Consider the following 57049-nt stretch of genomic DNA (forward strand, 5'->3'; position numbering starts at 1 on the left):
GGCAATCCTAACTGTGCCAATTGCAGTTTCAAGGCAACATTCTGCCCAGTCCTGTTTTGGTTATAGGTATCCAAAGAGTTCATGTAATCTTTGGTAGCCAGTTCCGCATCACGTTCATAATTCTGAATCCCTGCATCAAAAGGAACCATGGTATTGTATTTGGCCTTCAAAACAGACAGCTCATTGTCAATAGACCTTAAGCTTCCTTTGGCTTGGCTAACAGTCGTTTCAAGTGCTAATTTCCTTTCAATCAGTCCTTGTCTTGAAGCCTGCGGATTGGTCACATTCTCATCAGATATCTTTGAACTTACGCGGTCTATCAACCTGGTCAAAGAATCTATTCTGTTTTTATCTGCTGCTTTAAAATTACCATCAATATAGGCACTGTTCGCAGATTTCAATTGGTTTTTAAGATTTATGATCGTCCTGTTGTCCGCTGTAGAATTTCCCGAACTTACATTATCTATCTCTCCTCTTAGCCTCGCATCAATATCTGCTATCGCTCTCTGGTTTGCCTGAATATCCCTTATCGCCTGCGCTTTACGTTCTTCATTTTGTGAGATCTGTGCATAAACCATTTCCGACTGCTTGTCCAGGTTTAGCACACCATTCTTCATCTTAAACGATTTCAAAGCCGCATTCTTCTGGTTCATGGCAGCCTCTTTTTTCTTCATCAATGAATCCAAAAGCTCGATAGAGTTATTTTGGTTCATATTAACATCCTGACCGTAATTGTTAATAAAATCAGTCGACAGCGTGTTCACCACGAATGTAGATAACAACGGGTTCTCCGAAACATAGTATACGTTTACAAAATCACTGTTGTCAGGGCGGTATACTTTTAAGTTATTGTTAATGCTTTCATTATCATAGCCCATAGAGCTGATGATGTCATACAGAGGGTATTTACCAGCGTTATCACTAATGGTAATCACCTGCTTGTTCAGCAGACGTTCTCTGTAAAGCCTTACCACTTCATCAATGCCGGCTTGTCCCAATCCCGATACCTGTTTGCTGTAAGGCCTGAACGAAGCTTTCGGACTTTCCAGATCATGAAGTATCAGGTTATAAGAAAGGATACTCATGATCCGCCTCATTTTCATCCGCTCAATGATGTTCGAAAACTGCTGGTTGATCTTAAAAATATCCGAATTCTGGTTAGAGTTAACTACCACCTGTTTAGATTGATCAATTAAACCAGTAGCAATCTGGGCCTCAGAACTGTATTGTCTGGGAAGGTTCTTTACCAGAAAATAAGTAATCACTCCAATTACTAAGGGTACTAATATCAAAACCCATTTGTACTTGCCTAGAAGTCGTAAAAATGCTTTTATGTCCATTTATAACTATGTAAATATATCTTATTTAACCTCTGATAATTTCATTCCTATTATCTCTTCCAATGCATCTTTTGCACTTAACAAGTTAACTTCAGTTTGAATTTTAGAGGTACTGGCAATTGTAAGATTTATTCTCGATTGATTATAAGTATCTAAAGCTACTTCGCCCTTTTCAAACTTGTTTTTTAAATTGTCGGCTACGTTTTGATTATCCTGTACACTTTGGGTATAAATTTTCAATTGGTTAATTTGTTGAATGTACGCATAATATCTTTTCTTTACTTCTGTGGCAAGTGTTAATCTGAAATCTTCTGCCTCTAGTTTTGCAATTTTATAATCTGCCTTGGCTTTTTTTCCTGCTAAAGGTTTTTGAAGGAAGTTCCCAAGATTCAAATTAACACTAAATTGGAAACCGTTTACCGCATAAGGGTTAATTACATCAATAGCTGTCTTATTATTCGGTCTGTAAAAGTATGAAGCATTAAATATGTCAAGATATGATATTGCGTTCATTGAAATGTCTGTTTTCGCTTTTTCAACATTTATGTCAGTAATCTTTAACCTGGGATAGTTTTGTACCGCCAGATCAATGTACTTTTCAAGATCAGAATATTTAATTTCGCCAATTATTGACTCTTGTGAAAAACTATCCAGACTTAGAAACATCAGGACAATTAAAGTGAATTTTGATAGATTTTTCATTTAATTTTATATTTTGTTGTTAATATTAGATGATTTAAAAAAATAGAAGGGTTTAAACATTCTCCTTTTGGATCAATGCAGGTATAGTTTTAAGTATTATTTTCATATCAAGGAAAATCGAATAATTCGAAGCATAATAATTATCCAGCTCCTTACGCTCACGTTCCGACATATCATCCTGACCTCTTTTACTGATTTGCCATAATCCGGTTAATCCGGCAGGGCCCAGGAATCTGGTCGACCATTCGTTTGTAGTCAATTGTTCAGCTTCATACAATGGCAACGGTCTGTTACCTACTAATGACATATCGCCAATTAGCACATTTATCAACTGAGGTAACTCATCAATACTTGTTTTTCTTAAGAACGATCCAACCCTGGTTATTCTAGGATCATTTTTAAATTTCACAAAGGCCGATTTATTATCTTTATTCTCCTCAGAATTAGCATATTGGTTAAGGTTAGCCATCGATGCAAGCATTTTATCAGCATCGCTTCTCATAGATCTGAACTTGTAAAAATCAAAGATTTTATATCCGGCGCCAACCCTTTTGCTCTTGTATATAATTTTGCCTTTAGATTCAAGTCTTACCAGTATTGCCACAATTACAAACAAGGGCAGCAAGCACAATAAAGCAAATCCCGATGCAACTATGTCAAATACCCTTTTGGTTCTTGGAATCTTATATTCCACTTCCATTTGCTGGGCAATGTCCATCAACTTTGGCTTAATCAGCTTAAACTTCACCAAAAAGTTCATGCGTTCGCAGAAATCTTCATATGGAAAAGGATAAGTATAGTAGTCGTTAACTTTCAGCTCCAGTGCTTTTTTCCTCCAAGCTTTATCTTCTTTAACACCAAGCAATACAATGATAAGTCCTTGCAATAAAGGGTTCTTTTTTATGTATTTTACCTGATCAAAACACTGATTGTTTTCATCAACCTCTATCAATACAATATCAGGCACGCTCAAAAAAGATTGATTGTCTAAATACCTTTTAAAATCAGCAGGATCTTCAAGGTAAGTGATATCGCCATCAAGTTCTTCAGATATCACTTCTTTCAGTAGCTTACCAAAATACACGATTTTGGCACTTACTTTATGAAATTCAATGGTTGGGGATGTCATATTTTAGTTGGTTTGGCTTCAGTTATTTGATTTTAGTTTATTAGTTGCGCTATTTTCGATTTTAAAATAACAGGATTAAATGGTTTTTCAAGGTAGCTATCTATTTTAAAAGGCATATTTTTCACTTTATCTTCTAAATCTTCTGCACCCGATAATAAAATAACGGGAGTATCTCTGTAAAGGCCGCTAATTTTCAGATTTCTAATCAATGTGCTGCCATCAAAATAAGGCATCATCAAATCAGATATAATTAAATTAGGATCATTCCCTTCCTCTAACCAGCTTATTGCCTCTATACCACTCTTCTTAATCACAAGATCATAGTCGGCAGACAATATAAATGTTAATAGTCTAAGAATACTTAGCTCATCATCAACAACCAGTATCTGTTTTCTATTTGTTGTATTACTTTCCATAATCTTGTCTCCTTTCTTAAAATCTTTAGTTAATTATCTCAATCACTTTCCAATTTCTACACTTTAATCCTTATTACTTTGTTTTAATAGCAAACTCCATTTTACTAACTTCCCCTTTTCCTCTTGTGTTCAATTCATTTGAAACCACACGTCCAAAAGAATCAATAACCAGTACTCTTATATTTTGATCTTCGTTTGATACTACTTCTGTTTTTAATTTAAAGTCACTCGTATAATAAAATGGGATATCATTACTTCCGTTAGAAACACTAACATTAAAATCCTTGTTATTAATGTGATAGTTCACATCACAGTTCTCACATTCAATTCTCAGTATTCCTTCATTACTTATAGCGATTTCAGGATTGCTAAATGTCGAATTTTTTGTGCAACTGCTCAAAGAGATGAAAATTAATACTAATAAACCGATGTTAAGCCTCATTTTTTTTACTGTTTTTAATTACCTAATTGAAAAAATCAAGCCAGCAATAATTTTTCACAGTAAAATCAGCCTTTATTGGTGTTTTTCGGCTGTATACACACTAAATATAAGTTTCACACTTATTACACACTTTTGTGTACACAGTATAAATTAAATCAAAAACACCCTTATTGTAGAATATATTCCACAGTCCTTAATTAAAAATAAATACCACGAAAATTTAAACAAAAAAAAACGGCTGTTATATAAATAACAGCCGTTTTTTTTAAAAGATAGTAAAATCTTAACCTGTATTAATTTTTAGGTTGTACTCTTCCAGATTTTCTGTCTTTATCCCTTCCTATTAAATATCCTGCACCCGCACCAACAACACCACCAATAATGGCACCTCTTCCTTTTTTCTTGTCAATTAGCGCTCCGCCAAGTGCTCCTGCTCCGGCACCAATTGCAGTACCTTTAGCAGCTTCACTCCATCCTTTTTTCTTGGAAGCAGCCGGCTCTTCATAATTTCGGTTTCCGGAAGATTGAGAAGCAGCTTCATTTCTTTCAGCTAATAGTAAAGTTCTTTTTTCTTCTTTCACCTGAGCAGCAATTTTTGCATCCTCTTTTTTCTTCACTTCTGCTTTTTTAAAGCTATCTAGTTTCAAGCTGTCTTTTACTGCGGCAATTGCCTGTTGCTTAATTAGGGCTTGTTCTTTTTCATTGTTATTCGAGCACGCCGATAATAACATTGTCCCTGCTATTACTATTGAAAATAAATATTTCATGACTATAAAATTTAGTTTACTACCCATATCTAGAGAAAATGGTGCCAAAAACGTTATTTATCATCTAACGGACTGTAAACTACGCTACTATAATTTTCCTCAGCATCATTTTCTCCGTCCCTATTTCCTGAAATCCGGTCATTATCGTCGTCTAATCTTGTCATTAATGATGGTGGGTCCGACGAATGGTCAGCATCCAATCCTAAATTATCATCATCCAAATTATTTTTCTTCAGTTTCAGATCAGCCTTCTTTTTCATTTTAGCAGCCATAAAAGTTCATTTAAGTCATTACATATAACAAAAGTTGAACTTTTAAGTTTCAAAAATTCAACAAAGCAACTCCAAATGCAACATTTTGATTTTAATATTCAATTGATTACTTTCACATCGAAATAACATTAATACTATGCGTACAACAGGAAAAGTTAAATGGTTTAATTCTGCAAAAGGATTTGGATTTATAACTCCAGAAGATGGAGGAAAAGATATTTTCGTACATTTTTCTGCAATAGCAGGAGATTCATTCAGAGAGCTAAATGAAGGTGACAGTGTAGAATTCGAATTGAACGACGGAAAAAAAGGCCCGGAGGCTCAGAATGTAAAAGTTCTTTAATAATCCTCTTTCAATCAAAAAAGAGCCTGTATCATAAATCCTGATCAGGCTTTTTTCGTATAAAACAATGTCTTTTCATACTGCACCCTCCCCGTCATCTCGACGATAGGAGAGATCTCCTGGTTATGTCAATTCAATAGATCTCTCCTATCGTCGAGATGACGAAAGCTTTAAGGTAGCGACGGCAGCTTTAAATTAAAATATATAAACATGCAAAAAACAATCAGCATACTAGGATGTGGCTGGTACGGCCTGGCATTAGCAAAACACCTACTCGCCAATGGCTACAACGTAAAAGGATCAACAACCAGTGCCAATAAACTACCAACCCTTCAAACAGAAGGAATAGAACCATATTTAGTCAGTTTTAACGAACCAAGCATAAACTACAACCCTGCATTCTTTAATAGCCACACATTAGTCATCTGTATCCCGCCTAAAAGAAGCAGCGCTGAGCAGGCCAGCTTTCCAGATAAAATAGCCGAAATCTGCAAGGCAGCAGACAACAGTGTCAAAAACATACTATTTATAAGCTCCACCTCAGTATATGGCGATCGTAATACCGAATTATCAGAAACTGATGAACCAGATCCCGATACCCCATCCGGTAAAGCAATGAAACAAGCCGAGACCATCCTCAAAAACCATCCATCTTTCAAAACAACTATACTCAGGTTCGGTGGACTCATTGGCCCTGGTCGCGATCCGGGCAAGTTCTTCGCAGGCAAAATAAATTCCCCAAATGGGCAATCCCCAATAAATCTAATTCATTTAACAGATTGCGTTGGCATCAGCACCCATATCATAGAAACAGAAAGTTTCGGGTACACATTCAATGCCTGCACAGCCCACCATCCAGAAAAGCAAGCGTTTTATACACAAGCAGCCATCAACTCCGGGCTGGTGCCACCAACATTCATAAACGAACTTACCAGTTGGAAAATAATTAACTCCAATCAATCATCAACAGTATTAAAATATAATTACCAGATAACCAATTGGGTACAGTGGCTGCAAAAAGGTAAATTCTAATTTTAGTTTACGCTTAACTGTTAAAATGATATCTTGCCCTAATTAGGATAACCAAAAACTATGAAATTGACCATTTGGGGAGCAGCTAAACAGGTAACCGGAAGCATGCATCTTTTACAATTAGAAAATTATAATATATTAATTGATTGTGGGCTCGACTATGAAAAAGAAACCTTTCAGGAAGAAAACCAATACTTCCCTTTCGATCCGGCTTCTATAGATGTAGTTATCCTAACCCATGCCCATATAGACCATTCCGGTAACCTGCCAACACTGGTTCGGTTGGGTTTCGAAGGGCAAATCCTAAGCACACCACCAACAGCCGATTTAACCGAATTACTTTTACACGATTCCGTAAATGTATTTATTGGCAAGCAAAACAGACGCCCTAAAGGCCGAAGAGGCGGCAGATCAGGACCTCAGCCCTTATATCTCCAAAAACACGTAAACGACACCATGGACAGGTTTGTTACCATAGCCTTCCACAAAGAGTTCCGTTTAAATGACAATGTCTCATTAACCTTTATCCCCGTTGGGCACTTATTAGGCGCTGCAGCAATAGTTTTAACCCTTCAAGATAAAGGCGTAGAGAAAAAGATTGCCTTTACCGGCGATATAGGCCGTACCAACTACCCGGTTTTAGTGGATCCGGAACCACTACCACAGGTCGATTATCTAGTATCCGAATCCACCTATGGTGGCCGGTTGCACAGTACCGATGTAACCCTGCAAGAAAAGTTAATAGAAACCATAAACGAATCATGCGTTAAATACCCGGGCAGGCTAATCATTCCCGCTTTTAGCATCGGTCGTACACAGGCATTGGTATATTCCCTAAACAAAATCTTTAGCAGCGGACTGCTCCCACCCGTAAAAATATTCGTCGATAGTCCACTTGCTACCATTGCAACAGATATTTACAGAAAACATCACCACCTGTTAAACCAGGAATCTCAAGACTTCTATCGCAAACAAGGCGATGAATTTGAATTTGAGGAACTCTCTTACGTACATGATAAGCGCGAGAGCCAGTCGGTCTCCAATTATCACGAACCATGTATTATCATCTCGTCTGCCGGGATGCTGGAGGGTGGCCGTATTCAGGATCACCTTTATTATAATATACAAAATTATTATTGCACCATCCTATTTATCGGCTATTGCGCCAAAGGAACACTTGGCGACAGGTTATTACGGGGCGATCCAATTGTCCGCTTAAGGAACCGCGATCTCATGGTTTACGCCACCATACAAAAAACAGATCTGTTAAGCGGTCATGGCGATCATAACGACCTGGTTAATACCGTTAAGCAGCAAGATTCCGAAAAACTTAAATCAGTATTTCTGGTTCACGGAGAAATAAAAAGCATGAACATGCTTGGCGAAGCATTAACAGCACTTGGCTACAAAGTTAATTTACCTGAAAAAGGTGAAACTTTCGAGTTATAAAATATCCGTTCGGGCACAAACTGTATTAAATACTATACAAAAATCTTTACGTTTAAACGTTCGTTTCCTTTTTTTGGTATAAATTGAAAGCAAAACTAATCTACTGATTATTAGCACATTCAAATTTAAAATTAGATAAAACTGGCTTTGGCAGGATTATTACAAGCAGATAATCATTCAGTATTAAAATGAAACTGAAGAGAACTCAAATATCTAATTTATAAAAAACATGAAATCAAAAATTACAAAAGCAGCAATGATATTATCCATGGTGGGTCTATCAGCGCAATTATTTGCACAGGAGGCTGACTCTCAATCGTCGGAAAAATTCGCTAAGAAATATTTCCGCACCTGGTCTGTAGGACTTAACGGTGGTATGTTAACGCATTATACCCCTTTCAATAACAGAACTAATGGAAACTTCAATACTCCTTACGAATCTTGGGGTTACGGTGGTTACATCAAAAAACAAATAGTACCGGGATTTGGTATCCAGGCCGATTTCCTTGCAGGTAAAGTTAAAGGTGCCAACGTTATTGCCGGTACTAAATCAACTTTCGAATCTAGAATCGACTGGTCGGCAGCTGTTAGTGGTAACTTTACTATCGCCAACATGAGCTTAAACCAAAAACGTAATTTCCTTTCACCATATGCAACAATTGGTGCGGGTTACATGTCATCTGCAGCAACAACCGATCATCCGGGCGGTGCAAGCACAGGATATGATCAAAATTGGTTTGTTCCAATTGGAGCAGGTTTCAAATTGGGCGTATCAAAAGGTGTTAACATCGATTTAGGCTACACAGTTAGCTTCATGAAATCAAATAACTTTGATGGGGTAACAGCTGGTGCTAACGACAGATTCTCATATGCTCACGCAGGTATCGAGATTGCTTTAGGCAGAAAAGGAACTTCTCAATTACAAAACTTCAGCCCTATCGCTGCTATCCGCGAAGAAAGTGCTGCTGAAAGTGCAGAATTAAGAAGAGCATTATCAACTGCTGAAGAAAACGCAAGAAGAGACAAAGAAGCATTAGAAGCTCAATTAGGTGATGATGATGGAGATGGTGTAGCTAACAAATTCGACAAATGTGCTGGCACTCCTGCAAACACAGTGGTAGATGGTGCTGGATGTCCATTAAAAGCTCCTGCTCAGATCATCAAAGAAAAAGTAATTGTTACTGAGGCTGACCGTAGAGTTGTTGACGAAGCAATCAAAAACTTAGAGTTCGATTTAGGTAAATCAACTATACGTTCTACTTCATATGCAACTTTAAATAAAGTAGCTGAATTACTAGTAGCTAAAGACTTTAGCTTGAAATTAGCTGGTCACACAGATAACACTGGTTCAATGGCGTTAAACTTACGTTTATCTAAAGACAGAGCAGAAGCTATCAAAACTTATTTGGTATCACAAGGTGCAAACGCTTCACGTATCGAAGCAACAGGTTACGGTCCAAACCAACCTATCGCATCTAACAAAACTGCTGATGGTCGTCAGAAAAACCGTAGAGTTGAATTTACTTTATACTAGTATCTCACTAGTCTAAGTACCTCACTAGTTTAAATACTAGTCTCGTTAAATAAGAAAGCCTGGTCAAATGACCAGGCTTTCTTATTTAACGAGACTCCAGGAGAGATCCCTTGATTATGCCAACTTACCTCTTACCCCTCAACCCCCTTCTTAGGCGAAAACACCAGCGAAGCCACTACACTCAACACCAAAACGCCTCCAACAATAGACAACGACAACGGCGATGAAATATGATAAAAAGGTGCAATCACCATTTTAACCCCAATAAACGCCAGTATAACCGCCAAACCATATTTCAGCAAACTAAACATATAAATAAAGTTAGCCAGCAGAAAATACAAAGCCCTCAATCCAAGAATAGCGAAAATATTAGACGTATATAAAATTAGCGGATCATCAGGTGCAATGGCAAAAATTGCAGGAATAGAATCTACTGCAAACAATAGATCTGTAAATTCAATAACCGCTACAACAACCAATAAAGGAGTAGCCAGTCTTACACCATTTTGTACCGTAAAAAACTTGGCACCATCAAACTCCTTACTCACTTTAAAGAACTTGTAAATCAGGCGGGCGCCAGGGCTTTTGCTAAAATCTTTGTCCTCATCATCATGATCATTTGCCAGGCCAGATTTAATACCGGCATAAATAAGAAACAACCCAAAAATCAGTAAAACAACATTAATGCGTATCAGTTCGCCAAACACCGTCATTTCAGGCAAATAAGTTAAATTAATCAACCCAACACCTGCAAATATGAAAATGGCGCGAAACACCAATGCCCCAATAATTCCCCAAAACAACACTTTATGGTGCAATTCCTTAGGCACATTAAAAAACCCGAACACCAGAATAAACACAAAAAGATTATCAACCGATAGCGCCTTTTCTATCCAATAGGCCGATTGAAATTGTGTAAACTTTTCAAAACCCGAAGTCAGGTAAATTACCCCACTAAATATCATGGATAAGCTTATCCATACCACAGACCATATAGCGGCTTCTTTACTACTTACAGCATGTACTTTTTTATTAAATACACCCAAATCTAAAAGCAGCATCACAACAACAACAACTGCAAATCCCGTAATCACCCCGGGGTGATCAATCAAATTATTACTCATTTTAACTTCTATTTTGAAATTCCACTAAAATGCTAAAAAAGATCGGTTTTAAACATGTCATTTAAAATTTCTGCAATCATTTAAAATGATCAAATACTGACAACCATCTTCCGCTTATACTGTTATTTAGATATAAAATTATAAAACACATATTATGGAAAAAGTATGGCTCATAACAGGCTGTTCAACAGGCTTTGGCCGGGAATTAGCAAAACAAGTACTCGAACTTGGCTACAAAGCTGGAGTTGCTGCCCGTAACATTGCCGACGTAGAAGATATCGTTAAACAATACCCGGAAACCTCAATAGCTATAACGCTTGATGTAACCAGGCAAGATCATATTACTGATGCCGTAAAGCAACTAACCGAAATATTCGGACGGGTTGATGTATTGGTAAACAATGCCGGCATTGGCTACTTTGGTTCAGTAGAAGCCAGCGACGAGCACGAAACCAGAAGAATGTTCGATATCAACTTCTTCGGGCTGGCCAACATGACAAAAGCAGTGCTGCCCCATATGAGAAAACAACGGAGTGGCCACATCATCAATATCGCTTCAATCGGAGGCTTAATGGCCTTTCCAGCATTAGCTTATTACAATGCAACTAAATTTGCTGTTGATGGGTTTTCCGAATCACTGGCAAAAGAAACCGCCCCCCTTGGCATAAAAGTAACCATTGTAGCACCAAGCGGCTTCCGTACAGATTGGGCCGGGCGTTCGGCCAACGAAGTACAAAACGAAATTGAAGATTACAAAACAACCGCAGGTGCGAATAAAGACAACATCAGGGCTTACAATGGCAACCAACCCGGCGACCCGGTACGCGCCGCTCAGGCCATCATTAAAGTAGTAGAGACCGAAAACCCTCCATTACGCTTATTATTAGGTGCCGCAGCATTAAAAAATGCCCGTAAAAAAATCGAAGAACTGGCACATGATTTTGATGCATGGGAAGAAACCACCGTTGGTGCAGATTTCCCCAAACCTTAATTTAAACCGCCTACATACACACTGTTGGCCACATCGCAACCCGGTGTGGCCATAAATGAAATATAAGTTTCCATTCTCGCTAACCTCAGTTCTAAAGGTAAAACAAATAGCTCCTTTCCCTCACTTCGCTTTGCACCATCAATACTGTAAAGGCCAATTTCCAGGTCAGGGAAATAAACCAGTATCATCACCCTTTGGCTTTTCTCAGCTAATACCATTTCCGGCAATACCGTCCACCTAAATCTTAACCCTTCCGGCACCATCTCAACCGTCGGATTCGCTGCAACACGCAAACTCCCCTGCGAAACCATTACTTTAGGATAATCCATTTTAATATCAGGATACAAGCCTTTTAAGGTGTTCATTTTATTATAGCTTAGGGCTATATTGTACGGATATTTTACCGCAGCCCTGGCTTTGAGCATAAAACCAGCATTAATAAACTCAGTAAACGGATATAAAAACTTTACCACTACTGCCATTTCCTGCCTGCAAATCAATTGTTTAATAGAAGGCGGTTTTGTAATCATACCCACCATCCTAACCACATTTTTATCTAATATATGGTAGCTCACCAAATTCCCAACTTTACCGGTATACCGGTAAGATTTATCACTATTAAAAACCCCATTTCTTTCCCTTTTAAATAAATCCATTTCTATCTCTTTTTAAATAAAAAAGAGGCTCCCAAAAATAGGGGCCGTCATCTCCTTTGGTTAATCAAAGGAGATGACGGGCATCGCCCGTCTCCACCGCACTACCATCGTTATACTTCAAATTAGCGGCATCTATAACAACTCCGGTTTTAGCATCGCTAAGTTGAATGGTTTTACCGTTGGCAAGAGTTATAGTTGCTGTGTTACGGCCGGGCTCAATGTCATGAGATCCTGAAACAAGTTCAGGATGACGGCCACCTTCAGGGCGGGGTGCGTAGTAGGATGTATAAAAGAACAACCCGGCGCCAACAACCAAAAATATTGCTGCTGCCGCAGCTATACGCGGCCATAGCTTATAACTACGAGGCTGTACTTTACTTTCCAAAGACAGCTGGTTCTAGATGTCATATCCAACTTCATCAATTCGGCTCTCATTTAGCTGAACCTCGTCTTTCAATTGGTAATACCATCTTTCCACAACTGCCTTTTCAGCAGGCGTACAAAGTCCCTTTCTGTATTTATCAAGTAATGTCTTAGCGTCTTTTTCCATTGCTTACAAAGAGGTTTATATTCCCTCATATATAACCAATACGGCTGACTAAGACCTAACAGGTAGAAGAAAACAAAAAAACTTTACATGATTTTCAAATCTTTCATCACCGACCCGGTAATTTTCTTACGGCACTCAGAAAAATCAGGTCGGTTATTTTTTCGATCCTGCAGTAATCTTGTCGCAAAAAAATAAACATCATTTTGTTTTTCCACGTAACCAACCCACCATCCTGTGTTGATCTGATCTGCCATCGTCCATCCTGTTTTGGAGCGGATGGTATAAGTTTTATTTTGCTCGCTTATCATTACCCGCTTTACGATATCCATATTCTTTTTAGAGAACGGGAGTTTCCCATCGTACAGTTTTTTAAGAAATTCAACCTGGCTTACAGGTGAAATACCAAGGGGACCAAAGTTCCAAAAGTCTGCATCAGGTTCCGAAAGGCCTGCATTGCCGTATCCGCATTGAGTAAGGTATTTCTTGTATACACTTCTGTCAATCTTTTTTGCAAGCTCTATAAACGCCCAGCCGGCAGAAACTTCAAATGCGTTCTTTACACTTATATCATGATAAATTTCAGGTCTGTAGCCGTATTTTGTGGTATCGGTTTTTCCTGGCCATTTAACCATATAGTTCTCATTCGGTATGGTTCCTGTTTCAAGGGCAATCAGCATATTAATGATTTTGAATGTAGAAGCAGGCAAGGTTTCCCGCCTTGTATTAATGGTATCAGAAAGGATCCATTGATGCTTTTTGTAATCATAAATTGCTATACCACCTTCCACTCCACACTCATCAAAGTATTTTTTGAAATCAGAACGAACGATGGTCTGTTTTGACTGACAAAACACTACCGGGCTAATTGCCAGCATATATAAGGCTACTAAAAGGAATCTTTTCATTTTATTTTTTAAAAATACACATTTCTTATCGCTTCCTCTACCAGGCTACATGGGCCTGTACTACTGATATCAAAACCGCTCCTAAGCAACAACGGTGGCTGCGCCATAAACTTAGGCACACTACCGCGATGTCTTTGCGCCGCATGAACCAAAAAAGGGTGACAAAGGTATACCGTTCCGGCCTTGCCGACAGCCAAAGCTTCCTCTCTCTTGGGTAATTCAGGCAACCTATTTGCCAGTTCCATAAAAGATAGCCCTTCTTCACCTTCGGGTTTCAGCAATCTGGCAACATCCATATGCGAACCTTTTAAAATCCTGGTCGGCGCATCTCTCTCGCTTACATCCGAAAATAGAAACAGCATCAGCAAGCCACGGCCTTTTGAATATACATTGATTCGGGCGGCGAAAAAGTCATTAGGATCTGCTCCAGAAAAACCTGCATCTACGTGCCAGCCGGTATCATCCGAATCAACTTCCGATGGGAAACGAACTGGAAAAGCTCCCATGCTCATGCACGGTATCCATTTTTCTTTACCAACCAGCTGATCGAATGCAGCATGAAGAATAGGGGTATTCGCCGCCTTAATAAATGGCGCCTGCGTATACATACCCAGCCACACCACCGGTTTCGCCCATGTGCTACTGTCATTAGGATCAGCAGGAATGTCTTTCCAAAGGATATTTCTCGCCTCAGCGGCAAGATCGGCAGGAAAAGCGTTATCAATACGGACAAAGCCATCTGCAATAAAAGATTGTATTTGCTGTGGATTTAAGATGTCGCGCATAATGTTTTATATAAAAATTCAGACAATAAAGAATTAGTGTCCCTCCGGGACATTAGCCTTACGACTTGAAAATTTATATTATAACATTACGGTCATTCTCATATTCCAAATATATTAATTTTTCTCCTACTGTCGCAAACGCCCCCTCAATAAGTCGTCTTTGCAGGTTTTCTACCCCATTCCTCCAGATTACCTTTGGATATACAAAAACAACTAAGTATGAGAACAATCATCTACCTCGCTGCCTCTGCCAATGGCCTGATCAGCAATAACAGAAACGTACCCGACTGGTTGTCGCAGGAATACGGTGAAGGCTTTATGGCCATCAGTCTGCGCACACAAGCCGTGATCATGGGAAAAACAACCTATAATGTACTTGCACCAGACTACCTACCCATTAAAGAAGGATCACTGGTTGTGCTCACTCACAATACCATGGCCGAACCTGCCCAATCCAATGTACTTTTTACTGATGACAGCCCGGAAAAAATCATAGAACAGCTTGCCGCAAGAGGACACACCGAAGCCGTTATTATAGGTGGTACGCAAACCGTAAGTGCATTTGTCAAAGCAGGCCTGGTGAATGAAATCATCCTGGTTGTAGAACCGGTACTATTTGGCAACGGCCTGCCATTGCTCAAAGACATCGAAGAAGCAGAGTATAAACTTTCCCTCCTCGAAGTAAACAAATTGAACAACAATACTGTTCAATTACATTATTCAATAACAAACAATTAATCAACACTATAAAACTAGATACCATGAGACCAACAAAAATCTGGGCCAATTTGGGCGTAAAAGATGTAACCACTACCAGGAATTTTTATAGCGCCTTGGGCTTTAAACCCAATGAAGGCTACGACAAAACCGATGAAATCACCAGTTTTCTATTTGGCAATGATGATTTTGTGATCAATTTCTTTGTACAAGATTCTCTAAAAAATGCGTTGAGAGGAGAAGTAGCAGATTTGTCTAAAGGAAATGAAGTGATTTTCACACTTTGGGCAGATAATAAAGAAGAAGCCGATAAATGGGCTGTTGAAGTCAGGAATGGCGGCGGCAAGATCTTTGATGAACCTGCTGAATTTGGCCCGGGTTATTATGGCTTTGGATTTTCAGACCCTGATGGGCATAAATGGAATGTATTTAACTGTTAAAATAAACAGGGCATACTGCCCTGTTTATTTGTAATCCTAATTATTCTTTAACGACGCCATATCAATTACAAAGCGATACCGCACATCGCTTTTCAGCATACGCTCATACGCTTCATTAATCTCCTGCATCTTAATTACCTCTATCTCCGAAACAATATTGTGTTCCCCACAGAAATCAAGCATCTCCTGTGTTTCGGCAATTCCACCAATTAACGATCCTGCAACAGATTTCCTCCCCATAATCATAGGTACAGAGTTCAACAACGGATCAAGCCCACCAAGATACCCTACCAATACCAACGTACCATTTATATTCAGTGTAGGTACATACTCATTTAAGTTATGCACATAAGGAACAGTATCAACAATCAAATCAAATTTTCCTGCTACACCCTGTATCTGCGCCGGGTCTGTAGAAATAATAACCTGATCGGCGCCCAATTCAAGCGCATCTTTTTCTTTTCCGGGCGATCTTGAAAATAATGTTACATGCGCACCAAGTGCTTTAGCCAATTTTATCGCCATATGGCCTAATCCGCCCAAACCCACAACGGCAACGGTGCTGTCTTTCCCAACATTCCAGTGTCTTAATGGAGACCAGGTCGTAATACCAGCACATAGTAATGGCGCTACAGCAGCCAGATCAAGGTTTTCGGGCAACTTTAAAACAAAATGCTCATCAACCACAACTTTTTCAGAGTAACCGCCAAAAGTGCGCCCGCCTAAATGTTTGTCCTTTCCGTTATAAGTTCCCGTAAAGCCAGGAATACAATATTGCTCCAGGTCTTGTTTACAGCTGGCACATTCTCTGCACGAGTCTACTAAACACCCTACCGCAGCCAAATCTCCTACTTTAAATTTGCTTACTTCAGATCCCACCTTGGTTACCCTGCCTACTATTTCATGACCGGGAACTGCCGGATAAACAGTCCCTCCCCAGTCGTTTCTGGCAGTGTGCAGGTCCGAGTGGCATACCCCACAAAACAGAATGTCAATCTCTACATCTTTAGCCGTTGCCTCCCTCCTGTCAATACTCAATTGTTTTAATGGCGCTTCAGCCGACTGAGTGCCATATGCTTTTACTTCAAACTTTTCCATTATCGTTGTTGGTTTACGTTGTTATATTCTTCGTCTGTTACAGGTTCCAGCCAGGTTACCGGGCCGTTTTCGGTGATATTGCTGATCGCAATATGTGTAAGGCTTTTATCGGCAGTTGCGCCATGCCAGTGCATTACATCAGACGGGATCACTACCACATCGCCTTTACTCAACGATCTGGCAGGTTTTCCTTTTTCCTGGTAATACCCTTCGCCATCGGTTATTAGCAAGATCTGCCCTGCAGGGTGTGTATGCCAGTTGTTTCTGCAGCCCGGCTCAAACACCACATCCCCAACCGAATAATGTCCCGTTTCATCTTTCGGGACTAAAATATTAACCCATGCCGTTCCGCTGAAATAATCTGCCGGGGCTTTATCTCCTTTCGGGAAAATGGCTGTTCTGTTTTGTGTTGTTTCCATCTATGATTCTTTAAATAGCTGTGCCTGTTTATTGTTTAACAATTGCAGGCTAACTTTGTGTCTCATCGGGAGCAATTTATTTTTGCTCCATTAATGCTCACACAAAGGTCTAAGCTATTCTCTAATAGATGGGTATACAGATTACTGGATTACTTACCAAAATCACTGATTGGTGAACAAGTGTAAAACAAGTTTACGAACAAGCTTAATTGCAGTGGTTAAGCCAATCAACTAGCCTGTTGATGGCATTTTGAACTGGCTTATTAGATGATAGACTTTGCGCTGCATCAGCACCCCAGATCGCCGTAAAACGTTTCTCCGAAAAACGGTTCAGCTTTTCGCAAACTGTATCGGTTCCACATGCTTCATTGCTATGGATCTGGAAAACTGGTTTTCCTTTGCTGTCAATATTTACACGAGAATAAGCGATCACTTTGCCGCCCTTTTCTGCAATTCCAATGGGTAATCCAAAATCAGAAGTAAGCACCTTACCAGAACCATTTGCATGTTTAACAAGCGCTAAACTATTCTGGTAAAGGTTTATAACCGATTTCAAATCTTCCAAATAAACTTCTCGAAGCTTGATATCCTCTTTTTTTATTTCTGTTGCTCCCATAACGTTAAACTTATTCCACAAAATTATAGAATAAGAATAAAGGGATACAGATACAAAAATGTTATTATTGAGCGATACAGATTTAAAACATACGCCAAAATCTTCTTTTCTCCAGAAAGCGAAACTCAGATTGTGATTGTTAAGAACAACTTTTAGTAAATTTGAATTATGACTACGTTAACAGTAAATATTGACAACAAAAAATCTGAAAAAGCAGTTAAAGCTGTTTTAGAGGCTTTAGGACTAGATTACAGCGTAGCTTCAAATTCAGAAAAAGTTCTACGGCCGTTAAATAAGACCGAACAGAACATTTACAACAATCTAGCACGTTCCTTCGAGCAAATCAAATTGCATCAGGAGGGAAAGATTAAACTTCAAGATGCAAAAGCAGCTATATTGGAGATTGAAGCGGAACTTGATCAATAATGGCATTCGAGATTGTTTTAACCTCCGATTTTAAAAAAGAATTAAAGCAAATAGCAAAAAAAACATAAAGGAATTTTAAGAGACCTAAATGCTTTAATTGAAGAATTAGAAGAGAATCCGATTATAGGAACTGATCTAGGTCAAAATTTGTATAAATAAGATTAGCAATTTCTGGAACAAATAAAGGAAAATCTGGCGGTGCCAGAATCATAACCATGTTTTAATAATTAGTGAGACTGTATATCTTACCGACATTTATTTAAAAAACGAACACGATACGGTTGATGTCTCCTTAATTATTCAACGTCTAAAGAACACCGGTTTGCTCTAAAGCATTCCTGCAATTTTTTTCATTTCTCTTACTTTGTTGCTTTCTCCTCACCCTTCCCCTCCTTTTCCTCAACCCCATCCTTTCCATTATTAAATTCCCTTATCCCCTTGCCTAAACCACTCATCAATTCCGGGATCTTCTTTCCACCAAAAAGCAAAAGAACTACAACCAAAATAACCAGGATCTCTTGTGTGCCCAATGCCGCCAGTAATGTATTATGTAACATGTGTTATAAAATTTATGATATTAACCTGATACAAGAATAACAACCCCAGATTAAAATGGCATTAAAAACAAATCCATGTTGCGTAACTTTACCTATATTATCGCACAATATGAACTGGATCACAAGAGAGCGACCAAAAATAGACAGGATTGCATGCCCATGGCTAATCAAAAACTTCATTGATAAAGACGCTCATTTCTTTTACGTGCCTTTTGATCAGGTTATAGAAAAAGCTGCAGCGTTAAACGCCACACCTTTTGACGTTCCCGGCGTGGAGCTTACACATAAAAACGACCTGTGCACCTTCGATGCGCTTATAAAAAAATACAACCTCGATGACCCTGCCCTCGCCATAATGGCCCCCATTGTTAGAGGTGCAGATACCGACCGCCATAACCTGGCAAGTCAGGCATCCGGCCTATGGGCAATAGCCGCCGGAATGGCTTACAACATTAAAGACGATCAGGAGCTTTTAAAAGCAGGCATAGTAATTTACGACGCCCTGTACACCTGGGCCACACACCTCCAAAATGTAAAGCATACAGAAAGCCCCGTAGAGCAGCTATTAATAGAAGTATACCAGAAGTTCCTTAAAAAAAGCAGTACAGATAAAGTACCGGCATGGGCAAAAGAGCTGAAAACAATTATTCAGGATCAGATAGATACGAATCTTGCTTTAAGCTTAACCGGGATCTCTAACGAATTAAATGTGAATCCCGCATATGTATCCAGAGAGTTCTCCAAATACTTTGATGACCTTTCATTTGGCGAGTACATCAGGAAACTTCGCATAAACAAAGCAATTGCCTACATAGAAACAACCGATTATTCGCTTTCAGAAATTGCTTATCTCACAGGTTTTTCAGATCAAAGCCATTTCACCCGAATTTTCAAACTGGAAACGGGTATTAAACCTTCCCAGTTCAAAAAGAACAGGAAAGTTTAGTTCTTTTTCTGCTGACCAGGTGCGTATGGTTTTGCAGATTTCGATCCCGTACGTTTTTTCGCTTGCCCCGGAGGTACTTTACCACTATTTCCTGCGGTTCTTTGCGTATAGCACGACATTAAAAACATCATACTGCAAATAGTCAATACAAAATATATCTTTTTCATATTCATTTTTAGTCTGTATTGCTAATAACATGCCACAAATAGTAAATTCTGTACCAACAGTTAAATCTGTTCTATTTTAATTTTTCGCGATGCAGTACCATTGTTCATGCAAATTCAAATCAACAAAATACGTTTCGCAATATGCTGTATCTGCAGCCTGTTTATTTCTACAACCACTTCAGCTCAAAACCCGCAACCAACTTATCCAAAATTAGCTGGTTATGTAGGCATTGTTCATCCTATTGTATCCTTCAGTTCCGATGGCACCCATACCAACTTCAAAGACAGTTATATAGTTGGCTTGCCCATAGGCATCAACATTTGGAAAAGCGCTAAAATCGGTTTTTCCAGCGAAATAGTGCCGCTTATAAAGGCCACAAGCGCAAGCAGCAAGGTCAACAATGTGCTGTTTCACCCAGGCATCTTAGTTGCCCTGGGCAATGGATTTACTTTTGCCGGTCGACTCGCTTTTGAAACTTCAGGCCGATATGGCCTTACCCCAGTATTCAACAAAGTTGTAAAGAAAAACAAAGGCAGCAGTTACTTTGTAGCCATTCCCCTTCCTGCACGTTTTGGTAACGATCAATCTTCGTCTTACGGCGTAGGCTTTCAGTTTGGGATCGCATTTTAACAAGGACATGAAAAACAACGCAACATATAAATTAACCGACCTGGTCGTCTACTTTTTAAAGCTTGGCACCTGGGGTTTCGGCGGACCAGTTGCACTAGTTGGCTACATGCAGCGGGATCTGGTTGAGCAAAAAAAATGGATCTCTGAGGAGGAATACAAAGAAGGTCTTGCACTCGCTCAGCTGGCACCTGGGCCTTTGGCCGCGCAGCTGGGTATCTACATGGGTTTTGTTCATTACGGATTACTGGGCGCAACATTAGCAGGACTTGCTTTCGTAATCCCTTCCTTTATTATGGTGGTTATATTGGGTGTTGCTTATAAGCTCTATAGCGGTTTACCCGGCATGCAAGCCGTATTTTATGGGGTAAGCGCCTCGGTAATTGGAATTATCACGGTTAGCGCTTATAAACTGACCATTAAATCTGTAAGTAAACCAAACCTCGAAGCTGTTAAATCAAATTGGCTGCTTTGGGTATTTTACCTGTCCGGTGTGATCATTACTGTGATCATCAAGAGAGAAGATATTTTATTTTTTATCATCTGCGGTGTGGTTTACATGTTGGTTAAAGCGCCACCGCAATGGATTAAACGACCAGCCTCAGCTCCTTCCCTGATTTTACTGAGCGTTGGTTTCTGGCAATATGAGGGTAAAACACTGCAGCAGATTGGCTGGTTTTTCTTAAAAGCCGGTGCGTTTGTATTTGGCAGCGGACTGGCAATTGTTCCTTTTTTACATAGCGGCGTAGTTCAGGAATTTGGATGGCTTAATGAGCAGGAGTTTTTGGATGCTGTGGCTGTAGCAATGATTAGTCCCGGTCCCGTAGTCATTACAGTTGCCTTTATCGGCTATCTGGCAGCGGGTTTTCCTGGCGCTTGTGTGGCGGCATTGGCTACTTTTTTGCCTTGTTACCTTTTTACCGTTGCCCTGGCTCCTTCTTTTAAAAGGATTGCAAAAAATCCCAGTATAAAGGCTTTTGTTGATGGCATCACGGGTGCTGTAATTGGCGCACTGGTAGGTGCAGTGATCATTATAGCTACACGTGCAATTATAGATATACCAACTGCTACCATTGCTCTATTTTCTGCTCTTGCTTTAATTTATATCAAGCAGATCAAAGAACCCCAGTTAATACTACTTGCGGCAATAATTGGTGTGGCTATAAAAGTCTTGTAAAGCCCCGCAAAAGACCTAAATATGAAATAGGAAGAACACAAACACCGATGCACCCATTTTGTACCTCAGAACTTTAAGCGCATTAGAGATCTGCTTTGAAACAGTTTGTTCCGAAATCCCCAGTTGCTCTGCAATTTCCTTATGTGATAAGTTCTCTTCCCTGCTCAGCAGAAAAACTTCCCTCATTTTAGGAGGCACCGTACCGATGTATATAAAAAGGCAGCGAAATTGGTATCCTGTAATATGGTTTCTCGTTTAGTCCATAAGGTTGTAAAAAACTCCTGAATGATATCTTTTGCTTCTTCCTCGTCATTTAATTTCTTAAGTGCAGAATGTACAACAAGCGGTAATACCGCTGATAGATCATGGCATAAGCGGTCTGATCTCCATTCTTTAAAAGTCCGGTTAGCTCCTGATCCGAAAGCGTTCTGTAGCCTGCCATTTGTTAATTATACCTTTACAAATTGTTAACCCTTAGTAACAAATTTGTGTAATATTTTAATAATCACCACTATACAGAAGCAATATTTTTTCGCACTTCAATCACATATTCTAAAATTCATTTACCTTTACCATGCTATTTATTATGGAAATACTGATTGTAGAAGATGAACCAAGAGTTGCCAGCCTGATTAAAAGAGGGCTAGAAGAGCAGGATTTTAAAGTTACCCTCGCATTTGATGGTGAGATGGGAAAAAAACTAGCCCTATCTAAAACCTACGACCTCATTATCATGGACATCATCCTTCCCAAAATAAACGGACTCGATCTCTGTAAGGAAATAAGAGCTGCCCACCCCCATCTTCCAATAATAATGTTAACCGCTTTAGGCACTACCGACGATAAGGTTGACGGATTTGATGCCGGTGCCGACGATTATCTGGTAAAACCGTTTGAGCTCCGAGAACTTCATGTACGCATTCGTGCGCTGCTTAAAAGGAACAACAACAGCCTGGCAAAACAAAGCACTTTATTAAAATATGCCGACCTGGAATTAAACAACCAGACAATGACTGTAACAAGATCCGGAACCGAGATTGCGCTTACCCCAAAAGAGCTAAAATTGCTCGAATACATGATGCAAAACGCAGAAAGAGTGTTATCCAGAGCAGAAATAGCCGACAAAGTTTGGAACACTCATTTCGATACAGGCACAAATTTTATTGATGTTTACATCAACTACCTCAGAAAGAAAATAGACCGAGATTACCCCAATAAACTGATACACACCAAACCTGGATTAGGCTTTATATTTAAATCAGAATAACCACGCTGATGAAAATCCGTAATAAACTAAGTCTCCTCTTCACCGCAATAATAGCAACCCTGCTGTTTGTTTTTGCAATGGCAGTATACCTATCCTACAGCCAAAACAGAGAAGACGAGTATTACAAGGAACTGCACAAAATTGCCATTACAAAGGCTAACCTGCTGCTCGATGCCAAAGTAGAGCCATCGGTTCTTCAACTCATCTACAGAAACTCACAAAATGTATTGTTTCAGGAAGAGGTGGCCATATACGATACCTCATTTCACCTTCTTTATCATGATGCTGTTGATATAGACAAGGTAAAAGAAAACTCAAATATGATCCACAAGATCATAGCCGAAAAACAAATACAGTTCTATCAGGGAAAAATGCAGGTAATTGGCCTATTGTACCAGCATAAAAATGGCAATTACGTAATTACCGCAGCAGCAACCGATCAGTATGGTTACGCCAAACTAACAAACCTGAAATACACATTAATTGTAGCCTTTTTCATCAGTATAATCCTCATTTACTTAGCCGGGCAGTACTTAGCCAGCAGGGCGTTAAAACCTGTTTCTGATATGGTAGATGAGGTGGAAGAAATAACGGCTACCAATCTCGATCTTCGCATTAACGAGGGCGGCGGCAAAGATGAAATTGCCGAACTGGCCGTTACCTTTAATGCAATGTTAAACCGCTTAGAGAAGTCTTTCGATGCCCAAAAGGAGTTCGTATCCAATATTTCCCATGAACTGCGCACCCCGCTAACAGCAATGCTTGCCGAGCTTCAGCTTACTTTAGGTAAAGAACGCCAAAATGCTGAGTATAAAGAATCAATACAGCATGCAATCAGCGATGCGCAAAAAGTAGTGCGCCTATCCAACAGCCTGCTAGACATGGCTAAGGCAAACTACGACCATACCGAAATTACATTTAAAAAACTCCGTCTCGATGAAGTTCTTCTGGATGCCAGAAACGATGTATTGCACACCTACCCCGACTATAAGGTAAACATCATATTCGAAAAAGAAATAGAAAACGACGATTCCATTTCCGTAAAAGGAAACGAATACCTGCTTAAAGTGGCCTTTATGAACCTGATAGAAAATGGCTGTAAATTCTCTGCGCAACACGAATGTACCATTGCCATAACCTACCACATGGATCATACCATATTAAGATTTCAGGACAATGGAACAGGCATCTCTGCCGATACAGTTTCAAGAATATTTGAACCATTTTATCGGGGTCAGAATCAGGAATATGCAGCCGGAAACGGAATTGGACTATCTCTTACAAAAAAGATCATAAACCTTCACCAGGGTACAATAACTGTAATTTCTGAACTGAACCAGGGCAGCGTATTTACCATCGAATTGAAGCATGCCTAAGCAACCATTAAAATTCTAATGGTTTTCTAATAACATTCTAAAACTACTCTAACCTTCCCTCCCAAGAGCTCTCAATACTTTTGCGGCACATTAGAAATAAGTAGTAATCTTAAACTATTATGCCATGACATTACATGAGATCGCCGTAAAAGACACAAGCCAGTACCTTCAAATCCTGGACAGCAATGAAAACGGACTTCAAGCCTCAAACATCAGTGCCAGACAACGCCAGTTTGGGTTAAATGAGATAGAGCATGAAAAGCCGCCATTATGGTATAAACAGCTCTTTCATGCGTTTTTAAACCCCTTTATTGGAATTTTAATTGTACTTGCTATAATTTCATTAATAATGGATGTAATTCTGGCCGATCCGGGTCAGGAAGAGTATAAAACTGTAATCGTGGTAAGCATTATGGTGATGCTCAGCTCTCTGCTCAGGTTTACACAGGAATACCGCAGCAATAAAGCCGCTAACCAGCTAAAAAGCATGGTTAAAACCACTGCAACAGTTTTAAGACAGCCCAGCGGAAAAACAGAAACAGATATTAAAGACCTGGTTCCGGGAGATATTGTTTTTATAAGCGCCGGAGACATGATCCCCGCTGACTGCAGGATCATACAATCTAAAGACCTGTTTATCAGCCAGTCCATATTAACCGGTGAATCCTTACCTGTAGAAAAAAGCAGCAATCCGCTTAAAACCACGGACAACAGATCAACCCTCGACTTCGAAAATATTTGTTTTATGGGCACCAACGTGGTAAGCGGTACAGCAAAGGCTATTGTTGTAAACACCGGCAACCTAACCTATTTTGGATCTATAGGCAAAGCAATTCTGGGCACACGCACCCAAACCAGTTTCGATAAAGGCGTAAACAAAGTGAGCTGGCTGCTTATCCGTTTTATGTTCATTATGGTTCCGCTGGTATTCTTTATCAACGGTTTAACTAAGGGCGACTGGATGCAAGCGCTTCTGTTCGGGATTTCTGTAGCTGTTGGCCTTACCCCGGAAATGCTTCCAATGATTGTTACTGCCAACCTTGCAAAAGGTGCAATAAACATGAGCAAGCGTAAAGTAATTGTAAAACGACTTAATGCCATACAAAACATAGGCGCTATGGATGTGCTGTGCACCGACAAAACAGGCACCCTTACAATGGACAAAATTATACTGGAGCGTCATCTTAACGTATTTGGAAAAGACGACGACGAGGTGCTAAAATGGGCCTATTTGAACAGCTATCATCAAACCGGATTAAAAAACCTGCTTGATATTGCCATTCTGGAACATGCAGAATTAAAAGATTTCATTAAAACAGATAACTATCAAAAGATTGATGAAATACCTTTCGATTTTAACCGCAGAAGGCTAAGCGTTATACTCGGTACAGATACCGGCAAACACTTACTGATTTGCAAAGGAGCCGTAGAAGAAATGCTGGACCTGTGCAGCCATGCCTTTGACCCCGGCGAAGACAAGCAGCTTCACATAGAGAACGATGCCATTGTTCCAATGGATCAAAAAATGAGACAGGCTATAATAGACACCTCCAGAAAGTTAAACGAAGAAGGGTTAAGGGTGTTACTGGTTGCCATTAAAGAATACGAACCACGCCCGCTCAACTACGCCGTTGCCGATGAATGCAATATGGTTTTAACCGGTTTTATAGGCTTCCTGGATCCGGCAAAACCATCGGCCAAGCCATCAATAGCAGCGCTTCAAAAACTAGGTGTAAACATTAGAGTACTAACAGGCGATAATGAAATTGTAACCAAAAAAATATGCCGCGACGTGGGTATACCGATAAACAGTATCCTGCTGGGCAATCAGATCGAAATCATGAGCGATGAGGAAATCATCAATCAAATTGATGACATCAGCATTATGGCCAAGCTTAGTCCAATGCAAAAATCACGCATTGTAAAATTACTACAGTTTAAAGGCCATACCGTAGGTTTTATGGGCGATGGGATTAACGACGCGCCTGCTCTTCGCAATGCGGATGTTGGAATATCTGTTGATACAGCAGTAGATATTGCTAAAGAAAGTGCCGATATCATTTTATTGGAGAAAGATCTGATGGTTTTAAGACAAGGCGTAATTTATGGTCGCCGCACTTTTGGCAACATCATTAAATATATAAAAATGACTGCCAGCAGCAATTTCGGCAATATGTTTAGCGTATTGGGTGCCAGTGCATTGCTCCCTTTCCTACCCATGCTACCTATCCATCTGCTGGTACAAAACCTGCTATATGATGTTTCTCAGATTTCTATTCCGTGGGACAGTATGGACAAAGAATTTATTGAAAAACCTCAAAAATGGAGTGCCAGGGGGATTAGCAAATTCATGATTTTTATAGGCCCTATTAGTTCGATTTTTGATTATGCAACCTTCGCGGTTATGTATTATGTTTTTTCAGCAAACACCATTGAAAAGCAAACGCTGTTTCAAAGCGGCTGGTTTATAGAAGGATTGTTATCGCAAACACTGATTGTTCACATGATCAGGACAAGAAAAATACCTTTTATACAAAGCTGGGCAACGGCTCCTGTAACAGCACTTACATCATTGGTAATGGTTATTGGCATATGCATTCCATTTTCGCCACTTGCCGAAAGTTTAAAAATGCAGGCACTGCCATTAAGTTATTTCCCATGGCTTATTGGAATACTGATAAGTTATTGTCTGCTTACCCAATTGGTAAAAGTTTGGTTCATTAAAAAATTCAATCAGTGGCTATAATTCGAAAAGAGATGAAAACAAAAAACAAATTAAATTACACACTCGGTTGCATCATAAGTGTAAGTTTATACGCTTGTAAATCTTTAGAAACCAATGGTGGTTTAACAACAAATATTATTTCTGTTCCTTGTAAAATCAGGCCTTCGGTTAAAGGTGTTCCGGAGCAGTTAAATACAAATTTTAGTGCGGCCTTGTACCTTGGCAGTAGAAAAGAAGGCGCAAAGAATGGGTTTAGTTACGGTGCTTTCAGCGGTCTTAGTGCCATAACTGTAAATCCTCATGTTATGGAAGATAAGATTGATTACGAATATGATGGGCTTGCCTTAAGTAACGGCATTGCCGGAATATACGACAATAAGAAAATCAATATAGGCCTTGCCTTGGGCATCGACATGCTAACTGATAAAAACAGGGCAAACTGGATATATCAAGGCAAGCCCTGGATAGGGATCCTGTTTGGGATTACACTAAATTAATTCCTAACGCATTTATGTACACACCGGGAGCTATTGCTTTCGCAATTGCTTAACAATTGCTCAGGATCATCTTCGGGGTTCGTTCGGTTACAACCGAACCAACCCCGAAGATGATGCAACGTAACTGCGAACCAATCACGAGAGCAATAGCTAAGCAAGTGCTCAGCTATTAGTTCAATTTATCAAGGGGTTTTCTGTTTTTAACGGCTGAAGCTTTGTATTTGCTCGGAGAAAGTCCTGTTAATGACTTAAACTGTGCCGACAAGTGGGCGCTGCTGCTATATCCCATTTTAAAGGATATTTCATTCAGGTTCAATTCGCCGTACTCTAACAGTTCTTTTACTTTTTCTACTTTTTGCTGGATGATGTATTTCTCGATGGTTAATCCCTCTGATTCTGAAAACAATCTACTCAGGTAATTATAGTCTTTATTTAATTTATCGGCTACCAGATGCATCAGACTTTGATTAATCTCGCCCAGATCTGAATAGTGAACTAAATTGATTACTTCGTTCTTAATCTGCTCTACCAACTGGTTTTTTTCCTTTTCAATAAGTTCAAAACCTAAAGCCTGAAATTCGAAAGCAATATCTTTCAATTGTTCCTGATTGGGATCCGGAGCAACTTCTACTTTACCTAAGGTTATTTGTTTAACCGAAAAACCAAGATTCTGCAACCGCTCATTAACGATCATAATACAGCGGTCGCAAACCATATTTTTTACATATAAAGTCATATCTAATCAGCTAGTATCATACTTCTTCGGCTTTGTAACCGGCTTTTTCTAAGGTACCAATTATTTCTGTTGCTTTAAGCTCATCCTCCGCCTCCACTTTTAAAATTTTATCCGGGTTTTCAAGATCTACTTCCCAGTTTTCTATGGTATTTAAGCCGTTTAAATGAGGCGTTACGGTTGCAATACAACCTGTGCATTTAATATTTGTTTTGAATTTTAAAGTTTGCATTTTTTTTGAGTTTAATTGTTGTTATTATGTTATGTTTTGAATTGTTGTTGTAATGGTACTATGCCAGTCATTCGGCTAACACACTCGTCGTCATCCCGAGGAACCGAGGGATCTCTTGGTTAGGCTAGTTTGCTTCAAGGCTACTTCAAGAGATCTCTCCTATCGTCGAGATGACGATCGAGCTACATGACGAGCGCATCCATTACAACTTCGCAAATTTCAATCTTAAGCTATTACTTACTACCGATATAGAACTTAACGCCATAGCCGCACCGGCAATCATTGGGTTCAATAAAAACCCATTAACCGGGTACAATACCCCTGCAGCAATTGGAATTCCTATCAGGTTGTAAATAAACGCCCAGAACAAGTTTTGTTTAATAGTTCTAACAGTTTTCTTAGACAATTTTAACGCCTTTGGCACCTGCAAAAGATCTGAAGATATCAGCGTGATCTTTGCCACATCTATGGCAATATCAGAACCCCTGCCCATTGCGATCGACACGTTTGATTGTGCCAATGCCTGGCTGTCGTTTATACCATCGCCTATCATGGCAACCACCTTGCCTTCAGCCTGTAGTTTTTTAACAAACTCAGCCTTATCAGATGGCAATACTTCTGCTACAAAGTTTTCTATACCAGCTGCAGCAGCCACCGCAGCAGCAGTTTCCTTATTATCACCGGTAAGCATATAAACCTCAATGCCCTGCTTAATAAGTTTTGAAACCGCCTCTTTTGAGCCTTGTTTTATCTGATCAGCAATTGATACTACTGCCAGCACCTGCGTTTCATTGGCAAAATAAATTACCGTTTGGGCCTGATCTTGTAATACTTTAGCCTGATCTTTCAATTCACTGGATATTAACTGATTATGATCAGTTAATATTTTATGGCTTCCGGCCCAGTACTTCTTACCGCTGTAAACTGCGGATACCCCTTTCCCGGTTAAACTATCGAAATCTGTAATGCCTGCAGGTTTTACACCATCCTTTTTAAGGTGATTAAAAATTGCTTCGGCCAATGGGTGTTCCGAACTTTGTTCCATAGCAGCAAACACCTGTTTTAACACATCTGCATTTTCTGGTAAAGTACTGGCCCAGTGTATAGAAGTAACTTCTGGTTTACCCTCTGTAATGGTTCCGGTTTTATCTAAAACAATGGCGTTTACTTTGTAGCCAAGCTCAAGCGCTTCGGCATCTTTAATTAAAATACCGCTCTCTGCACCTTTGCCTATTCCAACCATAATTGCTGTTGGTGTTGCCAGTCCTAACGCACAAGGACAAGCAATCACCAATACAGTAACCATAGCCAGTAACCCTTGCGTAAAGGCATGTTCGCCGCCAAATAACAGCCACACACCCAGCGTAATTATAGCAATCAGCATCACTATAGGTACAAATATCCCGGCTACCTTATCAACCAGTTTCTGAACCGGTGCTTTAGAGCCCTGGGCTTCCTGTACCAGCTGAATAATATGTGCCAGCATGGTTTCGCTGCCCACTTTTTCGGCTATAAAGCGGAAACTTCCCTTTTGATTAATGGTACCTGCAAAAACGTTATCGTCCTTTTGTTTAGAAACCGCGACAGGTTCACCGGTAATCATGCTTTCATCTACAAATGAATTTCCTTCGTAAACCTTGCCATCCACCGGGATTTTTTCTCCTGACCTGACCAGTAGTTTATCGCCCGCTTTTACATCCGCAACCTCTATTTCTTTTTCTCCCTCATCCGTAATCAGCATCACCGTTTTTGGCTGTAACCCAATCAGTTTCTTAATGGCAGATGAAGTATTGGATTTAGCACGTTCTTCGAGTAGTTTACCAAGCATGATAAACACAATAACTACCGCAGCAGCTTCGTAATAAACATGTGGATGCAAGCCTCTTTGGTGCCAAAATTCAGGATAAAAGGTATTAAACACACTGAAAATAAAGGCGATACCGGTACTTAATGCCACCAGCGTATCCATATTTGCCCTGCTGTGTTTTGCTTGTTTAAAGGCGTTTATAAAGAAGTCTTTACCGAAGTAAAAAACTACCGGGGCAGATAATACCAGCATAATGTAATTGGCATAAGGCATATCCATAAAAAGCATGCCTATTACTACTACAGGTATGGTTAATATTCCTGCGGCAATTATTCTCTTTTTTAACGCTTTATAATTGTCGGCCTGTACTTGCTCTTGTTTTTCGTTTCCTTTCTCAGTATCCAGAATTAAGTCGTAGCCTATGGATTGAACAACCTTTTGCATTCCCTCTGGTTGGATCACCCCTGCATCATAGGTTACTTTTACCTTTTGGGTAGCATAATTTACTTCAGCTTGTTTTACACCGGTTTGTGCGCCTATCATAGATTCTACACTTACCGCACAACTGGCACAAGTCATCCCCAGGACGGGAAAAGAAGTGGTTTCTATATTTTCTTGTAATGCCATAATCTTTCTATTATTTACAATACAAAGGTACCATGGCCGGGGCCCGAAGGGATTATATAATATGGTAATTAGTTTATATAATTCTGCACCATACAAAAAGCAGCCTTAAACTACATTAATGTCAATCGAATTTCGTGTTTCATAATTAATAAAGAAGTTTTATGTTTAATAAACCGTTTTAAACTTGCCAAATGTTACAGACAAAATTAAAAGCCCAAAGCCAATACCTACTAACGAACCTTTTAATAAATCAGACAATCCTACGTAACGAGAAATGATTTGTGTAATAGCAATTACAAACAATCCAATTGACAATAGAATTAGTGCATTTCTTCTTGATATTCTTTTCATTTTGCTTCCTTTATCTATTTAAAATTACCATTTTATTAAACTAATTTAGCTTTCACCATCATCGCTGCTTTCGTATAACCTCCTTCTGATCCATCTACAAAATGAACATGTCCATCCACCAGATCCCGCACATAACAAGACATGATCGCATCATTACTAATGTGAACACCATATATAATCTCTCCTTCTTTTTCCAATATATCCAGTGCACGGAGCAGTTTCAATCTTTGTGTATCATTCCCAGAAATTACGGTATTTATTTTTCCATCAATCACCAACGTATCGGACATTTCTACCAGACGGTTCAGATAATCCTTGCCATGTGCTGTAAGAAAATAGATGAAGCCATAAAAATTGATCAGCCAGGTACGGATCAGTTCAAAAAACCTGATCTCTCCCATCCTTGCACGCATTTCTCGATTTAGGCGGTTAAATGTAGTATTGAGTTTAAGTTTGGCAACTGAAATTGGCTGCCGCTTCCGTGGTTCCCCATAAATATCATCTAACAATGCAACCACTTTACTAAACACCAGTGATTGCGTCCTGTTTTTGCCAGAGACAACCAAAAGTGTGACCACCTCACTACTATTTTCAGGAGGCCCGATCTTATCCCATCGGCATTGCATCCCGCTAAGATCCAGAACCTCAGTAACATCCCCCTGTTGGGCAAACAAATAGTCTTCAGCCTTGATCAGTCGTTCGGCATAACTTAATCCAGTTCCCAGAACTACAGGAATGGAAAAAGATCTTGCAATGTTGAACTTACTGATCCTAAGTTCATTCCCTTTGCTATAAATTTGCTGTACGGGCAAGGTACCCACCCGGAGTTCAAGCCCAAAGTTAAGCAGAACATTTTCTTTATAAAGCAGTAGCAAATCCATCAACACATCTAATACCGATGGAGGAACTATAAAGGTCGCGCCATCCCCGCCAAAAAAGAACGGAACCGTTATCCCTCTTTTAAATACGAAATTCAGCACTGCCACAATGCTACCGGTAGCCAGTAGATTAACAGTTTCATGCTGTCCCTGAATTACAGCTTTAGTAGATCCCTTAATGTCAGTAATGATCACATGCCAATCCTGGGGCACCTGATAAAACAAGTCCTCATTTCTTATCAATTCAGCCAGAGGCAGTTTATATTCTGGCAATTGATTATAAAATAAATCACTGGTTACCTGCATAATAAAAAAACCAGAAGGGTTGATTTGAAATTACAACAAATCCACGACAAAACAACACACCAACAAAAACGTAAAAATATAGTACCCGCTGAGACATCTATGTGAATTAACCCGGTATTGTGTTTTGGTTTTGGATAAGATTTAAAAAACCGTTTTTCTAATTTTGAAAAGATAAACCAGAAGAGTTAAGTCATACACAATAGGTATTAATAGATATGACCACCTGCTTGGCAGTATTGAAGAGTTTCAGGAACTAGCTTCCGTCTTCATTAAAAGGTTCTTCTCCATATAGCATGTGGTCGCAAGCAATGATGATCTTATCCAGATTAGCTCGGAGTGCGATGGATTGTTTTTTAACACCGAGAAGCCCTTCCTGGAGGGTTTCAAAGTTTTGTTGTTCTATCAGATCGGGGTTAGTTTGTTCGCACATTGATTTTAGTAAAAAAAAGGTTAAATGCTGAATTAACGGGTTTTTGTAGTTTGTTTTCTATTTGAGCATCTGAATTATGATTTCCGGTACCATTATATACGGTTGTTTAAGCGAATTGGTTTTAAGGCCGAATTTTTCTTAATGGACAGGCGGATTTACTCTAAAGCTGCCCTTAAGTGTCCATTTTTTCAGTAAGATATTTCCAATATCTTTTTGGGACATGCTGCACATGTAATTTTGTGTTTTTTCTGGCCGCGATATTGGTGCTTTTAAAATAATCTTTCCATAATGTGGCATAGAGATTTTCTTTGATGGCATGCAGTTCCCCGGTTGTTTTTTGCAAGTTCTTTTCTTCTTCTGGAGTGAGGTTCACTTCTTCAGCTTTTTCCAGGTTATAATATAATCCATAATGTCTTTTCAAGTCGTAAATGATCCACTGCTGATCTGCATAACGGTTCTTAAAATGGTTCATGATCAAAGGGAGCACATTGAAGTCCGGGTCTATAACGCAGTAAAAAATTCCATCAGCAGAATGTTGAAATCGTATGAAAGCTTCCATCCTGTGTTTCTCTCTTTCAACCTTCCTGGCTGTTTGTGCTACCGCCAAGACATGGGTATTGCCATAATTGCCCTCTGATCCGGCTGGGTTTGAAAATATATAACAAGTAAACTCAAATAGACTGCTGTAAGCCTGAGCTGATTCTGAGAGGAAGGTGCAGTAGAATCTTCTCATCCAACCTCTGTCTAATTTCTTTTTTAATCCTGTCCATACCCTATCAGCCTTTTTCTGATCCTTATATACATGGAATTCCGTGGTGAAGGCATCCGGTTGGTAGTATTTTTCCAATTGCAGCATAATCTTTCCTGGTTTTCTTTCAAACCATTCAAAAACTGCACACAGCAAACTTTCTAAACTGCCATCGATCACGTATATCATTAAAGTTGCAGGATTAAAATAAAATCATTTGTTGAACATCATTCTTTAAATATTTACTCTGGCTCTCCGCTAATATAAATGACTTGATCTGCGTACCCTGGTAATCTTTAATCTGATAGGGAGTATCTGCGCATTTGATAAAATGTTTTGCCCTGTTATAGGCAACCCCTATTTTCTTAAGCTGGTCGATCCGTAACTTTCCGAATTTTCTGGCTTGTACAATTTTTTTTGCTGAGCTCACTCCAATTCCAGGGATGCGCAGAATCATTTTATAAGCGGCCACATTGATATCTATTGGGAAAAACTGAAGGTTTCTAAGCGCCCAGCTAAGTTTTGGGTCTATATCCACATCCAGGTGTGGGTTGGCATCGTTCAGGAGTTCGTTAACGTTAAAACCATAAAAGCGCATGAGCCAGTCAGTTTGATATAATCTGTTCTCACGAATTAGCGGAGGCTGAGTGCCAATAAGCGGCAGACGATTGTCATGGCTAATCGGAATATAACCTGAATAATAAACCCTTTTCAGAGAGAAGTTTTTATAAAATGCATCTGCGGTATGCATAATGTCTTTATCTGTTTCAGGTGTTGCACCGATTACCATTTGGGTGCTTTGCCCCGCAGGTACAAATTTAGGAGTACTTTTAATCAGCTTTTTTTCGTCGTTGAATTGTACGATTTGATTTTGTACAAATCCAAGTGGGCGCTTTACGTCTTCATGGCTCTTTTCCGGGGCAAGTAATTTTAGTCCCTTTTCTGTAGGCATCTCCAGATTGATGCTCATTCTGTCTGCATAAAGACCAGCCTCCCTGATTAATTCTTCGCTTGCACCGGGAATCGTTTTCAAATGAATATATCCATTGAAGCGTTCTTCCAGTCTTAATTTTTTAACGACTTTGAGTAAGCGCTCCATCGTAAAATCGGCGTTTTTAAAAATTCCAGAGCTTAAAAAAAGTCCTTCAATAAAGTTTCGTCTGTAAAAATTGATGGTTAGGGATACAACTTCTTCTACAGTAAAAGCTGCGCGTTCAATGTCGTTACTTTTTCTTGAAACACAGAAAGCACAATCATAAATGCAATGGTTGGTCAGGAGAATTTTTAAAAGAGAAACACAGCGTCCATCCTCTGTATAGGTATGACAAATTCCAGAAGCATGGCTATCACCAAGTCCTTTATTGTCGTTTTTTCTCGTTCCCCCGCTTGATGAGCATGATACATCATATTTTGCTGCATCAGCCAGTATATTTAACTTTTCTCTAATCCGCTCAGACATCTTTCTAAATTTTACTAACAAAAGTAGTTATATTTGCTAATAACATTAGTAACATCAATAAGGTTTAAAATATTTTGCTTAAATCATTCCGATTATTCATATAATTCAGGAGTATGATTATTTTACCTTTAACATATAGCCAAGGCCATAAACATTCTCGATAGAGATTTCTTTGGATGCTCTAAATAACCTTCTGAGCCTGGAGATGAAGACTTCGAGGCTTTTTCCGTTAAAATAATCATCATTTCCCCACAGCGCCAACAGAATATCCTTTTTCTTTACCAGCTGGTTGAGATTACCTAAAAGATAATCCAATAATTCTGATTCTCTTAAAGTGAGTGATACCTCGTTGTTATCTGGCAGCAAAACATACAACTGCTTTTTATTGTATTTGATGTTGGCAATACGGATAAATTCCGGTTGGTCACCGGATCTGTCAGAAGAATTGTTGGATAACTTATCGATGATATTCCCAATTCTCAGTACGAGCTCTTCAATTTCAAAGGGTTTGGCAATATAATCTATTGCCCCTATTTTGAGCCCCCTGAGGCGGTTATCTTTCTCGTTATGGGCTGTTAAAAAGAAAAAGGGTTGGTTTTTATTGATTTTCATGATCTCGGTAGCTAAATCAAATCCGTTTAGATCTGGCAGCTGAACGTCAATGATGATCAATTTATTGGTCAATTGGTTAGCCGCATAATAAGCTAATGCCTCATTAGCAGTTTTAAACCATTGCACACTAAAGCCCCTTAACTTAAGGTATTCAGAAACAACATTTCCTAAATCTATTTCATCTTCTATTATAACAATATCGTAAATCATATATAGACCATAAATTCTGTGCCCTCACCTATTTTTGTTTTCACGTCCATTCTCCAACCATGAATATCCAGACATTCTTTTACGTAATATAATCCAAGCCCAAGCCCGGGAATGGTACTGTCCTGGTTTGACCGGAAGAACTTATCGAATATTTTTTCTTTAACATCATCTTCAATTCCGGTTCCATTGTCGGCAACATGGAGCACATAATTTCCCTGCTGTTCATCAATAAATACTTCGACATGCTTATGGGCACTATGGTTATATTTAAAAGCATTATCAAACATATTATTCAGCATAGTTGTGAACACAAAAGAATCGATCCGAACCAGTATTTCAGCGCTATATGGATCAAATGTAATGCGATCTGATGGACTAAGCTTTACCTTATAATCATTTATCAATACCATAACCGAATAGTTCAGATCTGTTTCTACCAGATTTGCCTTCTTTTTGAGCACTGATAGCTCCAACATCTGATTGATATGCGATTCCAGCCGGCGGGCCTGCCGTTCTACAATGTGAACAAGTGCTTTTACACGCGGCCTGTCGTTCAGCACAACATCATCATCGAGGCTTTTACTTGCCACCAGGATTGTAGTAATCGGTGTGTTGAATTCATGCTTAATGCTGTTCAGAAAATCGGACTTTATTTCGGCCTCTTTTTTCTGCCTCATCCAGTTGATGTAAGTATAATAATTTATGCCAACAGTTATGAGAATACATATTGCCACCAATGAAAATGTAGGAAGCATCTGATAGGCAACCCTTAACATGCGGTAAGGGTGATCAGCAAAAAGGCTAAACGTAACCCTGTAATCGTATTTTAGCTTGTCGCTTACAGAAAGATTGGTTACCCTGTTTTGAGGTGTGGGGTTGGCGAGCTCACCATCAATAATAGCCCCATAGTTTGCTTTATTCTTTTCTTTAAAAAATGCTTTTTTACTGTCAAAGATGAAAATATCTCCTATACGGTTGTCAAAGTTTATTTCTATTGATTGAAACGTTAGTAAATAACGCATATTGGTATCCAGGGAGTTCCGAATAACGATCGACTTGAAAACACTGTCCATGTTACTCTTCATCCTTAAAACATTGAAAAGTGTATCACTTACCCGCATGGCCAATTGATCAAAGGTTTTCTTATCTTTAAGATAAGCCGCACGTAGGTTGGGCATATTCCGGCTTAGAATAGAATCAATGATTTTTCCACCACCGGGATACACTTTGTCGGCAGGTATGCTCCTCCCGTATTCGTCATTAAGCAGCGTTTTTTCCTTTAAGTTGAAGTCTCTGTCGCGTAAAGTGTATGTATTGTAAATTAACCTTGCCTGCACAACTATGAGGATCAAAAAGCTGACTAACACTATGCTCTTATATAGGCGACTTGTCATTTTTCAATAATTCAATTTGCTTTAAAAGTAGGGTAAGTTTTTTTATTTTTCTTACTGTTAAGCTTTTGTTAGGCTTCTGTTAGGTTTCCATTCGACAAGTTTATTCTTTATTCACTATAAATTTGCACTGACCAATTTCAAAACAGAAAAAATGACTATTAAAAGAATTTTAGTTTTATTGTTACTGATTTCAGGACTTTCTCCTTTAAAATCATTACATGCGCAGCAAAAAGCGCCGAATAAATCGCTCCCTGCACTTCAACAGGATTTTGTAGACCTCGGATTTGGCATGTTCATCCACTATGGGATGCCTACTTTTATGAACCAGGACTGGTCGGATCCTGATGCAGCCCTTTCCCTGTTCAAATCACCTAAGTTTGATGCCGATCAGTGGGCTAAAGCAGCAAAATCGGCAAACATGACCTATGGATGCTTAACAACCAAACACCATAGCGGTTTCCCTATCTGGAATACCAAAACTACGCCTTATAATGTGATGCATACGCCATTTGGACGTGATGTGGTAAAGGAATATGCCAATGCTTTCCGTAAAAATGGCTTAAAAGTAATGCTTTACTATTCCATTCTGGATACCCACCATGGCATCCGCCCCAATCAGATCACTGCTGAACACATTCAAATGATCAAAGATCAGATCACCGAATTGCTTACCAATTATGGTGAAATAACGGCCCTGGTTATTGATGGATGGGATGCGCCATGGTCAAGAATCTCGTATGATGATGTACCATTTGAGGACATCTATCACCTGATCAAATCACTACAACCCAATTGTCTGGTAATGGATCTTAACGCGGCAAAATACCCGGCAGAAGCACTTTTTTATACCGACATCAAATCGTATGAGCAGGGCGCAGGGCAATTCATTTCTAAAGAGCACAATAAGCTGCCGGCTTTGGCATGTCTTCCATTGCAGGAAAACTGGTTTTGGAAAACATCTTTCCCGGGTACACCGGTTAAAAATGTAGACGAGCTTGTAAATAAATTTATTATACCGTATAACAATGCTTACTGTAACTTCATCCTTAATGTAGCCCCAAATGCAGATGGCTTGATTGATGAAAATGCCGTGCAGGCTTTAAAAGAAATAGGCAAGCTTTATAAAAAACCTGAAAAGCTTCCGCAGGTACCGGAGCATGCTGCACCGATCATATCAAGTAACCTTGCTAAACATGTTAAAAGCAACAGCAGCTGGAGTGATGACATGAATATTATGGATTTTGCCAATGATGATAATTTTGGAAGTGCCTGGGTTTCAAATTCCGAAGTAAAATCGCCATGGTATGAGCTCAATTTTGAAAAGGCCAAACCTGTAAATATGCTGGTGATTACTCAGGGAAGGAATACAAAAAGTGCCTATACCATACAATACTTTGCCAGTGGAAAATGGCAGCCGCTTAAAACCGAAAAAGTAGACCAAAACAGCAAAATTCAGATTTTCCGCTTCGACAGACTTTGGGCAGAGAAAATAAAATTAGCTATCCAATCTCCTGATGGCCCACCATCTATTGCCGAAGTTGGTGTTTATAATGAAAGGAGATAAAAGCCGCTAAGGTTCCCAAATATTACTTTATAAAAAGTTTCTTTATGATAAATTCAGTTTACTGACGTTACTAGTATAGTATTACTGAATTATTATGAAGAGACTTTTTGCTATTATATCACTGTTATCTATTATCAGCTCCCACCAATTATTTGCCCAGACCGGTTTCGAACAACTCATAAACGCAGGACCTGCCGATGCCACAAAACTTGTTGATGCTTATTCCAAGTCTCTTTTTAAGGGATTTGGATTGGGTATGAACAGTGGGTGGACAAACAGTGCCCAGACCCTCGGACTGTCCCATTTTGAGTTGCGTGTTACCGGAACTGGTGTAATAGTACCTGCCTCTGGCAAATCATTTGACGTTACCCGGATCGGTTTGTCGAGCAACCTGCGTCCAGCGAACCCCAATGACGTCATTTCACCCTCCTTTAGTGGCAGCACCAGAGCTAATGGGCCTTTGATGGATGTTTATGATGAGAATAACAACAAACTGGTTTCTTTTGAATTACCCAGTGGGATGCTGGAGAATTATGTACCTACACCACAGATCCAGTTAACTGTAGGCCTGCCCGCCAATACAGATGTTACTATTCGGGCTGCGCCAAGGTTTACAATTGGCCGGAAAATAGGTTCGGTTTCTCTGATTGGTTTTGGAATTAAACATAATTTTATGCGCGATTTATCTAAGGATGCGCCTTTTGATCTCGCCTTGGCCTTCAGTTACAATAACCTGAAATATAAGAAATCACTCAACCTGCAACCACTTGAAAATTCGGTGCCGCAAGACAGCGAACAGTCTACAGACTTTTCCGGACAAGAGATTTTTGGGAACTTTAACAACTATCTATTCCAGGCATTGATATCCAAACAGTTTTCAGTGTTCACCCCCTACCTGTCTTTAGGCTACAACGTGTCGAGCGCCGATATGGGACTGAGCGGAAACTACCCGATAATAAGCGGTTATAATGGTGACCAGGTTACTTATAAAACATTTTCTAATCCCGTAAGGATTGAGAGAACCTACCTAAAAGATTTTCGTGTTGATGCGGGTTTTCAGGTTAAACTTCCTATAGTCAGGTTTTATGCTTCTTATGGTGTTTCTGGAAATTACGGTATTGCCAATGCGGGCATCGGTATCGGCCTTTAATATCTTTTATTTATATAATTTGGAATTGGCATGACGAAAAGCCGGTTATCAAATAACTACTTTTGTGGTATGACGCAAAAAAGATATCTGTTCTTAATTTTAATACTTGGTTCACTCACCGCTCTCGGCCCCTTTTCTATCGATATGTATTTGCCGGGTTTTAAAGCAATAGCCAAAGACCTGAATACCACCGATGCGAAGGTAGCCTGGTCGTTATCAAGCTATTTTATAGGTATCTCTGCTGGTCAGTTACTTTATGGACCATTGTTAGATCGTTTTGGTCGTAAGAAACCCCTATTTATTGGTTTACTGGTATATATTCTGGCAGCTGCCGGATGTGCGCTGGTTAAAGATATTGACTCGTTTATTGTATTGAGGTTTGTTCAGGCAATTGGAAGCTGTGCGGCTACTGTTGCATCGGTTGCCATGGTTCGCGATTTGTTTCCTGTTAGTGAAAATGCCAAGGTATTTGCCTTATTGATGCTTGTGCTTAGCGTTTCGCCTATGATTGCTCCTACCGTAGGTGGCTATGTTACGGTGGCTTTTGGCTGGCATACAGTGTTTTTGATTTTACTGGGCTTAGGCTTGTTTAATTTGATAGCCAGCTGGCTCTGGTTGCCCGAAAGTTATAAGCCGGACACCACCATGTCATTAAAGCCTAAACCCATAATAAACAACTTTATAGCGGTGTTACGTGAACCTACATTTTACACGTATGCGTTTACCGGAGCTATGGCATTTGCTGGTTTGTTTGTATACATTACCAGCTCTCCTATTCTTTTTATGTCGCTATTTAAAGTGAAAGAAGAGACTTATGGATGGATCTTTGCCTTTCTTTCTGTAGGGTTTATTGGCGCAAGTCAGGTAAATACATTGATGCTAAGGAAATATAAAAGCGAGCAATTGATTTTTGCCGCTTTAATTGGGCAGGTTATTACGGTAATTGTATTTTTAATTGGCAGTATTAATGGCTGGTTCGGGCTTGCCGAAACTATTGGTTTTCTGTTTGTTTTCTTATGCTGTTTAGGAGTTGCCAACCCGAATGCTTTGGCGCTTTCGCTTGCTCCTTTTTCAAAAAATGCAGGTAGTGCATCTGCGTTGATGGGCGCGCTTCAAATGGGATTAGGAGCATTGGCATCGGCATGTATTGGCTTTTTTGAGCAGACATCGGCTGTGCCGATGGTTTTGATTATGACAGTGACCTCTGTTATTGCGCTTACTGTACTTTTTTTTGGAAGAAAGAATATTGTGGCAGCGCCAGCGGGTAATTAGTTTTTTTTCTCGACGATCGCCTTATAGCGACCGCTAAATATTTCTCCTCCCCTGCGTAGGGGTATAAGTAAATCATGTTGTCTTACTCTAAAACAAGACAACAATGAACATCAAATCTTTTATAACAGCATCAGTATTATTAGCTACCGGTCTAGTTGCAAATGCGCAAAATCAAATGCCAGGCAAAATGCATATTGGTATTGTGTATCCTTTAAGTACTAACGGAACACATGCCCCTTTAGATACCAATAACCTTTCTTTTAACTTACTTGGCGGAGTATCTGCAGCTGAACGTGGTTTGGCCTTTGCAGGGCTTTCGAATGTGGTATTACATGATGCCAAAGGGTTCCTGTTTGCAGGATTTTCTAATCATGTAATCAAAAATGCAGACGGCGGACAATTTGCTGGTTTCCTTAACACTTATGGCGGTGGCGATGGTTTTGCTTTTGCAGGCTTTGCCAACATATCATCAGGGAATGTAAAGGGTGCTCAATTTGCTGGTTTCGCCAACATTGCTAAAGAAATGAATGGTGCCCAGTTTGCAGGCTTCGGCAATGTGGCCAAAGGGGGAACAGCATCTCAGTTTGCAGGTTTCATCAATATAGCAAAAGGTGTGAAAGGTTCTCAAATGGCTGGCTTCATGAATGTAGCCAAAGATGTAAAAGGATCTCAAATTGCAGGCTTTATAAATATTGCCAAAAAGGTTAAAGGCGCCCAGATAGCCGGTTTTATAAACATCGCAGAGAGCAGTGATTTCCCGATAGGTATTGTAAACATTATAAAAAACGGGGAGAAAAGTATTGGGGTAAGCACCAACGACAACCTGACCACCATGCTAACCTTCAGATCGGGAGGCAGAGTACTTTATGGTATTCTGGGAGTTGGATACAACTTTAAAAACGACAAAGAAGTATATGCAGCTGAGGCCGGTATGGGAGCTCATTTTTTCCAGTCAAACAGCTTCAGGTTAAATACTGAATTAACGGCGATGAGTTTAGAGAGCTTTAAACATGGAGAATATTTTAGTTCGTCGTTTCGCGTATTACCTGCTTTGAAGATCGCTAAATTTCTGGAGATCTATGGCGGTCCGTCTCTTAACTACGTAAACACCAATACCATTGAGGGTAAAGATTTAAACAAGCACTACATATCTAAATGGGGTAACAAAGGAAACGACTTCCAGGGACTATATGTAGGCTATACCGGAGGTATTCAGGTAATCTTTTAACCTAATGCAACCTTTAATTGAAATTAACAATCATCGTTTATAACACACAAAAACCAAATTACTATGAGAAACCTATTATTGTACGTTTACATCAGTCTGCTTTTTATCTCCTGTTCAAAAGACAGACTAACAGCCAGCGGTGATAAGATCACAGAGGAACGTAACCCAGGAAACTTTACCGGTATAAATGCAAGTGGCTCCAACCCTGTCCATGTGGTTTATGGCGCCGATTTTAAGGTGGTATTAAAAGGATCTGACAACCTGATCCCTCACTTTAAAACCAAGGTTATGAGCAGCGTATTGTATCTGGAATATGAGCGCACAAGTGTACAACATGACGATATTGAGGTATTTATTACCATGCCTTTGATAGACCGTGTTTCGTTAAGCGGTAGCGGGGAGGTTGAAATAAAAGGTCAGTTTCCTGATGTTGATACATTTAGGGCTTCTCTTAGCGGATCCGGAGAAATTGAGGTTGACGAGACCTTTAATGCCAGACAGGCAAAAGTAGATATTTCAGGTTCTGGCAATGCAGATCTGGAGAAGCTAAATGCTAAAAATGCCGACATAGACATATCTGGAAGTGGTGATGTGAAAATCAAAGTACAGGATCTGTTAAAGGCTGCAATAAGCGGCAGCGGTAAAGTATACTACTGGGGTAGTCCACAGGTTAATTCCGATATCAGCGGTTCTGGAAAAGTAATTAAATTTTAAAAACTACGGTCATGGCTTCACTTCAATCAATTTGGCAAAACTTCATCTCTACATTCGGAGCAGCAAGAATTCCGATTAATGACATCCATCAGCTAGAGAAAAGTGCCCCCGACTTACTGATATATGCATTGCCGTTGGTGTTCTTTTGCACGGCTTTGGAATGTGGATTTTCTCACTTTGCTGAACATAAAAGCTATGAGAAGAAAGAAACCATAGGTTCACTTTTCATTGGCCTTGGAAATTTAGCTGTTAACCTTTTAATGAAAGCAATATTGCTTTACGGTGCAGTGTGGATTTACAATGTTTTGCCATGGCGCATGCATTTGAGCTGGTGGAGCCTGATTCCGTGTTTTATCATTTATGACTGCTGCAGTTACTGGTCGCACCGCATATCTCATTTCAACAGGTTCTTTTGGGCAACACATGTAGTGCACCACTCGGCCGAGCATTACAATTTAACGGTGGCTTTCAGACAAAGCTGGGTGCAGCATTTTAAAACTGTATTTTTTATACCGGTGGCTTTAATGGGTTTTAACCCGGTTATATTCTTTGTTGCCAGTCAGTTGAGCACGTTATATCAGTTTTGGGTACATACCGAAGCCATTGGAAAATTGCATCCTTTTATTGAAAAGTACTTTGGTACGCCATCTAACCACAGGGTGCATCACGGCAGTCAGGAGAAATACCTGGATAAGAACTTTGGTGCTACGTTTATGATCTGGGACCATTTGTTTGGCACTTTTCAATATGAAGAAGAAAAGCCCGTGTATGGCCTTACTACGCCTGTAGGCAATAAAACGAATCCTTTTATTTTGAACTTTCATGAATACAGGGACATGATAAAGGATGTGAAGCAGAGCGATGGGATTAAAGAAATGCTTTTCTTCATTTTTGCCAGTCCGGGTAAGATTTACAGACACAAACTTGCCAATATTGAGCAGGCCGATAAAGCTCCGGTTTTAGATAAAGCAACTTACCTTAAGAACAAGGGAATAAAGGTTTTAAAGTTTGCAGGTATGCTGCTGGTGATCATTTTATTGCTTAGTGAGTCGTTAGATGTTTTAAGCCAGCCTTTAAAGAAAGCGGTTGAAGCTGAAACCTCGGCCCTGCCTACTCCTATTGGAGAAAACCTGTTGTTTTTTCTGCAGAGAAACCCTGATGCCAATACGGTAATTTATGAGCTTAACTTTAAAAGTGAAGGGGTTTTGGATCGTGAAAACCCAGTTAAAGGATCGTGGATCAGGTATGCAGAGCAAGGCAAATACAAAGAGCTGACCGGTATTGAGCGCAGGTTTGCCTATGGGGTAAAATGTAAAGCTTTGGAGAATGGGGAATTTGAGATCAGGTTGGTTGCGTATAAAAAGCTGCCATTGTATCTTAAAAGGTCTGAAATTGATAATAAATATAAGATTTATATAAAGGATGAGGGCAAGGATTTATTGTTGAAACGGGTTTTTGTTAGGGTAAATGGTGGTTCGTTCTGGTTCCCAAAGGTAGAGTACATTGATTTGATAACAGTGAATAGCGCGTCAGGGATTGAGATTTTAAAGCGGATTGAGATTTAGGGGCGGGCGGGCACGCCTGGGTAATCGCCACGTCATCCTGAATTTATTTCAGGATCTCTCACTAGAAAGGCGTAATAGCGCTTCCGAGATCCTGAAATAAATTCAGGATGACGATCGCCGACGAGGAAGGATGACGACCATGTGGGACAACGCTTAAAAAAAACTAATATATTTGAACAGACCAGCAATAAATTAAAGTAGTAAGAAACAAACCAGTGATAAATCAAAAAACCGCCCTTCTGCATCAATATGATGATAAAGCATTTGAGCAAATGTTCAAAGCGCATTATAAAGAGCTTCACTCCTATGCCAATGTAATGCTTAGGGACGAAGACACTGCGGAAGAAATTGTACAATCTATGTTTCTTAAATTCTGGGAAAAGAGAGAATTGTTAAACGTGCAGACATCAATAAAAGCATATCTGTACAAATGTGTTTATAACGATAGCTTAAACTACCTTAAACACCAAAAAGTTAAAACGAAATACCAGGATTTTGCCGCATATACCATGAACGATCATCATGAAGCTGCATCATCAAGAGTAGAGCTTACTGAACTTCAATATAAGCTGCAGGAGGCGTTAAATGAATTACCTGAGCATTGCAGAACCATTTTCCAGATGAGCAGGTTTGAGGAATTGAAATACAGAGAAATAGCCGAGCAACTGGATCTTTCTATTAAAACAGTAGAAAACCAGATGGGCAAAGCTTTAAAGATATTGCGTTTGAAACTGGCCGATTTCATCACGCTCATTTTACCAGGCATAATCATGTATTACAAAGATTTTTTTAATTAAGAGGAACAGATGACCGAGGAAATATTGATAAAGTTTCTTTTAAAAGAAACAAGTGAAGAAGAAAGTATTGCTGTACAAAAATGGCTGGATGAGGCTACCTCTAACAGGGCCGAATTTACCCAGCTGGAAAGAATCTGGACTGCAAGTAAAAGTTTAAGTACTACCAGCAATGTTGATGAAGAACAGGCATGGACAAAATTCAAAGCAAGAACGGCTTCGGGATCAAAGGAAGCTATTGTGCGACCAATTAAGCAAAATTTCGGGTGGTTAAAAATTGCCGCTGTATTGGTTTTAGTAGCCGGAGCATGGATGATGTACAATGTATTTGGCCCCGCAAATTATACGGATCTTGTGGCCAGCAATAAGGTGATCGTTGAACACCTTCCCGACGGATCGGAAGTAACTTTGAATAAAAACTCGCAGATCAGCTATGTGACAGATTTTAAAGACGAACGCAGTGTGAGGCTTAAACAAGGTGATGTGTTTTTTAATGTGGCGCACGATAAATCAAAACCTTTTGTAATAAAGATTAATAAAGTATCGGTAACGGTTGTTGGTACTTCCTTTAATGTGAAACACTTAAAAGGAGAAACTGAGGTAATTGTAGAAACAGGTATTGTAAAAGTGAGCAATGGCAATGAAATGGTAGAGCTGCATAAAGGAGAGAAAGTTTTGATTAAAGAGGTATCGCCTAAATTGATTAAAGAGCAGAATACAGATCAGCTGTATAGCTATTACCGCAGCGGAAAGTTTGTATTCTATAAAACACCTCTTTGGAAGGTGGTAGAGGTTTTAAATGAGGCTTATGATGTGCATATCGTTATACAAGACCCTTCTATTGCCAATGAAACACTTAATACTACGCTTGAAGAGGCTAATCAATTAGATAAAAACCTGGGGTATATTAAAGAGACTATGCAGAATTTAAAAATAGATCGTAACGATGGACAGATCACGCTGTCTAAAATTAAATAATGAGATTAAAAATAATCATAGCCCTATTATTTATAACCGGATATTGTAAGGCCCAGTCGTCCGTAACCAATTACCTCCGTAATTTGGACAGAAGGGTTAATCTGGATATAAAACAACAACCGATTTCTGAGGTGCTCAACAAAATGAGTAAGGCAGGCGATTTCTATTTTTCGTACACAGGCTCTTTATTTAAGCAGGATAGCATAGTAACCCTGAAGGTGAAGGATATGCAGGTTAGAGACATACTTGACCGCTTATTTAACGGAAAAGTGGATTATAAAGAAACCGGACAGTACATTATACTTCGCTATGCAGCCAACCACCTGACTATTGAACCCGAAAATATTACCAGCGCGGATAAACTGTACATCATTAGCGGATATGTTATTGATACGGAAACGGGCAAAAAAATAAAACAGGCAAGCGTTTACGAAAAACGTTTACTCCAATCGACACTTACGGATAACGAGGGTTATTTCAGGCTTCGCTTTAAGGGTGAACATACGGACGTTACTTTAACGGCCAGTAAAGATACCTACAGGGATACTTCGCTGGTTTTTCTGGCTGATATTACAGTTAAGCCCGAAGGTTATAAAGAGGAAGATTCTGAGCAGGGCAGTGAGTTTTTTAATTCGATTGAGAACTCGGGAATCAGCAGGTTCTTTATTTCTTCAAAACAAAGAATGCAGAGTTTAAATATTCCTGATTTCTTTGCAAACACCCCCTTTCAGGCTTCGCTTACCCCCGGTTTAAGTACACATGGGATAATGAGTTCGCAGGTGATAAATAAAGTATCACTGAATATTTTAGGTGGTTATACTGCCGGAACAGATGGTGTTGAGGTGGCCGGTGTGTTTAACATTACCAAAGGAAACGTGAAGAAGTTGCAGGTAGCCGGTGTGTTTAATGGCGTGGGCGGCTCTGTAGATGGTGTACAGGTGGCTGGGGTGCTTAATGATGTAAGAACGAGTGTTAAAGGTGTGCAGGTTGCTGGTTTGCTTAACCACGTGAAAGAGAAGGCCGAAGGTTTTCAGATTGCAGGGCTTGCCAATGTGGTATCCAAGGATGCGAAAGGTATGCAAGTTGCAGGCCTGATCAATGTGGTATCTCAGGACACAAAGGGTTTTCAGATTGCAGGGCTTGGGAATCTGGCTTCTAAAAACCTTAATGGAATGCAAATAGCAGGTCTTGGTAACATCACCTCACAACGAATGAAGGGGACTCAGATTGCCGGTTTGTTTAATTATGCTAAGGAAATGGATGGTTTTCAGATTGGTATCGTAAATATTTCAGGAAAATCGGATGGCTATAGCCTAGGCCTGATCAATTTTGTTAAGAATGGCTATCATAAGCTTAGTTTCTCTACAAATGAGACCATAAATGCGAATGTTTCTTTTAAAATGGGGAATGCAAAGTTGTACAACATCATATTGGCTGGAAAAAACTTTGCCGATTCTGCTAATATTGAAACTGCGGGTTTAGGCTTTGGCCACGACTTTATATTCAGCAACAGATTCTCTGTAGCGGCCGAGATCACCTCTCAATATTTGTATCTGGGCAATTGGGATTACTCCAATTTCCTGCACAGGTTCCAGACCAACCTCCAGATTCAGTTGGTTAAAGGTATAACCGTATTTGGCGGACCGGTTTATTCTATTTACTCTACAGAAGCTCCTGAAGGTTCAAGCGGCAAAGGCTACAAACAAAACATAGCGCCCGCAAAGCATGATTACATCAGCAAAAGGGCTAAGGGTTGGATTGGCTGGAATGTGGGTATTACCATTATGTAGCGGTTAACATTTTTACCACTTCGGCTACTCCGGCGGTTGCGGTTTTTTCTATTTTAACTATGTTTTTATAATGGTCTACCTCAGGTATTTTAGGGTCAATTATGTATTTAACTGTGGTACGCGGAACAAAATTTATTAAACCTGCTGCCGGATAAACGGCCAGAGAAGTGCCTATCAGCATAAAAACATGGGCTTTTGAGCAAATTGAGGTAGCGGGGCCTATCATAGGCACATCTTCTCCAAACCAAACTACATGTGGCCTTAGTTGCGCGCCAAGTTCACAATACTCCCCTGTTTTAAGCTCCCATCCGTTTATCGGGTAAGTTAAATCGGGGTTCAGATCTGATTGTGAGCGGGTAATTACGCCGTGTAAATGGGTAACTTTTGTTGATCCGGCACGCTCATGCAAATCATCTATGTTTTGGGTAATGATGTGTACATCGAAAAACTCTTCGAGATCAGCAAGGGCTTTGTGAGCGGCGTTTGGCTTTGCTTCCAGCACTTGCTTCCTTCTTTGATTATAGAAGTCTTGTACCATTGCAGGATTGCGTTTCCAGGCCTCTGGTGTGGCTACATCGTAAACGTTGTATCCTTCCCACAGTCCATCGGTATCTCTGAAGGTTTTTAAACCGCTCTCGGCGCTGATGCCTGCTCCGGTTAATACTACAAGTTTTCTTTTCATAGAGAGTTGTTTGGTTTTTGAGTTAGCTGTTTGGTTAAAAGGCTGTGCAATTGCAAATGCCCTTTCCGCGGTCGTCATATCGACGATAGGAGAGATCTCTTGGTTATGCCAATTTGCCTGGCACAGCTATTTAGTGATCAAGAGATCTCTCCTATCGTCGATATGACGAATTCCCCGAGATGACGGGGTGTGCTATTCGGTTCTCAGGATGACGAGCTACTTCAGTATGACTGACCACAACTAATTTCCTTTTAAATTTAAAAGGCTGTTCTTTAGAACAGCCTTCAATATTTCAATATAATATTAATATAATAAATACTTTAATTACAATTATACCGCTGTATTTGCTGATAAACTTAAACGGGGATACTTGGCTCTTAATACCTCAAATGCACCGAACATAACGGCACCGTAAGCAAGTGTTCCGTAAAGGAATAACCTTTCGTAAGGTACTGCTGCGCCTAAGCATTTAATGTATCCTGCCAGGGTTGGCTCGTACAATCCCGGGAAATACATCACACCAATATCGGCAACAATCCAGTGTACCAGAACTGCTAATACAGATGCACCAAGGAAACTTAATACCGTTACCTTTCTAATGATGAGCTTGGCAACCAGAACCATTAGCACAAACGCGATATAGGTCCAGTACCAGCCTGCATAAAAGAAGCCGTAACCAGATGTTTTTGCGATGAAAATATCGCTTAACAATAAAAGCAACAAGGGAAATCCGAAGGCTTTATAATTGTTATTAAAATATGCTCCTCCAAATAAGGCTATCGCCCCTACTGCAGAGAAATTTGCAATTTCTTTGAAATTATCAGAAAGTGGTGCAGCAACACGAATGAGGCTGATCACTACAATAATTAGCAAAAGAATGGCAGTACGTGGATTGAATTTAAATTCAGACATATTTTTAAAATTATAACACAAAGTTATATTATTTCTATGGTATAAAAAAACAAGGCATTTATTATGAAAACCGTTATATTTTAATGAAACACAAACGTTGCCGGGAAATAATATCCTTCGTAAGGAATCTTTTTAACTAAGTTACCCGATGTGGCATCGTAAAAGTAAATGTTGTTTACGCCATAATTGGTTCCATAACCGTCTTGAACTGTTGTGGTTACAATCTGGTTGGTTTTAGCATAATAACCAAGGTTCTTTTTGTAGAATGACTGCTTATCAGGAGTGGTTATAAAAGGCTGGTCAAGTGATGCTTTATTTCCTTCGATATATCTGTACAGCATTTTACCCCCGCCAAATCCCGGCGATTTTAACAGGTAAACGGTGTTTTCTTGGGTAGATGCGATTATTGGCGATGAAAACCAGGCAAACCATGTGCCTACAGGTGTGAAAGGCAATTCTACACTATCGGTAGCTAAGGTTAAAGGATCGGAGTTATAAAGGAATTTTCCTTTTGTATACCATACTTTATTGTTTGGAGTTTGAGCAAAACCCAGCGTAACATCTTTTATTTTTTTAACTACTGTAAGATCTGCAGCATTGTAAATTACTACTCCCTCTGATTGAGAAAGGGTGTAAACGTATTTTCCAGCTTTAAACATATCTCCTGTTTGGCCACTGGTTCCGGCAAGTTGTGTAGCGGCGTAAGTTTTAAGGTTGACTTTAAAGATACCTTTGCTGCTACTTAAAAGGCCATTGTTTTCGTCGAGACCTACAAAAGCACGCCAATCGCTTTGAGGCGATGCAGGAATACGGCCAATTTCTTTAAGTGTCTTAGCATCAGCTACTACAACAGGGCCACCTATTTTACTTACTACATATAAATTTTTATTGAATATGGTTGCAAACTGAATGGTTGAGCTTTTAGGCTCAAAGTCTTTTCCAGGGTTTTCTTTCTGAAAAACGCTGTCTTTTAATGTGCCTGAAACAGCGTCGAAAAAGGTTACTGAACCTGTACCATGACCATACCAGCCTTCGTTAATCACAAAGAATCCGTCTTCGAATTTTCCTTGCTCAGGTTGTTGAATTTCTTGGTTGTTGTCTTTTTTACAAGAAAATAGAGTTCCGGCTAATACTGCAAGTAAAAGCGATTTTTTTAAACTAAAGTTGTTCATTTAATTGTTTTGATTTCTTTGGAGCGGCTTATTATAAAATTGATTTAATTATTAATTGGGGAAATTATTTAGCCAGGTTTAAATCGGCAACACCTAATATTTCGGTCGACAGTTCGCCTAACCAGCCAAGATCTGCCTGGATACCCGTTTGAATTTTGATGAAATCTATGCCGGCAAGATGTACCACTTTACCGTCTTTATCGATAGCATTGGCAATATCTATATTGTCACCACCTACCTTATTATCGGCATACCCAAATTCAAATGGTGCACTGGTAATATATGTTGGCGTTTCAGGTTTAATGCCCGAGGAAGGCAGCAATGTGCCTTTAAGTGTGTATTCGTTACCTTCTACCCATGATGGAAATGCCTGTGAGGTAGCCCCTGCAATGGTAACTACACCGGTTTTTCCTTTATTGTCTTTCCATGATACGCTGCCGCCTGTAGTTGGTTTTGTATAAGTTACTTCGTAATCGCGAACGTATCCTTCCTTGCCAAACTCACTTCCTTTTAGCTCGTACCAGGTATCATCAGGTTTACCGTTTCCATTCTCGTCCTGCATTACCCATACTACTCCGGGTTCTGCCCAGTTTGACTGGGCATTGCCATAAATAACAATGTCGTCTTTCTGATTTTCATTGATCACCGTATGGTCGAAACCGAGTACAATGTATCCACCCCAGGCACCCAGAGATACAATACCCTCTTTACCCTCGATGCTTTTTGCACCCTCTAGTGTTCCTAGAGATTTATTGGTGAATTGCCCCGGAGCTGGTAAATATTCAAATACTTTGGTTACGTAATTATTGCTTCCAGGATTTGAAGGCACTGTTGGGATGCCAACATTAACCACATATTTATAGTTAAAAGAGCCACTGCTATTTGTAGCAGTGTACTCTATGTTATATATACCTGCTTTTAGCGGGGTAAAATCGTAAGTGGAGGTATTACTGGTAACTTCACCTTCTAATTTCCATTCCTGATCATAAACCTTATCGTTGACATTAAAAGCTGAAAATGCGATCTTTTCATTGACCTTGCCGTTTATAGGGCTATCTTCAATTTTCATTTTAACCACCGGAGCCTGCTCTGCATCCTCGTCTTTTGTACAGGCAGATAGAACACTAATGCTCAATAAGGCGAAAAGTAGGTAATGTTTAATGTTCATAACAGGTTTACTTAAGGAATACAATATCGTTATTTATAGTTGTAATTGAATACCGCACTTTGAGGTAAAGTACCTGTAGCAAAGTCAAATTTCTTTTTACCATCGGCACCGAAACAGAAGAACTTGCCCGTAACTGCATAACCTGCAGCATCTCCAATGTAAACATCATTGTTTAGCGTATTTACAGTGATGCCATAAGGGGTTTTAATTGCAGTCTGATCTGTAACAAAATTTCCATTAAGTGTGCCAGTTGATATATCGAATGTTTTAAGATATGGATCTAGGTAATCACCAATTACAAAACCTTTTGTTCCTGTAATGTTCAAATACTCGAGACTAACTTCATTAGAGCTAACTTTTTTATCCGTTACGCTACTCAATTTAACCAGTTGAGCTGGAATATCTGCATAATTTCCTTTTACAACTGTAAACAGATCGCCATTTGCAGTTGCTGCAATTTTTGTAGAATTAAAACCAACATTGATGTCTAATTTCTTTGTAAATGTTGTTAGATCGACCACAGAAACTGATGTGCTATTGGGACTAGGGTAATCAAACTGATCAGAGTTTGTTACATATAATTTGCCGTTTACTATTGCCAAACCTTCTAATGCACCACCAACCTGAATTCTTGATTCGACAGCCAGACTTGCCGTATCAATTTTACTAATGTAACCATCGTAACCAGACACATATGCTTTGTTTTTATAGAAAGCTATGAAGCGAGGCATAAAATCTTTACTGTCATCAAAGAAGGGGATTCTTTTAATAGATTTTCCTGTTACTATGTTAATGACTTCAATATAGGAATCCTGCTTGGTGTCTTTTGCTCCTGTTACAGCGCAATACATTTTGCTGCCATATTGTTTTAAATCGGCGGCATTAGTTCCCAAAGGAATTGCATTTTTCAGTTTGAAATAATCTTGTGTGACTTCGTTTTTAGCAATGTCGTAATAAGTGATGGTACTATTGTTTGTCCCGCCAAAAAATCCTTCGCACAATACATACACACCGGCTGTAGAAACGGGTTGCGGATCTAATGCAGGAAGCCTGTCTTTTTTACAGGATGCTAATCCTAAAACACAACCAAGGATTGCGAGCAATCCTGGTTTTCTATAATTTAGTACTGGTTTATTCATGATTATTGTTTTTATATATTTTTATTAATATCCGTAATTAAATACTGCATGTTGTGGTAAAGGGCCGGTTGCAAACTCAAACTTCTTTTTACCATCGGCACCAAAGCAAAATGCTTTTCCTTCTGTTGCATAATTTTTATCGTCCCCTATGTAAACTTCGTTACCTACCGGATTCAAGGTTATTCCGTAAATGCTCCCGATAATGGTATCGTCTGTGATAAACTCCTTACCCATTACACCGGTGCCTACATCAAATGGTTTTATAGATGCACCCCAATCCAGACTTAAATAAGCAGTATTACCTCCTATTGCCAATGCTCCTGCGCTGTATTCGTAGTTACCTGTAACCTTGTTTGTTGTACTGCTAATTCGTGTTAAACCTGGATTGATGTCGTCGTAATTACCCCATGAAATTACCAATAAATCTCCATTTCCTGCTGCTGCGATCCTAACCGGATTATGGATAACTTCGATATCCTGTGTTTTTGTAAATGTGGTTAGATCCACAACAGAAACTACATCCTTTTTGCCGTTGGGATGAATCGGATGATCGGAATTGGTAACATAGATGTTGTTATTTACTACGGCCAGCCCTTCAAGTGCCCCACCCACTGCAACTCTTGAGTCAATAGCTAAAGTTGCTGTGTCTACACGGGTGATTTTTCCATCATAACCAGATACATAAGCTTTGTTTTTGTTAAAAGCTACATAACGTGGCATATATTCGCCGTCAGCATCAAAGAAAGGAATTCTCTTTAATGATTTTCCTGTAGCAACGTCTATAACTTCCAGATAAGAGTTTTTACCTCCTTGTATTCCTGAAACTACACAGTACATTTTACTGCCGTAGCGCTGTAAATCATTCGCGGTTTCGCCCAATGCATATCCGTTTACTTTTTTAAAGTAATCCTTTTCTGATGCGCCTGTTTTGACATTGTAGTATGAAATAGCGCCATTATTGTTATTCATGGTGCCTTCGCACAACATATAAACGCCAATGGTTTCTTTTGGCATTAAAGCTTCGGGTTCATCGCCACCGTTAACTTTATCTTTTTTACAGGCGATGGTTAGTGTAATAAACCCGCCTAAAAAGCAAAGTATGAGTTTGTTATAGTTCATCTTATAGATAATTACTTATTTTATATTTAAATCAGCGGCACCCCCTACTTCTGTAGATATTTCGCCAAGTAAAGTGTTTCCTTTTTCATTTTGACCAGTATATACCTTTACAAAATCAACAGCAGTAAGATTTACTTTGTTGCCGTTTTTATCCACGGCCCAGGATAGATCGAATGAGTTGTAACGTTTGTTATCGTAATCATCGCCGGTTGAATAGCTATCTGTATATCCCCATTCAAATGCGAGGTTTACGAAAATGCTCTCTATTTTACCCCATGTTGATTTCAGCAGAGTTCCTTTAAATTTGATGCTATCCTGGTTTGCAGCGAAAAGCGGATAATAGTTATGGTTATGAAATCTATTTACCTCAACGCTTCCTGCTTTACCTTGATTGTCTTTCCAGGTTACATTTGCTGTTGCTTTGGGGTTATAATAAGTGATTTCATAGTTTTTAATTGTTGTGGCGGCCGTATGCTCACTTCCTGCAAGTTCATACCATTCATCGTCGGGTAAACCGTTTCCATTTTTATCCTGACTAACCTGAACAATGCCTGGCTCAGACCATTGTTGTATTGGGCCTAAAGGATTTCCATAAATAGCCAGGTCATTTCCATCTTTATTAATTATAGAATGATCAAACCCAAACGTAATGAAACCTCCATAGGCGCCCAACGATACCAAAATGGTATTTCTAACATCACCTATAATTTTCTGCGCGCCCTCAGGACTGCCCAGAGACTCATTTATAAATTGACCAGGAGCCGGCTGATATTCATAGATCTTGGTGATAAACTTACTGCTCGTACTAGTTATTGGACGCGGTACGTAAGTATCTTCATCAATAGTTTTGTCGTCCTTTGAACAGGAGCTTAAACACAGCTGGAAAAGTAAAACTGCTGAAAGACCAAGAATTGCGTTTTGATTGAACTTCATTTTTAATTTAGATATGGTTATTTATATACAAATGCAAAGTGAGCGGGAATATCTCCGGTAGTGACCGACCATTTCTTTTTCCCGCTGGGATCAAAACAGTAAAGTGTGCCTGGTGAAACATAATTTTTGGCATCCGTAACCAGAACTTCCCTGGTAATGGGATGCACAGCTATTCCATAAGGAATGGTAATTGATTTCTCTGTTCCGTCTGTAATGAACTTCTGATTGAGTATTACTTCGTCTTTTACGTTGAGCATACCGTAGGTTATGGTGTATTTCGCTTCATTATAGTTCCATTCTGAACCATAGTAATAAGCGACATCTCCATCAATAGCCAGGTTGTTTACCGCGATGTTAAAAGTCTTTTTTACCTGATCTGTTTTGGTGTCTATTACAAACATTTTTGAGGGGATGTCAAAATAATTCCCTCTTGAGGTTACATAAAGATCACCATATTTATCAGACTTTAATCGGTGTAAATTGATGGCTACATCTATTTGTTTGGTGACAGAAAATGTATTCAGGTTTATAACAGAAACGGTTCTTTCGTATTTCTGAGGACTATATCCGCCTGAATTTGCTACATAAAGCTTTTGACCTACAATAGCCATTTCTTCGGGCTGCCGGCCAACATTTACCCTTTTTATTTCTGTTAAGGAGCCAGTATCTATTTGGGCTACAATTCCTAATGGTGCATTAGGATCTCCTACTGTACCAAGATACGCGCTCACATAAGCTTTGCCTTGGTTAAATGTGATATACCGACAATTGGTGATGTTAATTTGTTTGATTCGTTTACCGGTTTTAACATCCAAAACCTCAATTTTATTGGATACGTTAACTACTACATATAGCTTGGAGCCATAAACCCCTATATCATTACCAACGTCACCTAATCCCTTTACTATTTCGGGGTTTACCTCATTATAAATGTTTCTTCTGTAAATTCCGGTAGTATAATCAAGGTAATCTAAAGATGCCTTGTTCATATTCATATTGCCCTCGTTCACGATATAAAATCCTTTAACCTGAGCGGATGGATCAGGAGGTAAAAGGCTCTCTTGTTGCTCAGGTACCGGCTTAAGGTCTTTACGACAAGATACCGTAAGTCCAACTGTAGTAATTAGAAGTACTAAACTAATGGCATTAAGTAATTTATTCTTTTTCATAAGTGCTAATAGTTATAGGTTAATCCAAAACGATAATAGCGACCGGGCATAGGGAAGTTCGTAATCACTTCATAATCCTGATTTAACAGGTTATTGATTTCTGCGGTAAGGCGAATTTCCCGGCTATTTATTTTTGTGTTACAATGCAAGGCTAAATCATGAGTATACCATGGTTGTACATAGTTGTATACGTTATTTGTACTTTGATTATAACGTTCTCCGGTATAAATGAAGCTGTAATTCATTGAGAAATTTCTATACGCTGCACTTGCTAAAAATGATCCGCTGTGAATTGGCGTGTAAGGAATTAAATCCTTATAGCTTGCTGAGGCTTTATCTGCATCTATTGCCTTTTGATAGGTATAGGTAAGACCTGTTGTAAAGTTAATGTAATCGGTAAGCTGCCATGCAGATTGTATG

The 57049-nt window shown here is 39.5% G+C and carries 63 protein-coding genes and 1 pseudogene (1 of these 64 cut by a window edge); 24 read left to right on the forward strand and 40 right to left on the reverse strand.

Going from position 1 to position 57049, the window contains the following annotated elements:
* From AC1DDK_RS08595 to AC1DDK_RS08625, 7 genes are all read right to left on the reverse strand, one after another.
* Window positions 1-1340, reverse strand: a 1340-nt coding sequence (locus tag AC1DDK_RS08595; protein WP_477633872.1) for a Wzz/FepE/Etk N-terminal domain-containing protein, incomplete at its 3' end; no start/stop codon positions are given.
* A 21-nt stretch (window positions 1341-1361) separates the two neighbouring features.
* Window positions 1362-2042, reverse strand: coding sequence for a TolC family protein (locus AC1DDK_RS08600; RefSeq protein ID WP_172663230.1), 681 nt, complete (start codon window positions 2040-2042; stop codon window positions 1362-1364).
* 52 nt (window positions 2043-2094) lie between these two features.
* The gene (locus tag AC1DDK_RS08605) at window positions 2095-3171 is read right to left on the reverse strand and encodes a sugar transferase (protein ID WP_172663231.1); all 1077 of its coding nucleotides are present in this window, start codon (window positions 3169-3171) and stop codon (window positions 2095-2097) included.
* 32 nt (window positions 3172-3203) lie between these two features.
* Window positions 3204-3587 carry a response regulator gene (locus AC1DDK_RS08610; RefSeq protein ID WP_337714839.1) on the reverse strand — a complete coding sequence of 128 codons (384 nt, stop codon included), beginning with the start codon at window positions 3585-3587 and terminating at the stop codon, window positions 3204-3206.
* Between the two features lie 73 nt (window positions 3588-3660).
* Window positions 3661-4029, reverse strand: coding sequence for a hypothetical protein (locus tag AC1DDK_RS08615; RefSeq protein WP_337714841.1), 369 nt, complete (start codon window positions 4027-4029; stop codon window positions 3661-3663).
* Window positions 4030-4322: 293 nt separating this feature from the next.
* On the reverse strand, window positions 4323-4796 hold the full coding sequence (locus AC1DDK_RS08620; protein WP_172663234.1) for a YMGG-like glycine zipper-containing protein: 474 nt from the start codon (window positions 4794-4796) through the stop codon (window positions 4323-4325).
* Window positions 4797-4849: 53 nt separating this feature from the next.
* Entirely contained in the window at window positions 4850-5068 is a 219-nt protein-coding gene (locus tag AC1DDK_RS08625) for a hypothetical protein (protein ID WP_337714843.1), read from the reverse strand.
* A 136-nt stretch (window positions 5069-5204) separates the two neighbouring features.
* On the opposite strand from AC1DDK_RS08625, the gene AC1DDK_RS08630 reads away from it, so the two are divergent.
* From AC1DDK_RS08630 to AC1DDK_RS08645, 4 genes are all read left to right on the forward strand, one after another.
* On the forward strand, window positions 5205-5411 hold the full coding sequence (locus AC1DDK_RS08630) for a cold-shock protein (RefSeq protein ID WP_108204027.1): 207 nt from the start codon (window positions 5205-5207) through the stop codon (window positions 5409-5411).
* Window positions 5412-5621: 210 nt separating this feature from the next.
* On the forward strand, window positions 5622-6443 hold the full coding sequence (locus AC1DDK_RS08635; protein ID WP_288884217.1) for an NAD-dependent epimerase/dehydratase family protein: 822 nt from the start codon (window positions 5622-5624) through the stop codon (window positions 6441-6443).
* A gap of 60 nt (window positions 6444-6503) precedes the next feature.
* Window positions 6504-7892 carry an MBL fold metallo-hydrolase gene (locus AC1DDK_RS08640; RefSeq protein WP_288884215.1) on the forward strand — a complete coding sequence of 463 codons (1389 nt, stop codon included), beginning with the start codon at window positions 6504-6506 and terminating at the stop codon, window positions 7890-7892.
* Between the two features lie 229 nt (window positions 7893-8121).
* Complete coding sequence (locus tag AC1DDK_RS08645; RefSeq protein WP_172663238.1) at window positions 8122-9426, forward strand: OmpA family protein; 1305 nt, start codon at window positions 8122-8124, stop codon at window positions 9424-9426.
* Between the two features lie 131 nt (window positions 9427-9557).
* Here AC1DDK_RS08645 and AC1DDK_RS08650 read toward each other — a convergent pair whose 3' ends face one another.
* Entirely contained in the window at window positions 9558-10550 is a 993-nt protein-coding gene (locus AC1DDK_RS08650; protein ID WP_172663239.1) for a TerC/Alx family metal homeostasis membrane protein, read from the reverse strand.
* Between the two features lie 154 nt (window positions 10551-10704).
* On the opposite strand from AC1DDK_RS08650, the gene AC1DDK_RS08655 reads away from it, so the two are divergent.
* On the forward strand, window positions 10705-11541 hold the full coding sequence (locus AC1DDK_RS08655) for an oxidoreductase (RefSeq protein WP_172663240.1): 837 nt from the start codon (window positions 10705-10707) through the stop codon (window positions 11539-11541).
* On the opposite strand, the gene AC1DDK_RS08660 is transcribed toward AC1DDK_RS08655, so the two are convergent.
* From AC1DDK_RS08660 to AC1DDK_RS08680, 5 genes are all read right to left on the reverse strand, one after another.
* Window positions 11538-12197 carry a DUF6266 family protein gene (locus AC1DDK_RS08660; protein ID WP_337714845.1) on the reverse strand — a complete coding sequence of 220 codons (660 nt, stop codon included), beginning with the start codon at window positions 12195-12197 and terminating at the stop codon, window positions 11538-11540. The two genes, AC1DDK_RS08655 and AC1DDK_RS08660, sit on opposite strands and share 4 nt — an antisense overlap.
* A gap of 64 nt (window positions 12198-12261) precedes the next feature.
* A complete protein-coding gene (locus AC1DDK_RS08665; RefSeq protein ID WP_172663242.1) occupies window positions 12262-12582 on the reverse strand; it encodes a hypothetical protein in 321 nt (106 codons plus the stop codon).
* 12 nt (window positions 12583-12594) lie between these two features.
* Window positions 12595-12747 (reverse strand): hypothetical protein, encoded by a 153-nt coding sequence (locus AC1DDK_RS08670; protein WP_172663243.1) that lies wholly within the window; start codon window positions 12745-12747, stop codon window positions 12595-12597.
* 83 nt (window positions 12748-12830) lie between these two features.
* Complete coding sequence (locus tag AC1DDK_RS08675; protein WP_430709540.1) at window positions 12831-13622, reverse strand: penicillin-binding transpeptidase domain-containing protein; 792 nt, start codon at window positions 13620-13622, stop codon at window positions 12831-12833.
* Window positions 13623-13660: 38 nt separating this feature from the next.
* Complete coding sequence (locus AC1DDK_RS08680) at window positions 13661-14437, reverse strand: phytanoyl-CoA dioxygenase family protein (RefSeq protein ID WP_337714850.1); 777 nt, start codon at window positions 14435-14437, stop codon at window positions 13661-13663.
* Window positions 14438-14656: 219 nt separating this feature from the next.
* Here AC1DDK_RS08680 and AC1DDK_RS08685 point away from each other — a divergent pair, with 219 nt between their 5' ends.
* Together AC1DDK_RS08685 and AC1DDK_RS08690 are read left to right on the forward strand one after the other, a co-directional pair.
* On the forward strand, window positions 14657-15175 hold the full coding sequence (locus AC1DDK_RS08685; RefSeq protein ID WP_172663246.1) for a dihydrofolate reductase family protein: 519 nt from the start codon (window positions 14657-14659) through the stop codon (window positions 15173-15175).
* Between the two features lie 23 nt (window positions 15176-15198).
* A complete protein-coding gene (locus AC1DDK_RS08690) occupies window positions 15199-15594 on the forward strand; it encodes a VOC family protein (RefSeq protein ID WP_172663247.1) in 396 nt (131 codons plus the stop codon).
* 36 nt (window positions 15595-15630) lie between these two features.
* Here the strand turns inward: AC1DDK_RS08690 and AC1DDK_RS08695 are convergent, their stop codons facing one another.
* The 3 genes from AC1DDK_RS08695 to AC1DDK_RS08705 form a co-directional block, all read right to left on the reverse strand.
* Entirely contained in the window at window positions 15631-16692 is a 1062-nt protein-coding gene (locus AC1DDK_RS08695) for an NAD(P)-dependent alcohol dehydrogenase (RefSeq protein WP_337714852.1), read from the reverse strand.
* On the reverse strand, window positions 16692-17111 hold the full coding sequence (locus tag AC1DDK_RS08700; protein ID WP_288884209.1) for a (R)-mandelonitrile lyase: 420 nt from the start codon (window positions 17109-17111) through the stop codon (window positions 16692-16694). Before AC1DDK_RS08700 ends, AC1DDK_RS08695 begins: the two co-directional genes overlap by 1 nt.
* Window positions 17112-17316: 205 nt before the next feature.
* Window positions 17317-17727 carry a hypothetical protein gene (locus AC1DDK_RS08705; RefSeq protein ID WP_172663250.1) on the reverse strand — a complete coding sequence of 137 codons (411 nt, stop codon included), beginning with the start codon at window positions 17725-17727 and terminating at the stop codon, window positions 17317-17319.
* 168 nt (window positions 17728-17895) lie between these two features.
* On the opposite strand from AC1DDK_RS08705, the gene AC1DDK_RS08710 reads away from it, so the two are divergent.
* Entirely contained in the window at window positions 17896-18153 is a 258-nt protein-coding gene (locus AC1DDK_RS08710) for a hypothetical protein (protein WP_288884207.1), read from the forward strand.
* Between the two features lie 359 nt (window positions 18154-18512).
* On the opposite strand, the gene tatA is transcribed toward AC1DDK_RS08710, so the two are convergent.
* Window positions 18513-18710, reverse strand: a complete 198-nt coding sequence (gene tatA / locus AC1DDK_RS08715; protein ID WP_172663253.1) for a twin-arginine translocase TatA/TatE family subunit — start codon at window positions 18708-18710, stop codon at window positions 18513-18515.
* Window positions 18711-18819: 109 nt separating this feature from the next.
* Here tatA and AC1DDK_RS08720 point away from each other — a divergent pair, with 109 nt between their 5' ends.
* The gene (locus AC1DDK_RS08720; protein ID WP_337714854.1) at window positions 18820-19656 is read left to right on the forward strand and encodes a chromate resistance protein ChrB domain-containing protein; all 837 of its coding nucleotides are present in this window, start codon (window positions 18820-18822) and stop codon (window positions 19654-19656) included.
* Here AC1DDK_RS08720 and AC1DDK_RS08725 read toward each other — a convergent pair.
* Window positions 19653-19823, reverse strand: a complete 171-nt coding sequence (locus AC1DDK_RS08725; RefSeq protein ID WP_172663255.1) for a hypothetical protein — start codon at window positions 19821-19823, stop codon at window positions 19653-19655. The two genes, AC1DDK_RS08720 and AC1DDK_RS08725, sit on opposite strands and share 4 nt — an antisense overlap.
* Window positions 19824-19929: 106 nt before the next feature.
* Here AC1DDK_RS08725 and AC1DDK_RS08730 point away from each other — a divergent pair, with 106 nt between their 5' ends.
* Together AC1DDK_RS08730 and AC1DDK_RS08735 are read left to right on the forward strand one after the other, a co-directional pair.
* A complete protein-coding gene (locus tag AC1DDK_RS08730; protein WP_216854492.1) occupies window positions 19930-20454 on the forward strand; it encodes a hypothetical protein in 525 nt (174 codons plus the stop codon).
* Between the two features lie 7 nt (window positions 20455-20461).
* The gene (locus tag AC1DDK_RS08735; RefSeq protein WP_288884203.1) at window positions 20462-21628 is read left to right on the forward strand and encodes a chromate transporter; all 1167 of its coding nucleotides are present in this window, start codon (window positions 20462-20464) and stop codon (window positions 21626-21628) included.
* A 15-nt stretch (window positions 21629-21643) separates the two neighbouring features.
* Here the strand turns inward: AC1DDK_RS08735 and AC1DDK_RS08740 are convergent, their stop codons facing one another.
* The 3 genes and pseudogenes from AC1DDK_RS08740 to AC1DDK_RS08750 form a co-directional block, all read right to left on the reverse strand.
* Window positions 21644-21814: a sigma factor-like helix-turn-helix DNA-binding protein gene (locus AC1DDK_RS08740; protein ID WP_337714856.1), complete on the reverse strand. Its 171-nt coding sequence runs from the start codon at window positions 21812-21814 to the stop codon at window positions 21644-21646.
* Window positions 21811-21924 (reverse strand): annotated as a pseudogene (locus AC1DDK_RS08745) (hypothetical protein); the annotation flags it as partial. The gene AC1DDK_RS08740 and the pseudogene AC1DDK_RS08745, both read right to left, overlap by 4 nt.
* A 17-nt stretch (window positions 21925-21941) precedes the next feature.
* Entirely contained in the window at window positions 21942-22070 is a 129-nt protein-coding gene (locus tag AC1DDK_RS08750; protein ID WP_337714858.1) for a hypothetical protein, read from the reverse strand.
* Window positions 22071-22214: 144 nt separating this feature from the next.
* Between AC1DDK_RS08750 and AC1DDK_RS08755 the strand changes: the two genes are divergently transcribed.
* From AC1DDK_RS08755 to AC1DDK_RS08770, 4 genes are all read left to right on the forward strand, one after another.
* Window positions 22215-22895, forward strand: a complete 681-nt coding sequence (locus tag AC1DDK_RS08755; RefSeq protein WP_172663257.1) for a response regulator transcription factor — start codon at window positions 22215-22217, stop codon at window positions 22893-22895.
* An 8-nt stretch (window positions 22896-22903) separates the two neighbouring features.
* Window positions 22904-24271, forward strand: a complete 1368-nt coding sequence (locus tag AC1DDK_RS08760; RefSeq protein WP_337714860.1) for a sensor histidine kinase — start codon at window positions 22904-22906, stop codon at window positions 24269-24271.
* Between the two features lie 124 nt (window positions 24272-24395).
* Window positions 24396-27017: a magnesium-translocating P-type ATPase gene (gene mgtA / locus AC1DDK_RS08765; RefSeq protein WP_288884292.1), complete on the forward strand. Its 2622-nt coding sequence runs from the start codon at window positions 24396-24398 to the stop codon at window positions 27015-27017.
* Window positions 27018-27028: 11 nt separating this feature from the next.
* Window positions 27029-27493 carry a hypothetical protein gene (locus AC1DDK_RS08770; protein WP_288884293.1) on the forward strand — a complete coding sequence of 155 codons (465 nt, stop codon included), beginning with the start codon at window positions 27029-27031 and terminating at the stop codon, window positions 27491-27493.
* Window positions 27494-27662: 169 nt separating this feature from the next.
* Here the strand turns inward: AC1DDK_RS08770 and AC1DDK_RS08775 are convergent, their stop codons facing one another.
* The 10 genes from AC1DDK_RS08775 to AC1DDK_RS08820 all read right to left on the reverse strand — a co-directional run bounded on the left by AC1DDK_RS08775 (window position 27663) and on the right by AC1DDK_RS08820 (window position 37280).
* On the reverse strand, window positions 27663-28229 hold the full coding sequence (locus AC1DDK_RS08775; protein WP_172663261.1) for a helix-turn-helix domain-containing protein: 567 nt from the start codon (window positions 28227-28229) through the stop codon (window positions 27663-27665).
* 16 nt (window positions 28230-28245) lie between these two features.
* On the reverse strand, window positions 28246-28458 hold the full coding sequence (locus tag AC1DDK_RS08780; RefSeq protein WP_172663262.1) for a heavy-metal-associated domain-containing protein: 213 nt from the start codon (window positions 28456-28458) through the stop codon (window positions 28246-28248).
* Window positions 28459-28660: 202 nt separating this feature from the next.
* On the reverse strand, window positions 28661-30892 hold the full coding sequence (locus tag AC1DDK_RS08785) for a heavy metal translocating P-type ATPase (protein ID WP_337714862.1): 2232 nt from the start codon (window positions 30890-30892) through the stop codon (window positions 28661-28663).
* 165 nt (window positions 30893-31057) lie between these two features.
* The gene (locus tag AC1DDK_RS08790; RefSeq protein ID WP_172663264.1) at window positions 31058-31243 is read right to left on the reverse strand and encodes a hypothetical protein; all 186 of its coding nucleotides are present in this window, start codon (window positions 31241-31243) and stop codon (window positions 31058-31060) included.
* Between the two features lie 35 nt (window positions 31244-31278).
* Window positions 31279-32427, reverse strand: a complete 1149-nt coding sequence (locus AC1DDK_RS08795) for a DUF3095 family protein (protein WP_172663265.1) — start codon at window positions 32425-32427, stop codon at window positions 31279-31281.
* 253 nt (window positions 32428-32680) lie between these two features.
* Window positions 32681-32857 (reverse strand): hypothetical protein, encoded by a 177-nt coding sequence (locus AC1DDK_RS08800; protein WP_172663266.1) that lies wholly within the window; start codon window positions 32855-32857, stop codon window positions 32681-32683.
* Window positions 32858-33029: 172 nt separating this feature from the next.
* Window positions 33030-33794 (reverse strand): TIGR03915 family putative DNA repair protein, encoded by a 765-nt coding sequence (locus AC1DDK_RS08805; RefSeq protein ID WP_288884300.1) that lies wholly within the window; start codon window positions 33792-33794, stop codon window positions 33030-33032.
* Between the two features lie 13 nt (window positions 33795-33807).
* Window positions 33808-35064, reverse strand: coding sequence for a putative DNA modification/repair radical SAM protein (locus AC1DDK_RS08810; protein ID WP_337714863.1), 1257 nt, complete (start codon window positions 35062-35064; stop codon window positions 33808-33810).
* 117 nt (window positions 35065-35181) lie between these two features.
* A complete protein-coding gene (locus AC1DDK_RS08815; RefSeq protein ID WP_337714866.1) occupies window positions 35182-35886 on the reverse strand; it encodes a response regulator transcription factor in 705 nt (234 codons plus the stop codon).
* The gene (locus AC1DDK_RS08820) at window positions 35883-37280 is read right to left on the reverse strand and encodes a sensor histidine kinase (protein WP_288884303.1); all 1398 of its coding nucleotides are present in this window, start codon (window positions 37278-37280) and stop codon (window positions 35883-35885) included. The genes AC1DDK_RS08815 and AC1DDK_RS08820 overlap by 4 nt, the downstream gene beginning before the upstream one ends.
* Window positions 37281-37431: 151 nt before the next feature.
* On the opposite strand from AC1DDK_RS08820, the gene AC1DDK_RS08825 reads away from it, so the two are divergent.
* The 9 genes from AC1DDK_RS08825 to AC1DDK_RS08865 all read left to right on the forward strand — a co-directional run bounded on the left by AC1DDK_RS08825 (window position 37432) and on the right by AC1DDK_RS08865 (window position 48335).
* Window positions 37432-38844 carry an alpha-L-fucosidase gene (locus tag AC1DDK_RS08825; protein ID WP_288884355.1) on the forward strand — a complete coding sequence of 471 codons (1413 nt, stop codon included), beginning with the start codon at window positions 37432-37434 and terminating at the stop codon, window positions 38842-38844.
* Between the two features lie 94 nt (window positions 38845-38938).
* A complete protein-coding gene (locus AC1DDK_RS08830) occupies window positions 38939-39994 on the forward strand; it encodes a DUF6588 family protein (RefSeq protein ID WP_172663272.1) in 1056 nt (351 codons plus the stop codon).
* Window positions 39995-40063: 69 nt separating this feature from the next.
* Entirely contained in the window at window positions 40064-41266 is a 1203-nt protein-coding gene (locus AC1DDK_RS08835) for a multidrug effflux MFS transporter (RefSeq protein ID WP_172663273.1), read from the forward strand.
* A 103-nt stretch (window positions 41267-41369) separates the two neighbouring features.
* Window positions 41370-42494, forward strand: a complete 1125-nt coding sequence (locus AC1DDK_RS08840; protein WP_288884354.1) for a hypothetical protein — start codon at window positions 41370-41372, stop codon at window positions 42492-42494.
* 63 nt (window positions 42495-42557) lie between these two features.
* A complete protein-coding gene (locus AC1DDK_RS08845) occupies window positions 42558-43208 on the forward strand; it encodes a head GIN domain-containing protein (RefSeq protein ID WP_172663275.1) in 651 nt (216 codons plus the stop codon).
* Between the two features lie 11 nt (window positions 43209-43219).
* Window positions 43220-44773, forward strand: coding sequence for a DUF4833 domain-containing protein (locus AC1DDK_RS08850; RefSeq protein ID WP_288884352.1), 1554 nt, complete (start codon window positions 43220-43222; stop codon window positions 44771-44773).
* A 215-nt stretch (window positions 44774-44988) separates the two neighbouring features.
* On the forward strand, window positions 44989-45570 hold the full coding sequence (locus AC1DDK_RS08855) for an RNA polymerase sigma-70 factor (protein WP_288884351.1): 582 nt from the start codon (window positions 44989-44991) through the stop codon (window positions 45568-45570).
* 9 nt (window positions 45571-45579) lie between these two features.
* Window positions 45580-46545, forward strand: a complete 966-nt coding sequence (locus tag AC1DDK_RS08860; RefSeq protein WP_172663277.1) for a FecR family protein — start codon at window positions 45580-45582, stop codon at window positions 46543-46545.
* Entirely contained in the window at window positions 46545-48335 is a 1791-nt protein-coding gene (locus AC1DDK_RS08865; protein ID WP_477622599.1) for a peptidase associated/transthyretin-like domain-containing protein, read from the forward strand. The genes AC1DDK_RS08860 and AC1DDK_RS08865 overlap by 1 nt, the downstream gene beginning before the upstream one ends.
* Here AC1DDK_RS08865 and AC1DDK_RS08870 read toward each other — a convergent pair.
* From AC1DDK_RS08870 to AC1DDK_RS08910, 9 genes are all read right to left on the reverse strand, one after another.
* On the reverse strand, window positions 48328-49017 hold the full coding sequence (locus tag AC1DDK_RS08870; protein ID WP_172663279.1) for an SIR2 family NAD-dependent protein deacylase: 690 nt from the start codon (window positions 49015-49017) through the stop codon (window positions 48328-48330). The two genes, AC1DDK_RS08865 and AC1DDK_RS08870, sit on opposite strands and share 8 nt — an antisense overlap.
* A 330-nt stretch (window positions 49018-49347) precedes the next feature.
* A complete protein-coding gene (locus AC1DDK_RS08875) occupies window positions 49348-49929 on the reverse strand; it encodes a DUF6580 family putative transport protein (RefSeq protein WP_172663280.1) in 582 nt (193 codons plus the stop codon).
* Window positions 49930-50009: 80 nt separating this feature from the next.
* Window positions 50010-51101 carry a DUF5074 domain-containing protein gene (locus AC1DDK_RS08880; protein WP_337714868.1) on the reverse strand — a complete coding sequence of 364 codons (1092 nt, stop codon included), beginning with the start codon at window positions 51099-51101 and terminating at the stop codon, window positions 50010-50012.
* Window positions 51102-51165: 64 nt separating this feature from the next.
* A complete protein-coding gene (locus tag AC1DDK_RS08885) occupies window positions 51166-52269 on the reverse strand; it encodes a cell surface protein (RefSeq protein WP_172663282.1) in 1104 nt (367 codons plus the stop codon).
* Window positions 52270-52298: 29 nt separating this feature from the next.
* Entirely contained in the window at window positions 52299-53408 is a 1110-nt protein-coding gene (locus tag AC1DDK_RS08890) for a YncE family protein (RefSeq protein ID WP_337714870.1), read from the reverse strand.
* A gap of 24 nt (window positions 53409-53432) precedes the next feature.
* Window positions 53433-54527 carry a YncE family protein gene (locus AC1DDK_RS08895; RefSeq protein WP_288883751.1) on the reverse strand — a complete coding sequence of 365 codons (1095 nt, stop codon included), beginning with the start codon at window positions 54525-54527 and terminating at the stop codon, window positions 53433-53435.
* A gap of 15 nt (window positions 54528-54542) precedes the next feature.
* Entirely contained in the window at window positions 54543-55460 is a 918-nt protein-coding gene (locus AC1DDK_RS08900; RefSeq protein WP_337714872.1) for a PKD domain-containing protein, read from the reverse strand.
* 17 nt (window positions 55461-55477) lie between these two features.
* Window positions 55478-56629, reverse strand: a complete 1152-nt coding sequence (locus AC1DDK_RS08905; protein WP_288883749.1) for a YncE family protein — start codon at window positions 56627-56629, stop codon at window positions 55478-55480.
* Window positions 56630-56634: 5 nt separating this feature from the next.
* Window positions 56635-57049: the 3' portion of a TonB-dependent receptor gene (locus AC1DDK_RS08910; RefSeq protein WP_337714874.1), read on the reverse strand. It continues 1646 nt past the right edge of the window; only the last 415 of its 2061 coding nucleotides appear in the window; its start codon lies off the right edge, out of view; the stop codon is at window positions 56635-56637.

It is taken from the genome of Pedobacter sp. 05T44 (assembly GCF_056395985.1).

Bases quoted from the DNA above. Each gene is read 5' to 3' on its own strand.
- AC1DDK_RS08600 (WP_172663230.1), bottom strand. From the start codon at position 2,042: ATGAAAAATCTATCAAAATTCACTTTAATTGTCCTGATGTTTCTAAGT.
- AC1DDK_RS08605 (WP_172663231.1), bottom strand. From the start codon at position 3,171: ATGACATCCCCAACCATTGAATTTCATAAAGTAAGTGCCAAAATCGTG.
- AC1DDK_RS08610 (WP_337714839.1), bottom strand. From the start codon at position 3,587: ATGGAAAGTAATACAACAAATAGAAAACAGATACTGGTTGTTGATGAT.
- AC1DDK_RS08615 (WP_337714841.1), bottom strand. From the start codon at position 4,029: ATGAGGCTTAACATCGGTTTATTAGTATTAATTTTCATCTCTTTGAGC.
- AC1DDK_RS08620 (WP_172663234.1), bottom strand. From the start codon at position 4,796: ATGAAATATTTATTTTCAATAGTAATAGCAGGGACAATGTTATTATCG.
- AC1DDK_RS08625 (WP_337714843.1), bottom strand. From the start codon at position 5,068: ATGGCTGCTAAAATGAAAAAGAAGGCTGATCTGAAACTGAAGAAAAAT.
- AC1DDK_RS08630 (WP_108204027.1), top strand. From the start codon at position 5,205: ATGCGTACAACAGGAAAAGTTAAATGGTTTAATTCTGCAAAAGGATTT.
- AC1DDK_RS08635 (WP_288884217.1), top strand. From the start codon at position 5,622: ATGCAAAAAACAATCAGCATACTAGGATGTGGCTGGTACGGCCTGGCA.
- AC1DDK_RS08640 (WP_288884215.1), top strand. From the start codon at position 6,504: ATGAAATTGACCATTTGGGGAGCAGCTAAACAGGTAACCGGAAGCATG.
- AC1DDK_RS08645 (WP_172663238.1), top strand. From the start codon at position 8,122: ATGAAATCAAAAATTACAAAAGCAGCAATGATATTATCCATGGTGGGT.
- AC1DDK_RS08650 (WP_172663239.1), bottom strand. From the start codon at position 10,550: ATGAGTAATAATTTGATTGATCACCCCGGGGTGATTACGGGATTTGCA.
- AC1DDK_RS08655 (WP_172663240.1), top strand. From the start codon at position 10,705: ATGGAAAAAGTATGGCTCATAACAGGCTGTTCAACAGGCTTTGGCCGG.
- AC1DDK_RS08660 (WP_337714845.1), bottom strand. From the start codon at position 12,197: ATGGATTTATTTAAAAGGGAAAGAAATGGGGTTTTTAATAGTGATAAA.
- AC1DDK_RS08670 (WP_172663243.1), bottom strand. From the start codon at position 12,747: ATGGAAAAAGACGCTAAGACATTACTTGATAAATACAGAAAGGGACTT.
- AC1DDK_RS08675 (WP_430709540.1), bottom strand. From the start codon at position 13,622: ATGCTGGCAATTAGCCCGGTAGTGTTTTGTCAGTCAAAACAGACCATC.
- AC1DDK_RS08680 (WP_337714850.1), bottom strand. From the start codon at position 14,437: ATGCGCGACATCTTAAATCCACAGCAAATACAATCTTTTATTGCAGAT.
- AC1DDK_RS08685 (WP_172663246.1), top strand. From the start codon at position 14,657: ATGAGAACAATCATCTACCTCGCTGCCTCTGCCAATGGCCTGATCAGC.
- AC1DDK_RS08690 (WP_172663247.1), top strand. From the start codon at position 15,199: ATGAGACCAACAAAAATCTGGGCCAATTTGGGCGTAAAAGATGTAACC.
- AC1DDK_RS08695 (WP_337714852.1), bottom strand. From the start codon at position 16,692: ATGGAAAAGTTTGAAGTAAAAGCATATGGCACTCAGTCGGCTGAAGCG.
- AC1DDK_RS08700 (WP_288884209.1), bottom strand. From the start codon at position 17,111: ATGGAAACAACACAAAACAGAACAGCCATTTTCCCGAAAGGAGATAAA.
- AC1DDK_RS08705 (WP_172663250.1), bottom strand. From the start codon at position 17,727: ATGGGAGCAACAGAAATAAAAAAAGAGGATATCAAGCTTCGAGAAGTT.
- AC1DDK_RS08710 (WP_288884207.1), top strand. From the start codon at position 17,896: ATGACTACGTTAACAGTAAATATTGACAACAAAAAATCTGAAAAAGCA.
- tatA (WP_172663253.1), bottom strand. From the start codon at position 18,710: ATGTTACATAATACATTACTGGCGGCATTGGGCACACAAGAGATCCTG.
- AC1DDK_RS08720 (WP_337714854.1), top strand. From the start codon at position 18,820: ATGAACTGGATCACAAGAGAGCGACCAAAAATAGACAGGATTGCATGC.
- AC1DDK_RS08725 (WP_172663255.1), bottom strand. From the start codon at position 19,823: ATGAAAAAGATATATTTTGTATTGACTATTTGCAGTATGATGTTTTTA.
- AC1DDK_RS08730 (WP_216854492.1), top strand. From the start codon at position 19,930: ATGCAAATTCAAATCAACAAAATACGTTTCGCAATATGCTGTATCTGC.
- AC1DDK_RS08735 (WP_288884203.1), top strand. From the start codon at position 20,462: ATGAAAAACAACGCAACATATAAATTAACCGACCTGGTCGTCTACTTT.
- AC1DDK_RS08740 (WP_337714856.1), bottom strand. From the start codon at position 21,814: ATGAGGGAAGTTTTTCTGCTGAGCAGGGAAGAGAACTTATCACATAAG.
- AC1DDK_RS08750 (WP_337714858.1), bottom strand. From the start codon at position 22,070: ATGGCAGGCTACAGAACGCTTTCGGATCAGGAGCTAACCGGACTTTTA.
- AC1DDK_RS08755 (WP_172663257.1), top strand. From the start codon at position 22,215: ATGGAAATACTGATTGTAGAAGATGAACCAAGAGTTGCCAGCCTGATT.
- AC1DDK_RS08760 (WP_337714860.1), top strand. From the start codon at position 22,904: ATGAAAATCCGTAATAAACTAAGTCTCCTCTTCACCGCAATAATAGCA.
- mgtA (WP_288884292.1), top strand. From the start codon at position 24,396: ATGACATTACATGAGATCGCCGTAAAAGACACAAGCCAGTACCTTCAA.
- AC1DDK_RS08770 (WP_288884293.1), top strand. From the start codon at position 27,029: ATGAAAACAAAAAACAAATTAAATTACACACTCGGTTGCATCATAAGT.
- AC1DDK_RS08775 (WP_172663261.1), bottom strand. From the start codon at position 28,229: ATGACTTTATATGTAAAAAATATGGTTTGCGACCGCTGTATTATGATC.
- AC1DDK_RS08780 (WP_172663262.1), bottom strand. From the start codon at position 28,458: ATGCAAACTTTAAAATTCAAAACAAATATTAAATGCACAGGTTGTATT.
- AC1DDK_RS08785 (WP_337714862.1), bottom strand. From the start codon at position 30,892: ATGGCATTACAAGAAAATATAGAAACCACTTCTTTTCCCGTCCTGGGG.
- AC1DDK_RS08790 (WP_172663264.1), bottom strand. From the start codon at position 31,243: ATGAAAAGAATATCAAGAAGAAATGCACTAATTCTATTGTCAATTGGA.
- AC1DDK_RS08795 (WP_172663265.1), bottom strand. From the start codon at position 32,427: ATGCAGGTAACCAGTGATTTATTTTATAATCAATTGCCAGAATATAAA.
- AC1DDK_RS08800 (WP_172663266.1), bottom strand. From the start codon at position 32,857: ATGTGCGAACAAACTAACCCCGATCTGATAGAACAACAAAACTTTGAA.
- AC1DDK_RS08805 (WP_288884300.1), bottom strand. From the start codon at position 33,794: ATGATATACGTGATCGATGGCAGTTTAGAAAGTTTGCTGTGTGCAGTT.
- AC1DDK_RS08810 (WP_337714863.1), bottom strand. From the start codon at position 35,064: ATGTCTGAGCGGATTAGAGAAAAGTTAAATATACTGGCTGATGCAGCA.
- AC1DDK_RS08815 (WP_337714866.1), bottom strand. From the start codon at position 35,886: ATGATTTACGATATTGTTATAATAGAAGATGAAATAGATTTAGGAAAT.
- AC1DDK_RS08820 (WP_288884303.1), bottom strand. From the start codon at position 37,280: ATGACAAGTCGCCTATATAAGAGCATAGTGTTAGTCAGCTTTTTGATC.
- AC1DDK_RS08825 (WP_288884355.1), top strand. From the start codon at position 37,432: ATGACTATTAAAAGAATTTTAGTTTTATTGTTACTGATTTCAGGACTT.
- AC1DDK_RS08830 (WP_172663272.1), top strand. From the start codon at position 38,939: ATGAAGAGACTTTTTGCTATTATATCACTGTTATCTATTATCAGCTCC.
- AC1DDK_RS08835 (WP_172663273.1), top strand. From the start codon at position 40,064: ATGACGCAAAAAAGATATCTGTTCTTAATTTTAATACTTGGTTCACTC.
- AC1DDK_RS08840 (WP_288884354.1), top strand. From the start codon at position 41,370: ATGAACATCAAATCTTTTATAACAGCATCAGTATTATTAGCTACCGGT.
- AC1DDK_RS08845 (WP_172663275.1), top strand. From the start codon at position 42,558: ATGAGAAACCTATTATTGTACGTTTACATCAGTCTGCTTTTTATCTCC.
- AC1DDK_RS08850 (WP_288884352.1), top strand. From the start codon at position 43,220: ATGGCTTCACTTCAATCAATTTGGCAAAACTTCATCTCTACATTCGGA.
- AC1DDK_RS08860 (WP_172663277.1), top strand. From the start codon at position 45,580: ATGACCGAGGAAATATTGATAAAGTTTCTTTTAAAAGAAACAAGTGAA.
- AC1DDK_RS08865 (WP_477622599.1), top strand. From the start codon at position 46,545: ATGAGATTAAAAATAATCATAGCCCTATTATTTATAACCGGATATTGT.
- AC1DDK_RS08870 (WP_172663279.1), bottom strand. From the start codon at position 49,017: ATGAAAAGAAAACTTGTAGTATTAACCGGAGCAGGCATCAGCGCCGAG.
- AC1DDK_RS08875 (WP_172663280.1), bottom strand. From the start codon at position 49,929: ATGTCTGAATTTAAATTCAATCCACGTACTGCCATTCTTTTGCTAATT.
- AC1DDK_RS08880 (WP_337714868.1), bottom strand. From the start codon at position 51,101: ATGAACAACTTTAGTTTAAAAAAATCGCTTTTACTTGCAGTATTAGCC.
- AC1DDK_RS08885 (WP_172663282.1), bottom strand. From the start codon at position 52,269: ATGAACATTAAACATTACCTACTTTTCGCCTTATTGAGCATTAGTGTT.
- AC1DDK_RS08890 (WP_337714870.1), bottom strand. From the start codon at position 53,408: ATGAATAAACCAGTACTAAATTATAGAAAACCAGGATTGCTCGCAATC.
- AC1DDK_RS08895 (WP_288883751.1), bottom strand. From the start codon at position 54,527: ATGAACTATAACAAACTCATACTTTGCTTTTTAGGCGGGTTTATTACA.
- AC1DDK_RS08900 (WP_337714872.1), bottom strand. From the start codon at position 55,460: ATGAAGTTCAATCAAAACGCAATTCTTGGTCTTTCAGCAGTTTTACTT.
- AC1DDK_RS08905 (WP_288883749.1), bottom strand. From the start codon at position 56,629: ATGAAAAAGAATAAATTACTTAATGCCATTAGTTTAGTACTTCTAATT.